Origin of the sequence: Pseudomonas sp. SCPG-7 (genome assembly GCF_002156405.1) — a bacterium.
GTDB classification, from domain to species: domain Bacteria; phylum Pseudomonadota; class Gammaproteobacteria; order Pseudomonadales; family Pseudomonadaceae; genus Aquipseudomonas; species Aquipseudomonas parakoreensis.
Map to the genome: position 1 here is coordinate 57672 of NZ_MVOO01000017.1, position 51416 is coordinate 109087.

Here is a 51416-nt window from a genome sequence, read left to right on the forward strand (position 1 = left end):
AAAGACGACGTGATCATCGAGAAAGCCGAGATCATCGAAGCGTGATATTGCTGATTTCAGATTTGCATCTGGAAGAGGAGCGCCCGGACATTACCCGGGCGTTTCTGGATTTGCTCGCCGGACGCGCCCGCTCGGCGAGTGCGTTGTACATCCTCGGCGACTTCTTCGAGGCGTGGATTGGCGACGACGCCATGACGCCCTTCCAGCGTTCCATCTGCCAGGCCCTGCGCCAATTGAGCGACAGCGGCACGGCGATTTTTCTGATGCACGGCAATCGCGACTTCCTGCTCGGCAAGGCCTTCTGCAAAGCAGCCGGCTGTACGCTGTTGAAGGACCCGAGTGTCGTGCAGTTTTACGGCGAGCCGGTGCTGCTGATGCACGGCGACAGCCTGTGCACCCGCGACGAAGCCTACATGAAGCTGCGGCGCTACCTGCGCAACCCGATCACCCTGTTCATCCTGCGCCACCTGCCACTGAGCACCCGCCACAAACTGGCGCGCAAGCTGCGCAGCGAAAGCCGCGCGCAGACGCGGATGAAGGCCAACGACATTGTCGATGTCACGCCGGAGGAAATTCCGCGGATCATGCAGCAATACGGGGTGAAAACCCTGATTCACGGCCACACCCATCGTCCGGCGATCCACAAGCTGCAGCTCGGCGAGCAGGCGGCGAAGCGGATTGTGCTGGGGGATTGGGATCGTCAGGGTTGGGCGCTGCAGGTGGATGAGAACGGGTTTGCCCTCGCGCCGTTCGACTTTGCTCCGCCACTGGCTTTGCCGCACGGCTGAAGATCGCTACCCCCTCACCCCAGCCCTCTCCCCCAGGGGGCGAGGGGGAAAGGGAGCCGATCTTCATGCTATTCAAAACCTGAGTTCAACTCGGTGGCTCAGGTCGGCGGACCTCGAAAGAAACCCTCAGTCAGTCCCCTCTCCCTCCGGGAGAGGGTTAGGGTGAGGGGCTTTTGACCTTAGTGTCCTGAAGCAGCCGGCCCGGCCTTCGCCGCAAACGGCGGCTTCGCCAGCCACACAATCAGAATCAGCCCCATAAAGCCCCAGCCCAACAACGTGAAGTAATCCACGGTGGAGAGCATGTACGCCTGACTGGTGAGGATCTGATCCATCTGCGCATAAGCCGATTGGCTCGCGCCGCCTAAATGGTTCAAGGTCTCGCGGGTCGCCGGTTCGAAGGTGCTGATGCTTTCGCTCATGTACGCATGATGCTGATCGGCGCGGCGGATCCAGATCCAGGTGGTCAACGATGCCGCAAAGCTGCCGCCCAAGGTGCGCAGGAAGGTCGCCAGGCCTGCGCCGTCGGCGATCTGGCTCGGTGGCAGGTCGGACATCAGGATGCTCAGGGTCGGCATGAAAAACAGCGCAACGCCGATACCCATGAACAGCTGCACCAGGGCGATGTGCTGGAAGTCCACCTCGTTGGTGAACTCGGCGCGCATGAAGCAGCTCAGGCCAATCGCGAGGAACGCCAGACCGGCCAGCAGGCGCAGGTCGAACTTGTTCGCGTACTTGCCGACAAATGGCGACAACAGCACCGGCAGAATCCCGATCGGCGCCACCGCCAGACCGGCCCAGGTCGCGGTGTAACCCATCTGGGTTTGCAGCCACTGCGGCAGGATCAGGTTGATGCCGAAGAAACCGGCGTATCCAAGGACCAGCACCAGCGTGCCGATGCGGAAGTTGCGATGGGCGAACAGGCGCAGGTTGACCACCGGGTTCTGGTCGGTCATTTCCCAGATGACGAACACCGCCAGGGCGATCACCGAAATCGCCGCACCGATGATGATGAAGTTCGATTCGAACCAGTCCAGGTCATTGCCCTTGTCGAGGATCACCTGCAACGCGCCGACGCCGATGATCAGCGTGATCAGACCGACGTAGTCCATCGGCTGCCGACTGGTCTCCACCGGACGCTTGGCCAGTTGCGAGCGCACCACCATCACCGCAAAGATGCCGATCGGTACGTTGATGAAGAAGATCCACGGCCAGCTGTAGCTGTCAGTGATCCAGCCACCGAGAATCGGACCTGCAATTGGCGCGACCACCGTGACCATCGCCAGCAACGCCAGGGCCATCCCGCGCCTCGCGGGGGGATAGACCGCAATCAACAGGGTTTGCGTCATCGGATACAGCGGCCCGGCGACCAGGCCCTGCAGCACGCGGAAACCGATCAGTTCCGGCATCGAGGTGGAGATGCCGCAGAGAAACGAGGCCAGCACGAACAGAATCGTGGCCCAGAGAAACAGCTTCACCTCGCCGAAACGCCGACTGAGCCAACCGGTCAGCGGCAGCGCGATGGCGTTGCTCACGGCGAACGAGGTGATCACCCAGGTGCCCTGCTCCGAACTCACCCCAAGGTTGCCGGAGATGGTCGGCAGGGCCACGTTGGCAATGGTGGTGTCGAGCACTTGCATGAACGTCGCCAGCGACAGGCCGATGGTGCTGAGCAACAGGCTGGGCGGCGTGAAAGAGGCGTTATTGCTCATTGTGAATCCTATGAAACCGGGTTGACGCTATGGAGCGTGCCTGTTGTGGCGAGGGAGCTTGCTCCCTCGCCACAAAAGCCCGCACCTGAAGGATGTGACCTTAGCGTTGCGCGGTCTTGCTCACCGCAGCGCTGTTGTCGTGGATCAGTTGCGCAATCATCGCGTCGGCCTCAGCCAGCTGGCGGTCGTAGACGTTGGTGCTGAACGAGGCCTTTTGCGGCGGTTGCTGGGCCAGCACCGGGCCGCTCTGGTCGTGCAGGTTCACTTCAACGTTGGTCGACAGACCGACCCGCAACGGATGCTTGGCCAGTTCTTCGGCGTTGATGTGAATCCGCACCGGCACACGCTGCACGATTTTGATCCAGTTACCGGTGGCGTTCTGCGCTGGCAACAGAGCGAACGCGCTGCCGGTACCGGCGCCGAGGCTGTCGACGGTGCCGCTGTACTTCACGCTGCTGCCGTAGATGTCGGACTCGATGTCCACCGGTTGGCCAATGCGCATGTCACGCAGCTGGGTTTCCTTGAAGTTGGCGTCGATCCACAGTTGATCCAGCGGAATCACCGCCATCAGCGCGGTGCCTGGCTGTACGCGCTGACCGAGCTGCACAGTGCGCTTGGCGACGTAACCGGTAACCGGCGCGATCAGGGTGCTGCGGGCGTTGGTCAGGTACGCCTGACGCAGATCCGCTGCGGCGGACATCACGTCCGGATGCGACGAAACCACGGTGTCATCGACCAGCGCGCTGGTGGTTTTCAGTTGTTGTTTGGCGTTGGCCAGGGCGTTTTGCGCCGAGGTCAGATCGTCGCGGGCGTGGGACAGTTCTTCCTGGGAAATCGCCCCGCCAGCAGCGAGGTTTTTCCGCCGGTTGTAGTTGTCCTGAGCCTTCTGCACTTCAGCCTGTTGCGCGTTGACCTGGGCTTTCATGCCGTCAACGTTGCTGTACAGGCCGCGCACCTGACGCACGGTGCGCGCCAGTTTCGCCTGGGCACTTTGCAGGCCGACTTCGGCGTCGTTCGGGTCAAAGTTGATCAGCACCTGACCTTCGTGAACCAGATCACCATCGTCAGCGCCAATGCTGACCACGGTGCCGGTGACCAGCGGGGTGATCTCGACCACGTTGCCGTTGACGTAGGCGTCGTCAGTGCTTTCGTTGAAGCGCCCGATGAATTCGTGATACGCCCACACGCCAGCCCCGGCGAGCAGGGCCAAGACGGCCAGCACCAGCAGCATGAATTTGCGCTTGCGTGGATTGCCAGTGTCGGGAGTGTTGGCTTGAGTTTGGGTGTTTTCGGCAGTGGCCATGACAAATACCTGAATTAGTTGTGCGACGTGGCTGGGGTGGCGTTGGCTGCGGTCAGGGTTTCACCCTGAAAGCCGCCGCCCAGCGCTTGCATCAGTTGAATCGACAGGTCGATCTGCTCGGCATTGAGGTTGGCCAGCTGACGCTGGGCCTGTAGCAATTGCTGCTCGATGCTGAGCACGTCCAGGTAGTTGCCGATGCCGGAACCGTAACGCTGGACGACGGTGTTGTAAGAATCCTGAGCAATCTCGGTGGCGTGTTGCTGCGCGCCGATCTGCCGGCCGATGTCACGCAACTGGTTGATCGTGTCGCTGACATCACCGAGGGCTTTCACCAGGCTTTTGTTGTACTGCGCCACCGCCAGATCGTAATCGGCGTCGCGCGCATCGAGGTTGGCGCGCAGGCGCCCGCCGTCGAAGATCGGCACCGAAATGGTCGGGGCGATGCTGAAGAAGCGACTGGCCGACCCGAACATCGCGTCACCCAACAAGGATTCGGCACCGGCCGAAGCCGTGAGGTTCAAGTTGGGATAGAAGCGGGTTTTCGCCGAGTCGATGTCTTTGCTCGCCGCCTCTACGCGCCAGCGCGCAGCGACCAGATCCGGACGCCGACCGAGCAGCTCTGCCGGCAGCACCGACGGCACCGCCACGGCGCTGGCTTGCAGGACTTTCGGTCGAGCAATTTCGTTGCCGCGATCCGGGCCTTTGCCAAGCAGTACGGCCAAGGCGATTTTCGCGCTGTTCAGACGTTTTTCAGCGTCGATCAGGCTGGCTTCGGAACTGGCCTCAAGGCTTTGGGTTTGCTGGAACTGGTACTGGCTGTCGATCCCGGCACTCAAGCGGCGCTGGCTCAGATCGAGCATCTGTTTGGTGCGTTTGAGGTCTTCGTTGGCCAGGTCATAAACGATGTGCGCCTGCCCCAGATCGCTGTAGGCGCGGGCCACGTCGGCGGCGAGGGTCAATTGCGCGGCCTGACGGTCGACTTCGGCAGCGCGAGCCTGACCGAGTGCAGCTTCCCAGGCATCACGCTGGCCGCCCCACAGGTCGAAGTTGTAATTGAAACCGGCGCTGACGTTACGCACGGTGGCGTAGGCATCGCCCTGCCCGCGCGGGTCCTGATCCTTGGCCAGCCGCGAACGGCTGATACCGGCGCTGGCGTCGAGGGTCGGATAACGTTCGGCATCGGCGGCATACGCGGCGGCGCTGGCCTGATGGGCGCGGGCGGCAGCGATCTGCATGTCCGGGCTGTCGTGCAGCGCTTCGCGGATCAGCCCGTCGAGTTGTGGATCGCCAAGGCTGGTCCACCAGTCGCTCTGCGGCCATGCCGCCGGCGACAGAGTCACGCCGTTGAGGGACTGGCTGGCGTTGAGGCTTTTCGCATCGAGGTTTTGGCCTTGAGTGTCGAGGCCGCTGTAGTTGGCGCAACCGGCGAGGATCATCGCCGACAGCAGCAGGGTCAGGCTGCTGCGCAAGGTTTTACCGCTCATTATGTTCACCTAAGCGCTGGATCGTGATCGGGTCACCGGCTGCCAGCAGGATTTTCTTGAGGATGTATTCCAGGGTTTTCAGCTCTTCACGAGAGATGGCGCCGGCCAGTTCATTCATCGCATCGGCGCCGATGTAGGGCAGGCGATCGGCCAGTTGCTGGCCCTGCTCGGTGAGCTTGAGCTGCACCTGACGGCGATCGCCTTCGCTGCGTTGGCGAACCAGGAAACCTTTCTGCTCCAGACGATCGAGCATGCGCGTCATCGAACCGCTGTCCAGCGACAGGTGCCGGCACAGCTCGGCCGGCGTGTCGACGCCGTACTGGGCCATGATGATCAACACCTTGAACTGCGCGGCGGTGATGCCGTGGGGTTCCATGTGGGTGTCGATGATCCGGTCCTTGAGCAACGCGGCGCGGCCCAGCAACAGGCCGAGATGGCAATGTTTGAATTCGTCCGGGGTGAAATGCTTCATGTGCTCACCTAATAACTGCCTAGGCAGTGAATGTATGTCGAGATGTTACTGCCTAGGCAGCGAATGTCAACGCAATAGTTAGGTTGCTTTGTAATTAGTTGACCAACGGACTGGGTTTTTGTGTTGCACAGGCGGACGCCTTCGCGAGCAGGCTCGCTCCCACAGGATCTCCGGGCGACGCAAATTTTGCGTCTGATGGAAATCCCCTGTGGGAGCGAGCCTGCTCGCGAAGGCCGCGCCTCGGTTCAAATAAACAGGTGCGCTCTAGAAATCGCGCTTGTAGAAGATATCCAGCGAACTGGCGACACCGCTGGCCGCTTCGACATAAACCTTCTTGCTCAGCTTGTAACGCAGCGCAATGGTGTTGGCCGGTTCGAACACGCCAACGCCGTAACGCAAACTGAGTTTCTCGGAGATGTTGCCGCTGGCGACCACGCTGGTGGTGTTGCCGCTGCCCTGGGTATCGAGCTGGAAGTCCTGAATCCCCAGGTCCTTGGCCAGACTGCTGGTGACCCCGGAGCTGCCCATCAAGCCCAGGCCCAACGCCGCTTGCGCGAGCATGTTGTTGTCTTCGCCGTTGGTGCTCAGCGGACGCCCGAGCACCAGATACGACAACGCCTGTTCCTGGCTCATGGCCGGTTCGGAGAAGATCTGCGTGGTCGGTTGCTCGGCACTGCCGCTCAGGCGAATACCGGCGATCACGTCGTCGGTCTGGCGAATCGCCTCGATGTCCAGGTACGGCTGATCGATCGGGCCGGCAAACAACAGTCGCGCACGGCGCACGTTCAGGCGCTGGCCGTAGGCGCGGTAACGACCGTCGTTGAGCCACAGCTCGCCACGGGTGTCCATGTTGTCGCCGATGTGCACGTGACCTTGCAGGTTGGCGGTCAGGCCGAACCCGGCGAAGCTCAGTTTGTCTTCGCCGACCACCACGTCGATGTCCATCTTCATGGCCAGCGGTGGTTTGCCCTCTTCGGTCTGTGCCCCGACGATGATCGTGTCGTCGGACACTTTCACCGTCGATGGCGGCAGTTCGCGCACAGTGATTTCGCCTCGAGGCACCTGGACCTTGCCGGCAATCTTCAGCTCATCGCCGGCCATGGATATCTTCAGGTCTGGCGCCACTTCCAGTTTGGCGTAAGGCTCGACGGTCACCGGCAGTTGCGTGCCTTTGAGCGCGACATCGACCATCAGCGCCTGCCCCCAGGCGACATTGCCGTTGAGGCTGCCCTGGCCGGTCTGGCCGCTTTTCCAGCCGCCGTCCAGCCGTACCGATTCCCCGGCAATCACCGCTTGCAGTTGCAGGTCCTTGAGCTCCATCGGCAGCTCGGGGCCGGACACTTCACCGTCACTGAGTTTGACCGTGCCGTTGACCAGCGGCGCCAGCAGCCCGCCGGAAATCGTGCCGCTGCCGTTCAGGCGCCCGGTGAGTTTCTCGACCATCGGTACAAACGGCCGCGCCACCGAAAGGTCCAGCCCGCTGAGACGGAAAGAGCCGCTCAACGGTTTGTTTTTCGGCAGCGGATTGAGCTGCGCCTGCACCATCAACTCGCCGAGTTTGCCGCCGACGAAGTTGAGTTCGGTGTCCACCCGCTTGGGGGTGAGTTTGCTGGTGAGCTTCAGGGTCTGGTACGGGAAGTCCAGCCACTGATCCTTTTCTTTCATGCGCAAGGTGCCGCCGCTGGCGTCGATGCTGACCACGCCATTGGGGCCGCTGGCCGGCAGATCCAATTGCAGATCGGCGTTGAGCCTGCCTTGCCAGGCAAAGTCTTTCGGCAACCACTGCGCGAGGCTTTCGATCGGGAACTGCTTGAGGTGGTAACGCAGTTTCGGCTCCGGCAGCAGGCGCTGATCTTCGCCGCACAGACTGGCATTGCCGGACATCCAGCAATGCGCGCCGAAGTTGATCTTGCCGTCAGCGAGGCGTTCGAGTCTGGCCGGGTTCTGCAGTTTCCAGTCCTGGCCGCCGGCCTGAATATCGCCGCTGGCCAAACGACCGCGCCAGTTACCCTGGTCCAGATTGCCGTCCAGACCGAGGGCCAGTTTCAGCTTCGGCCCGAGCAGGTCGAGGTTGAGTTTCTGCTGCTTGATGTCGCCTTGGGCGCTGGCGGTCAGCACACCGAGGTTGGTGTCACCGGCCTGAATGCCGCTGCCCTTGAGGTCGATCTTTGCCCGTTGCGCACTGTCGAGCGTGGCATCGAGATTGAGGCTTTGCAGACGATTGTCCTGAAACGCCAGTTGCGAACCTTGCAGGCCGAGCTTGCCTTGCGGTGCGTTCAGCGTACCGGCGACATTGACCAGCCCCGTGACCTGCCCGCGCAGCTGCGGCCAGAGCTGGGCCAGGCGCGTCAGCTTGATGTCGATCTGCCCGGTCAGTTTCTGTTGCAGGCTGCCCTTGCCGCTGATGCTGTTATCGCCGAGGCGGATTTGCAGGGCGTTGAGGTTCCACTGCTCGCCGGCGCCGTCCGCCTTGGCCTGGAGGATCGCCGGTTGCCCGCGCAATTTGCCTTTGAGGTCGAGGTCGGCGGTGAGGCTCAGGCGTTCGTTCTTCATTTCGCCTTTGCTGCGCAATGGCCCGGCCAACGTGCCCGGCAACTCCGCAACCCAGTACGCCGGGTTCAGCGCTGACAGATCCAGCGCCGTGTCCCAGGCGATGCCATCGGCGAACTGCACATTCACATGCCCTTCAGCCTTGCCCTGCCCGGCTTCCATCTTCAATTGCGGCAAGGCGATCTGTTTCAGACTGCCGCTGAACGGACTGCTGAGGCTGAATGCGCCCGCCGGACCGTCCAGTGCGGCGGCGAAGTTACCGATGTACTGACCGTCGGTGTAGGAGACTTCGCCAGTGAAGGTGCGCAAGGCGACTTGGGGTTCATCGATTTCGTTATAGAGCCGATGCCACGGAAAGTCCTGCCAGTTGATGTTGGCTTGGGCGCTGAGGCCTTTGCTCCAGTCAACACTGCCGGTGAGTTTGAGGCTTTGTTTGTCGTTGGCCGTCAGGTCGAGGCCGGCAATCTGCGCGCCATTGGCGTCGACTTTGCCTGTAAGCAGCAACGCCACCGGGCCTTTGTCGGCGGGCAGCGTGGCGTTGCCGTTTAACTGGTAACCGTTTTTCAGATCGCCTTCGCCGGTCAAGACCAGTTGATTGAGTTGCAGGGTGTCCGGCAGATCGGCGCTGGGTTTGAATGCCTCGGAGGTGATGCGCACCTTGGCCGGCAGGTTTTCCGCCAGCGGTTGCAGTTCGCCGCTCAACTGGCCGTCGAGGTAACCGTGGCTGTCGGCGTGCAGGTTGAGGGTTTTCAGCAGATCGCCGTCAACCTTCAGCGCCAGCGTCCAGGGGCCGGTGCCCGGTGACGGCAGGGTCAGGTCGCCGGCAATGTTCAGCGGCCAGTCGCCAGTCGGCTGCAATAGACCGGAAAGGTTCAGGCTCAGATCGTCGCGCTGCAATTTCACGCTGTCGATCTGCATGCCCTGGACGGTCCAGTGCGCCGCCAGTTGCAGGCCCTTGAGCTGCTCGCTGCCGTTGAACAGCAGGCTGCCGACTTGTACGTCGCCGAGTTCGATGGCCACCGGCAGTTGCAGATCCGGCAGTTTGATCGGGCCGCTGTCGGTGGTTTCCTCACTCGGCGGAAATTGCAGAATCACCTGATCGGCCTTGAGCTGTTCGATGCACAGGGTCATGCGCGTCAGGCACAGCGGCGACCAGGCGAAAATCGGCTTGTTCAGCTCGACGCGACTGCTGTCCTGCTGCCACAGCAGATGATCGGCGCTCCATTGGCCACCGAGACGCCCCTGGAAATTCTCCACGCTCAAACCCGGCACCAGGCTCAGCGCCCAACGGCTGCCGGCCTGCGTCCCGAGTACGGCTGCGATGCTCAATACAACCAACAGCACCAGCGTCAACAACGCCAGTGCCGCTATTTTCAAACCACGCTTCACAGCTCAGGCCCCATGGAAAAGTGCAGCCGGATGCCGCCGTCGTCGTCCAGCGCGTGAGCCAGGTCGAGGCGGATCGGCCCCACCGGCGAGACCCAGCGCACACCGATACCGACCCCGGTCTTGAGGTTCGGCAGTTCGAGTTTGTTGAAGGAGTTACCCTGGTCGACGAAGGTCGCGACTCGCCACTTCTCGGCAATCGAATATTGATACTCGACGCTGCCGGCGACCATGTAACGCCCGCCGATGCGGTCGCCCTTGGCGTTTTCCGGGGACAGGCTCTGGTAGTCGTAACCGCGCACGCTCTGATCGCCACCGGCGAAGAAACGCAGCGACGGCGGTACCGAGTTGTAACCGTTGGTGGCGCTGCCACCGACCTGCACCCGGCCGAGGAAGCGGTGGTTGTCGAACACTGTGGTCAGGCCTTTGATCAACGCCGTGCCATAAAGCAGGTTGTTGTCGGAGCCGAGGCCTTCCTTCGCCACTTTGCTTTCAAAGGTCAGGCGATAGCCGTTGTGCGGGTCGATGCGGTTGTCACTTTTGAGGTACGAATAGCTGATGCCAGGCATCAACAAGGTGCTCAGGCCGGAGTCGTCGCCGAGCTGATATTCCTCGCGCTGCCATTTCAGCGAGATCACCCGCTGCCAGCCGCTGGGCAACTTGCTGTGCCATTCCGGGCCGAAGGTCAGCAGCTTGCTCAGGGTGTCGGAGCCGTCGATGTCTTCGTATTGATAACCACCGGCCCAGCGCAATTTATCGGTCAACGGCGGGTCGAGCGGGATGTCGTAGAACAGCCCGACGTTTTGCCGTGGCGCCGACAGTTCGGCCTCCCAACCGTAGCTGTCGCCCTGCGGGTTGACCCAGTGGCGCGTCCAGTTGGCCTTGATCCGAGGGCCGACGTCGGTGGAATAACCGAGGCCCAGGCCCATGGTGCGCGGCTTGCGTGTGTCGAGTTTGACGTCGACCGGGATCACGTCGTTTTTCGCCGCCGTCGGTGCGGCATCGACGCGCACGCCTTCGAAATAGCCGCTCGATTGCAGGTCGCGGTTGAGTTCGGCGATCAACTCGGAGTCATACGGGTCGCCGGCCTTGAACGGCACCATGCGTTGCAGCAGGTCTTCGTCGAACGGCGTGTCGCCCTCGAAACTGACGCTGCCCAGCGCATAACGCGGGCCGCTGTCGTAGATCAATTCAACGTCGGCCACCCCGGCACGCGGGTCGACCAACAGTTTCTGGCTGGTGAAATGGCCACTGAAAAAGCCGAAGCGCGAGGCTTGGTTCTGGATCAGGCGTTTGGCGTCTTCATAACGCCCATGGTTGAGCACGGCGCCGGACTTGAGCGTGTCACTGCTCGGCACACGAAAGGATTTGAGGGAGGCGGCAGGGCCGTCGACGCGGATGGTGACGTTGCGCAGACGAATAGGCTCGCCGGGATCGATGTTCAGCACCAGGCGCGGTTTATCACCGCCCTTCACATCGCTGTCGATCTGCGGCTGGTAATAACCCAAGGCTTGCGCGGCTTTGCGCGCCTGCTCCTCGGCCCCGCGACTGAAGCGCAGCAAGGCTTGTTCGTCACGATCGCCGAGGCTGCCGATATAGCCTTCTATATTGGCCTTGAGTTCGTCGTTGGACGGTTTGATCCGCACGTCCAATTCACTTTGCGCCAGCGCCGCGCAGCTGGTTAACAGCAGGAGCACGCCACTGGTAAATCTTCCTGGAAACTTCATAGGCGCGGATGCTATCACGGGCTTGGGAGCGTGATAGAACAGGAAATTTCCGAAGAAGTTCGATTGCTATGCTGTTGCAGTTTGTAACACCTGCGGATTGGCGTGGAAAAACACGTGTTCACGCACCGGGCCGACGGCCACTTCGCCAATCTCCTCATAACCCTGACGTTTGTAGAATTCCAGGTAACGCGGGTTCCCGGTATCGAGTACGACGCCTTGCGAGGTTTCGTCCACCGCGCACCAGTTGTGCACGGCCGTCAACAGCTGCTCGCCAAAGTGTTTGCCCTGAAACTGCGGGTGGATTCCCAGCAGCGGCAACATGTGCACCGAATCGCTGGGCACGCACGCCGCCACCGCATCGTGATAGGCCAGATAACGCCGGGTGCAACGGAAGCCGGTGCTGAGCACCATGCGCAGGCGCCACGCCCAGCTCTCGGTGATTCCCAGACGCCGTTGCGGCGGCGCAATCAGGGCAATCCCGATCAGGCGGTCGTTGACCAGCAGACCGATGGCTGGCAGGTCCTGCAGGAAATGCTGCTTGACCAGCTCACGCACCGTGGCCCGTACGCGCTGCTCGTAGCCCGGCCGCTCGGCCTCGAACAAGTAACCGAAGGTCGGCTCGTGGCGGTACGCCTGATACAGCAACGATCGGGCTTCGCGCGAGTAACCGCGGTCGAGCATGTGGATGTCGGCGATGGCAGTCTGGGTTTCAGGCATGACGGTGATTCTCCCCCGGGGCGCAGCGCAAATGACTGCGCTCTTGTTGGTACGAACCTCTTGCAGGTGGCGCAGTTCCCCACAGGTATAGACCAACTCCGGATCTTCATCGACCGGGCGGGCCTCATCGCTGGCAAGCCAGCTCCCACAGTGCCTGCGTCGCACACAAAATATGTGAACACCATTGAACCTGTGGGAGCTGGCTTGCCAGCGATGGGGCCCCTACTGACAGCACACATCTGACAGAACACAGGGAATCTGCTTACCCCACACTGGCCCCCATCCCACATGTCAGCTAGCATCGCCCTTTTGCCAGGACTGCCGACCATGAAGATCGTTTCCTTCAACATCAACGGACTGCGCGCCCGTCCGCATCAGCTGGCAGCGCTGATCGAAAAGCATCAGCCGGACGTGATCGGCCTGCAGGAAACCAAGGTCCACGACGACCAATTTCCGTTGGAAGAAGTGCGTGCGCTGGGTTATCACGTTTATTTCCACGGTCAGAAAGGCCATTACGGCGTTGCCCTGCTTTCGCGCAGTGAGCCAATCGCGATTCACAAAGGCTTCGCCAGCGATGAAGAAGACGCCCAGCGCCGCTTTATCTGGGGCACCTTCGCCGACGCCAATGGCGTACCGGTGACCATCATGAACGGCTACTTCCCGCAGGGCGAAAGCCGCGACCATCCAACCAAGTTCCCGGCCAAGCAGCGCTTCTACAGCGACCTGCAAACCCTGCTGGAAAGCCAGTTCCACAACGAACAGCCGCTGGTGGTGATGGGCGATGTGAACATTTCCCCGGAAGACAGCGACATCGGCATTGGCCCGGACAACATGAAGCGCTGGTTAAAAACCGGCAAATGCAGCTTCCTGCCGGAAGAACGTGAATGGATGGCCCGCCTGAAAAACTGGGGCCTGACTGACAGCTTCCGCCACCTCAACCCGGACGTGACCGACATGTTCAGCTGGTTCGACTACCGCAGCCGCGGGTTTGAGGATGAGCCGAAACGTGGCCTGCGCATCGATGTGATCCTCGCCTCCCATGGCTTGCTGCCACGGGTCAAGGATGCGGGCGTGGACTATGAACTGCGCGGAATGGAAAAGCCGTCGGATCATGCGCCGATCTGGCTGGAACTGGCCTGACCTTCGAATCGCCTGAAATCCCCTGTGGGAGCGAGCTTGCTCGCGAATGCGGAGTGTCAGTCACCCGATGTGTTTCTGATGAACCGCATTCGCGAGCAAGCTCGCTCCCACAGTTTCATCGGTGTCATGTTTTGGTCATGCACCTGACTTAATCTCCCCGGCAATCCCCTTGGCCTGATTCGGTGCCGGCATGACCCTGCGTGTTCTGTTCGCTTTTCTGTCGAGTGCATGGCTGACGGTCAGTGCCGCCACCCTGCCCGTCCCCGAAAACGGCCCGGCATTGCGCATTCAGGGTTCCAACACCATCGGCGCCGATCTCGGCCCGGCGCTGGTCGAAGGTTTTCTGCAAGAGCAGGGTCTGCTGAAGATTCACCGCGAAAACCCCGACAACGCCAACGAACAACACATCGTGGCTCAGACTGCGCAAGGCCAACGGGTGGTGATTGAAGTCGCCGCCCACGGTTCCAGCACCGGGTTCACCGCACTGAAAACCGCCAGCGCCGACCTCGCCGCCTCCTCACGCCCGATCAAGGACAGCGAACTGCTCGACCTGCAAACGCTCGGCGACCTGAAAAGCGCTGAGGCCGAGCAAGTGATCGCCATCGACGGCCTGGCGATCATCCTTCACCCCGGCAACCCCCTGCAGCAACTGGACACCGAGCAACTGGCGCGGATCTTCGCCGGTGAGGTGAAAACCTGGGAAGACCTCGGCGGGCACGGCGGATCGATTCATTTATATGCGCGGGATGATCAGTCCGGCACCTACGACACGTTCAAGGAACTGGTGCTGGGTCGTCGTGGGAAACACCTTAGCTCCAGTGCGAAACGCTTCGAATCCAGCGAGCAATTGTCCGATGCGGTGAGCAACGATCCGCAAGGCATCGGTTTCATCGGCCTGCCGTATGTGCGCCAGGCCAAAGCCGTGGCCATCGCTGACGGCGCATCGCAATCGATGTTGCCGCTCAACAGCCTGATTGCCACCGAGGACTATCCGCTGTCGCGGCGCCTGTTCTTTTATTTGCCGCCCAGCAACCAGAATCCGTGGGCATCGGCGCTGGTGGCGTTTGCGCAAAGCCCACAGGGCCAGAAGATTGTCGCGGCCACCGGTTTCATCAGCCAGACCGTGCACGCGATGACCGTCACCCCGAATGCGCTGATGCCCGAGGGTTATCAATCCCTCAGCCGCCATGCCCAGCGTCTGACGGTGAACTTCCGTTTCGAGGAAGGCAGCGCCAGCCTCGACAACAAGGCGCAGCAGGATCTGGCGCGAGTGCTCGACTATATAAAGCGCCACGCCAAGACCGAGCGCGCGGTGACGCTGGTGGGGTTTGGTGACGAGAAAGACGATCCGGCCCGCGCCGACCTGCTGTCGAAACTGCGGGCGATGGCGGTGCGTCGCGAACTGGTGAGAAACGGCGTGGTGATGCGCGAGGTGCGCGGGTTTGGCGCGTTGATGCCGGTGGCGGCGAACAGTGCGGATGAAGGCAGGATCAAGAATCGGCGGGTTGAGGTTTGGGTGTACTGAATCTGATGTTGATGTGTTGAACCTGCTTACGTCATCGCTGGCAAGCCAGCTCCCACAGAGATTTCCAGTGAACACAAAGTTTGTGAACACCAAACAAACCTGTGGGAGCTGGCTTGCCAGCGATGAACGATGACGCGGTACTGGATCAGCGCTCGCTGCGCAGCATTTCCTTCGGCACATACTTGCCGATCTCGAACTTGCCAATCGCCGCGCGGTGCACTTCGTCCGGGCCGTCGGCCAGGCGCAGGGTGCGTTGCATGGCATACATGTAGGCCAGCGGGAAATCGTTCGACACCCCGGCCCCGCCATGGATCTGGATCGCCCGGTCGATCACCCGCAGCGCGACGTTCGGCGCGACAACCTTGATCTGTGCGATCTCGCTCTTCGCCACTTTGTTGCCCACGGTGTCCATCATGTACGCCGCTTTCAGGGTCAGCAGGCGCGCCATGTCGATTTCCATCCGCGAATCGGCGATCTTGTCGACGTTACCGCCCAGACGCGCCAGCGGTTTGCCGAATGCAGTGCGACTCACCGAACGTTTGCACATCAATTCCAGTGCGCGCTCGGCCATGCCGATCGAACGCATGCAGTGGTGAATCCGCCCTGGGCCGAGGCGACCTTGAGCGATTTCGAAGCCTCTTCCCTCACCGAGCAGGACGTTTTCGTACGGCACGCGCACGTTGTCGAACAGCACTTCGGCGTGGCCGTGCGGTGCATCGTCGTAGCCGAATACCGGCAGCGGGCGGACGATTTTCACCCCGGGGGTGTCGACCGGTACGAGGATCATCGAGTGCTGGGCATGGCGCGGTGCGTCGGGGTTGCTCAGGCCCATGAAGATCAGGATCTTGCAACGCGGATCGCAGGCGCCGGAGGTCCACCACTTCTTGCCGTTGATCACCCACTCGTCGCCATCACGCACGGCACGGGCGGCCATGTTGGTCGCGTCAGACGAGGCCACGTCCGGTTCGGTCATGGCGAACGCCGAGCGGATCTCGCCGCGCAGCAGCGGTTCGAGCCAGCGCTGTTTCTGTTCTTCGTTGGCGTAGCGCACCAGCACTTCCATGTTGCCGGTGTCCGGCGCCGAGCAGTTGAACGGCTCTGGCCCGAGCAGCGAACGGCCCATGATCTCGGCCAGCGGTGCGTATTCGAGGTTGGTCAGGCCGGCGCCGAGTTCCGACTCCGGCAGGAACAGGTTCCACAGACCTTCAGCCTTGGCCTTGGCTTTGAGTTCTTCCATGATCGCGGTCGGCTGCCAGCGATCGCCCTCGGCAACCTGGCGTTCGAACACGGCTTCGGCCGGGTAAACGTAAGTGTCCATGAACGCGGTCACGCGCTCACGCAGTTCTTGCACCTTGGGCGAATAAGCGAAATCCATGAGCAATTACCTTCTATGGGCAGAGGTTGTTCAGATCATGCAATCGATGCTAGAACAGCGCTGATAATTTACCTAGCCTATTCTCGGCGTGTATAAACATTCATCACCGATATATGATCCGCTGATCGTCAGCCCCTAGAACAAGAGAAGCCGCGTTATGAATCTGAGTAAGGTCGACCTCAACCTTTTCATCGTCTTCGACGCGATCTACACCGAAGCCAACCTGACGCGCGCCGGGCAGATTGTCGGCATCACCCAGCCGGCGGTGTCCAACGCGCTGGCGCGGTTGCGCGAGACCTTCAACGATCCACTGTTCGTGCGCACCGCCCAGGGCATGGTGCCGACGCCGATGGCGCAGAACATCATCGGCCCGGTGCGCAACGCGCTGTCGCTGCTGCGGGTGTCGGTGCAGGAGAGCCGGATTTTCAACCCGGCGCAGGCGGTGAAGACTTACCGCATCAGCATGACCGACCTGACGGAGGCGGTGATTCTGCCGCCGCTGTTCCAGCGTTTGCGGCGTCTGGCGCCGACGGTGATCATCGAGAGTTTCCTGTCCAAACGCCGTGAAACCACCAAGGAACTGGCGGCCGGACGTCTGGATTTCGCCGTGGATGCGCCACTCAATACCGATCCGCAAGTGCGTCACGTCAAGCTGATGGAAGACCGTTACGTCTGTGCGATGCGCAAGGGTCATCCGCTGGCGGGCAAGGAAAAACTCAGCCTCGACGATTACCTGTCGCTGACACATATCCACATCTCCAGCCGCCGCAGCGGTCTGGGCTATGTCGATCTGTCCCTGGGGAAAATGGGCATTCAGCGCAAGATCGCCCTGCGCTCGCAGCATTACTTGATGGCGTCGCAGGTCATGCAGCAGACCGATATGGTCATGACCGTGCCCGAGCGTTTTGCCCGGCGCAACGACTTGCATGCGTTCAACCTTCCAGTCAACGACGTGCCGCCGGTGGAGACTCACCTTTACTGGCATGAGAGCACCGACCAGGATCCGGCCAACCGTTGGATGCGCGAGCAGATCATCGAGTTGTGCCAGCAGGTGGCGGCGCAGGAGAAGAAGCTCGATAAGGTGTAAGGCTGGCTACCGCGTTATCGTTCTTCGCGAGCAGGCTCGCTCCCACATGGACTTGTGCACGCCACTGATCCTGTGGGAGCGAGCCTGCTCGCGAAGAGGCCAGCACTGGCGCCACACATTTTTGAACCTTGACGTAAACGTCAACTCGCCATTAGCTTAGCGCCAAGACCTTTTTTCGAGCGCTTTCATGAGCAGCCAGACCTACAGCATTTCCGACCTCGCCCGCGAGCTGGACATCACCACCCGGGCGATCCGCTTTTATGAAGAGCAAGGCCTGCTCAGCCCTGAGCGCCGTGGCCAGGAACGCATCTATTCACCCCGCGACAAGGTCAGCCTGAAGCTGATCCTGCGCGGCAAGCGCATTGGTTTCTCGCTCGCCGAATGCCGCGAGTTGATCGAACTTTACGACCCGTCCAGCGGTAACACCAAACAGCTCAACAGCATGCTGGCGAAAATCAGCGAACGCCGCGAACAGCTTGAACAGCAATTGCTCGACATCGAACAGATGAAGCTGGAGCTCGACACCGCGGAAGAACGCTGCGTGCAGGCGTTGGAACAGACGCTCAAGGGTCAGCAGGCTATTTAACGGAAAAACCTATCCCCCTGTGGGAGCGAGCTCGCTCGCGAATACGGTCCGACTCAAATCTTTCGTCGACTGATCCACCGCTTTCGCGAGCAAGCTCGCTCCCACAAGGGGGCATCCGCAGTCTTTAGATAACTACAGGTCAATCCCATGTCCCTCCCCTCCCAAGTACGCCTGATCGAAGTCGGCCCGCGTGACGGCCTGCAGAACGAAGCCCAACCGATCAGCGTGGCCGACAAGGTGCAACTGGTCGACGCGTTGAGCGCCGCCGGCATCGGCTATATAGAAGTCGGCAGTTTCGTTTCGCCCAAGTGGGTGCCACAGATGGCCGGTTCTGCCGAGGTGTTCGCGCAGATCCAGCGCAAACCCGGCGTGACCTACGGCGCACTGGCGCCGAACCTGCGCGGCTTTGAAGACGCATTGGCTGCCGGTGTGAAAGAAGTCGCGGTGTTCGCTGCGGCGTCCGAGGCATTCTCGCAGCGCAACATCAATTGCTCGATCAGCGAAAGCCTGGCGCGCTTCGCACCGATCATGGAAGCCGCGAAACAGCACGGCGTTACCGTGCGCGGTTACGTCTCCTGCGTGCTGGGTTGCCCTTATGAAGGCGAGGTCGCGCCGGAACAAGTGGCGATGGTTGCGCGGGAACTGTACGCGATGGGCTGCTACGAAGTGTCCCTCGGCGACACCATTGGCACCGGCACTGCCGGCGCAACCCGTCGGCTGTTCGAAGTGGTCTCGGCGCAAGTCCCACGGGACAAACTCGCCGGGCACTTCCACGACACCTACGGCCAGGCGATGGCCAACATCTATGCCAGTCTGCTGGAAGGCATTGCGGTGTTCGACAGCTCCATCGCCGGTCTCGGCGGCTGTCCGTACGCCAAAGGCGCGAGCGGTAACGTCGCCACCGAAGACGTGGTGTACCTGCTCAACGGCCTGGGTATCAAGACCGGTATCGACCTCGACGCCTTGATCGCCGCGGGTCAGCAGATCAGTGCGGTGCTCGGTCGCCCGAGCGGTTCGCGTGTGGCCAAGGCCCGTAACGCCCAGTGAGGGCGAAGGTGTTACCGCGGTGTCTGAAACGTGGGCGTAGTCGAGTAACACGGAAACAAATTGTCTGGTTTTGCCTGAAGGAAAAATCCTTCAAAAATCACAAACCATTGATTTAAAAGGGTTTTAAAAAGTTGGCACGGCTTCTGCTATCTCTATGGCATAACAAGAATAAAAAGCAGCAAACCAATAAAAATAAGACGTACCGACTCTGACATAACAAAAACAACACGGCAGAGACGCAGCTAACAGATTTTTTTGGAGAAGGTGTGCTTTTCAGGGTGTTCCTCGGAATGACCCGCAACCGGGCAGAGAACAATAAAACTACCTTCAGGTAGCTCCCGAATCGGTTGGATCGTTTAACGAGAAAGCAGATCAGCGCTCAAAAAAATACGTTTGCTCTTGACCCCGGATGGGGGTCGCCAAAAACAGCGGTAAAGGGCCACGGTTGCCAAAAACAACAACAGACCGCCCCTCAATAATAAAAAAGAGCACGCGACGACAAAATTAAAGGGGAGCTTCGGCTCCCCTTTGTGCTTTCCGCAATTCCCGAATTCCCTAACATCCCTGTGGGAGCTGGCTTGCCAGCGATAGCGTCAGGTCAGCCAGCATCAATGTTGAATGATCTACCGCAATCGCTGGCAAGCCAGCTCCCACAGGGGTGGTAGCTACCGTTCGATTGTTTTTAACTCCTCGATACTGATCTCGCGCATCCGGAATTTCTGGATCTTGCCCGTCACCGTCATCGGAAACTCTTCGACGAACTTGAAATGCCGCGGCGTCTTGAAGTGCGCAATGCGCTCCTTGCACCACGCTTGCAGCTCTTGTTCGGTGGCATTGTGGCCGGGGTGGAACTTGATCCAGGCGACAATCTCCTCACCGTAACGCGAGCACGGAATGCCGATCACCTGCACATCCGCCACCGCCGGGTGGGTGAAGAAGAACTCTTCCAGTTCGCGCGGGTAAATGTTCTCGCCCCCGCGAATGATCATGTCCTTGTTACGCCCTGCGATATTCACGTAACCCTCATCGTTCATGCTCGCCAGGTCGCCGGTATGCATCCAGCCCGCCTCATCGATGGCTTCGGCGGTGGCTTGCGGGTTGCTCCAATAACCGAGCATCACGCTGTAACCACGGGTGCAGAGTTCGCCGATGGTGCCGCGCGGAACCAGGTTACCGGCCTCGTCGATGATTTTGCTTTCGAGTTGCGGCTGGGTGCGGCCGACGGTGGTCACGCGCAGTTCCAGCTCGTCCGATGGCCCGGTTTGCAGGGAGACAGGGCTGGTTTCGGTCATGCCGTAGGCGATCTGCACCTCGCTCATGTGCATTTCACTGATGACCCGGCGCATCACCTCGATCGGGCAAGTGGCGCCGGCCATGATCCCGGTGCGCAGGATCGATAGATCGAACTCGGCGCGCTGTGGCTGATCAAGCATGGCGATGAACATGGTCGGCACGCCGTACAGCCCGGTGGCCTTTTCTTCGGCGACGGTTTGCAGGGTCAGTAGCGGATCGAACGCGTCATTGGGGTAAATCATCGTACTGGCGTGAGTGATGCAGCCGAGGTTGCCCATGACCATGCCGAAGCAGTGATACAGCGGCACCGGGATCACCAGGCGATCGTCCGGGGTCAGACCGATGCTCTCGCCGACCATGTAACCGTTGTTGAGGATGTTGTAGTGACTGAGGGTCGCGCCCTTGGGGAATCCGGTGGTGCCGGAGGTGTACTGGATGTTGACGGGTTGGTCGAAGTGCAGGCTGTCGCTGCGTTCACGCAATTGTTCGGCAGAGACAATGGCGGCCAGATCTGCCAGTTGCGACCACGGGAGAAAACCCGAAGGTGGCTGCGGATCGAGGCTTATCAACCCGCGCAGCTCCGGCAGGCGCTCGCTGTGCAGTTCGCCGATGGATTGCTGGGCCAGTTCCGGCAGCAAGCCTTGCAACATGCCGTGATAGTTCGAAGATTTGAAGGCACCGGCGCAGACCAGCCATTGGCAACCGGACTGCTTGAGCACGTATTCCAGTTCGGAGCTGCGGTAGGCCGGGTTGATGTTGACCAGGATCACGCCGATCTTCGCGGTGGCGAACTGTGTAATGCACCATTGCGCGCCATTCGGCGCCCAGATGCCAAGTCGGTCACCGGCCTGCAAACCCAACGCCAGCAGCGCTCTGGCATGAACGTCTACCGCGTCGGCCAGTTGCCGCCAGGTGTAACGCAGCTGCTGATGACGCACCACCAGCGCCTCGCCGTCCGGGTACTGCGCGACGGTCTCGTCGAACTTCTGCCCGATGGTCATCGTCAGCAAGGCTTTGTCCTGTGAGCCTCGGGTATAGCTGCGCTGCGGGTTTGCACTGGGTTGATCCATGACGACCCCTATTGTCTTTATTAGTGGGTTTACCGGATTGTCCCCCCTGTGGGAGCGAGCTTGCTCGCGAAGAGGCCATCTGATTCGACATCCCTGTCGACTGGCCTGACGCCTTCGCGAGCAAGCTCGCTCCCACATGGGACAGTCCACTTTCAATCCTGAGGTGCCCTTACTCTCGCTCAAGTTGACGTTAACGTAAAGGGTGATTGACAGCCAACCATCGCAGGCTTACGTTAACGTAAAGGTGAGAGCCGTTCGACTGCCCTCCCCACCCTACAAAAAAGCCAAAAGGTGACCCATGAGCTACCCATCCCTGAACTTCTCCCTCGGTGAAACCATCGACATGCTGCGCGATCAGGTTCAGTCCTTCGTCGCCGATCAGATCGCCCCACGCGCCGCGCAGATCGACCACGACAACCTGTTTCCGGCCGATATGTGGCGCAAGTTCGGTGACATGGGCCTGCTGGGTATCACCGTGCCGGAAGAGTACGCCGGTGCGGGTCTGGGTTACCTGGCGCACGTGGTGGCGATGGAAGAAATCAGCCGCGGCTCGGCTTCCGTGGCGCTGTCCTACGGCGCGCATTCCAACCTTTGCGTCAACCAGATCAACCGCAACGGCAACCACGAACAAAAAAGCAAATACCTGCCCAAGCTGATCAGCGGCGAACATGTCGGCGCCCTCGCCATGAGCGAGCCGAACGCCGGTTCCGACGTGGTTTCGATGAAATTGCGCGCCGACAAGCGCGGCGACCGTTTCGTCCTCAACGGCAGCAAGACCTGGATCACCAACGGCCCCGACGCCAACACCTACGTGATCTATGCCAAGACCGACCTGGAAAAAGGGCCGCACGGTATCACTGCATTCATCGTCGAACGCGACTGGAAAGGCTTCAGCCGCAGCAACAAGTTCGACAAGCTCGGCATGCGCGGCTCCAACACTTGCGAGCTGTTTTTCGATGACGTCGAAGTGCCGGAAGAAAACATCCTCGGCGTGCTCAACAGTGGCGTGAAAGTGCTGATGAGTGGTCTCGATTACGAGCGCGTCGTGCTGTCCGGTGGACCGACCGGGATCATGCAGTCGTGCATGGACCTGATCGTGCCGTACATCCACGACCGCAAGCAGTTCGGTCAGAGCATCGGCGAATTCCAGCTGATCCAGGGCAAAGTCGCCGACATGTACACCCAGCTCAACGCCAGCCGCGCCTACCTGTATGCAGTGGCCCAGGCCTGCGAGCGCGGCGAAACCACGCGCAAGGACGCCGCCGGCGTGATCCTCTACACCGCCGAACGCGCGACGCAAATGGCCCTCGACGCGATCCAGATTCTCGGCGGCAACGGCTACATCAACGAATTCCCGGCCGGCCGCCTGCTGCGTGATGCCAAGCTCTACGAAATCGGCGCTGGCACCAGTGAGATCCGGCGCATGCTGATCGGCCGCGAACTGTTCAACGAAACCCGCTAAAACGGAGCTGTCCATGGCTATCCTGCATACCCAGCTCAATCCCCGTTCAGCGGAGTTCGCCGCCAACAGCGCGGCGATGCTCGAACAGGTCGACGCCCTGCATACCCTGCTCGCCCAAGTGGCGCAGGGTGGCGGCGCGAAAGCCCAGGAACGGCACACCTCGCGCGGTAAATTGCTGCCGCGTGAGCGGATCAATCGCCTGCTGGACCCGGGCTCGCCGTTTCTGGAAATCAGCCAGCTCGCCGCGCACGCGGTGTATGGCGAAGACGTTCCCGCCGCCGGCGTGATCGCCGGAATCGGCCGGGTCGAAGGCGTCGAGTGCATGATCGTCGCCAACGACGCGACCGTGAAAGGTGGTTCGTACTACCCGCTGACCGTGAAGAAACACCTGCGCGCGCAGACCATCGCCCAGCAGAACCGCTTGCCGTGCATCTATCTGGTGGACTCGGGCGGCGCCAACCTGCCACGTCAGGACGAGGTGTTCCCGGATCGCGAGCACTTCGGCCGGATCTTCTTCAACCAGGCCAACATGAGCGCGATGGGCATTCCGCAGATCGCCGTGGTCATGGGCTCGTGCACCGCTGGCGGCGCCTATGTGCCGGCGATGGCGGACGAAGCGATCATGGTGCGCAACCAGGCAACCATCTTCCTCGCCGGCCCGCCGCTGGTGAAAGCCGCGACCGGAGAAGTGGTCAGCGCTGAAGACCTCGGCGGTGCCGATGTGCACTGCAAGATTTCCGGGGTCGCCGACCATTACGCCGAAAGCGACGAACACGCCCTCGCCCTCGCTCGCCGCAGCGTCGCCAACCTCAACTGGCGCAAGCTCGGTGAAGTGCAGCAGCGCACGCCGATTGCGCCGCTGTACGCCAGCGATGAGTTGTACGGTGTGGTTTCCGCCGACGCCAAGCAGCCGTTCGACGTGCGCGAAGTGATTGCGCGACTGGTCGACGGCTCGGTGTTCGATGAATTCAAGGCGCTGTTCGGCACCACGCTGGTCTGCGGTTTTGCGCACCTGCACGGCTACCCGATCGCGATCCTCGCCAACAACGGCATTCTCTTTGCCGAAGCCGCGCAAAAAGGCGCGCACTTCATCGAACTGGCCTGCCAGCGCGGCATTCCGCTGCTGTTCCTGCAGAACATCACCGGCTTCATGGTCGGGCAGAAATACGAGGCCGGCGGCATCGCCAAGCACGGCGCGAAACTGGTGACGGCGGTGGCCTGCGCCAAGGTGCCGAAATTCACCGTGATCATCGGCGGCAGCTTCGGCGCCGGTAACTACGGCATGTGCGGGCGCGCTTACGATCCGCGCTTCCTGTGGATGTGGCCGAATGCGCGCATCGGCGTGATGGGCGCCGAGCAGGCTGCGGGCGTGCTGGTGCAGGTCAAACGCGAGCAGGCCGAACGCAGCGGCCAGGCCTTCAGTACGGAACAGGAAGCCGAGATCAAACAACCGATTCTCGATCAGTACGAAGAGCAGGGTCACCCTTACTATTCCAGCGCACGACTGTGGGACGACGGCGTCATCGACCCGGCGCAGACTCGTGACGTGCTGGCTCTGGCCTTGTCCGCGTCGTTGAACGCGCCTATCGAACCGAGCCGCTTCGGCGTGTTCCGGATGTGATGCTTTTTTGTGGGAGCGAGCCTGCTCGCGAAGACGGTCTGTCAGCTCCGGATACTTCGACTGATACACCGCTTTCGCGAGCAGGCTCGCTCCCACAAGAACCGTGGAGACGGAAGAATATGAGCGACTTCAACACCCTCGAACTGCAGAGCGATCCACGGGGTTTCGCGACCCTGTGGCTGAGCCGCGAAGAAAAGAACAACGCGTTCAACGCCGAAATGATCCGCGAACTGATTCTGGCGCTGGACAAGGTGGCTAGCGATGCCAGCCTGCGTTTCCTGCTGGTGCGCGGACGTGGCAGGCACTTCAGCGCCGGCGCCGATCTGGCGTGGATGCAGCAATCGGCCGAGCTCGATTACCACACCAACCTCGACGACGCCCGGGAACTGGCGGAGCTGATGTACAACCTCGCCAAGCTGAAAGTCCCGACCCTGGCCGTGGTGCAAGGGGCGGCGTTCGGCGGTGCGCTGGGTCTGATCAGTTGCTGCGACATGGCGATTGGCAGCGATGACGCGCAGTTCTGTCTGTCGGAAGTGCGCATCGGCCTGGCACCTGCGGTGATCAGTCCGTTCGTGGTGCAGGCCATCGGCGAACGGGCTGCGCGTCGCTACGCCCTGACGGCTGAACGTTTCGGCGGGCAGCGTGCGCGGGAAATCGGTTTGTTGTCCGAGAGCTACCCGGCCGCCGAGCTTGATCAAGCCGTCGAACAATGGATCGACAATCTGCTGCTCAACAGTCCCGCCGCAATGCGCGCCAGCAAGGATCTGCTGCGCGAAGTCGGCAACGGCGCACTGACCCCGGCGCTGCGCCGCTACACCGAAAACGCCATCGCCCGGATCCGCGTCAGCCCTGAAGGCCAGGAAGGCTTGCGCGCCTTTCTGCAAAAACGCCCGCCAAGCTGGCAAGCTGCAACCACCCCCAAGGAGCCGCGTTGATGAGCGCACCTGTTCTCACCACCCTGCTGGTGGCCAACCGTGGCGAAATCGCTTGCCGGGTCATGCGTACCGCCAAGGCGCTGGGCCTGACCACCGTCGCCGTGCACAGCGCCATCGACCGCGAAGCGCGGCACAGCCGGGAAGCGGATGTCCGCGTTGATCTCGGTGGCAGCAAAGCCGCTGACAGCTATTTGCAAATCGACAAACTGATCGCGGCGGCCAAGGCCAGCGGCGCGCAGGCGATTCATCCGGGTTATGGCTTTCTGTCGGAGAATGCCGGCTTCGCCCGCGCCATTGAACAAGCCGGGCTGATTTTCCTCGGTCCACCCGCCTCGGCCATCGACGCGATGGGCAGCAAATCGGCGGCCAAGGCGTTGATGGAAACCGCCGGCGTGCCGCTGGTGCCGGGCTATCACGGCGAGGCGCAGGATATCGATACCTTCCGCGATGCCTGCGCACGTATTGGCTATCCGGTGCTGCTCAAGGCCACGGCCGGTGGCGGTGGCAAAGGCATGAAAGTGGTCGAGGACGTCAGCCAATTGGCCGAAGCCCTGGCCTCGGCGCAGCGTGAGGCGCAGTCGTCATTCGGCGATTCGCGGATGCTGGTGGAGAAATACCTGCTCAAACCACGCCATGTGGAAATTCAGGTGTTCGCCGATCAGCATGGCAACTGCCTGTACCTCAACGAGCGTGATTGTTCGATTCAGCGCCGGCACCAGAAAGTCGTCGAAGAAGCCCCGGCCCCGGGCCTGACCCCGGAGCTGCGTCGCGCCATGGGCGAAGCGGCGGTGCGTTCGGCGCAGGCGATTGGTTACGTCGGCGCGGGGACCGTGGAGTTCCTGCTGGATGCGCGCGGCGAATTCTTCTTCATGGAGATGAACACGCGCTTGCAGGTCGAACACCCGGTCACCGAAGCGATCACCGGACTCGATCTGGTGGCGTGGCAGATTCGTGTGGCGCGCGGCGAAGCGTTGCCGATCACCCAGGATCAGGTGCCGCTCAATGGCCATGCGATTGAAGTGCGCCTGTATGCCGAAGACCCGTCGAATGATTTCCTGCCCGCCACCGGCCGCCTGGATTTGTATCGTGAATCGGCTGCGGGACCAGGGCGTCGGGTGGATAGCGGTGTTGAGCAAGGCGATGAAATTTCGCCGTTCTACGACCCGATGCTCGGCAAGCTGATCGCCTGGGGCGAGGATCGCGAGCAGGCGCGGCTGCGGCTGTTGAGCATGCTTGATGAGTTCGCGATCGGCGGTTTGAAGACCAACATCAACTTCCTGCGGCGGATCATCGCGCATCCGGCATTTGCCGCTGCGGAGTTGGATACCGGGTTTATTCCGCGTTATCAGGAAACGCTGCTTCCGGCTCCGGGTGAACTGAGTGATGGGTTCTGGAATACGGCAGCGCAGGCTTTCGCGCAGAGTTTGCCGGGCACTGTTCGGGCGGATGATCCGGGGTCGCCGTGGGCCTTGAACAGTGGTTTGCGCGCCGGTCTGCCGGCAGAAGTCACTTTGCATTTGAGCTGCGATGGCCAGGATCGGGCGCTGACGCTGAATAGCTCAGGCAACGCCACACTGTCCGGTGAAGCACTGGTGGTCGAGCACGACGGCGTACGCCGTGTCCTGCGGGCAATCCGTCAGGACGATTCGCTGTACCTGCAATGGGACGGCGAGTTGCGGCGCATTCAGGCGTATGACCCGATCAGCGCCGTCGACGCCAGCCACAGCCATCAGGGCGGTCTGACCGCGCCAATGAACGGCAGCATCGTGCGGGTGTTGGTGGAGGCCGGGCAGTCGGTCGAAGCCGGTGCGCAACTGGTGGTGCTGGAAGCGATGAAGATGGAGCACAGCATCCGCGCGCCGCATGCGGGAGTGGTCAAAGCGCTGTATTGCCAGGAAGGTGAAATGGTCGGCGAAGGCAGCGCTTTGGTTGAACTGGAAGCCGTGTAAATGGGAGATCGATCCTACGCAAAACGAGGATCGATCTGACTAGAAACGCGCCGTAGCCTGAACCACCACGCCAATGATTCGACACTCATCGGTGAACAAGGCTTTGGGCCAGGTCGGATTGAGCGGTACCAGATAACGCTGGCCGCCCTCTTCGTCCAGCTTGCGAAAGATCGCTTCATCGCAGCCTTGCCACTGGGCGATCACCAGTTTGCCTGGCAGCGCTTCCACCTCAGGGTCAACCAGAATCAGCATGCCCTCGGCAATGCTCTGGCCGGTCGGTGCGGTCATGGAATCCCCCGCCACCGTCAGCCAGAACGCCGCACCACGGGCGTGATAATCCGTCAGTTCGAAGCGCTGCTTGTCCTGCGTCGGAGCATAGGTTGTGGCTGCACTCTCGCGGATTTCGCACGAGGTGGACCAGTCACTGACCGGGTAGCGGAAGTACGGGTTGTACTTCTGTGCCAATGGCATTTCGTCATCCGCCGCTTCCTGCGGTTCACGGATCACCAGCACCACTTCGAGGAAGTCCATGCCCAGCGCCTGCAACACGCGGTTCATTTGGGTGATGCCCGGTTCGCGACGTTTGTTCAGCCAATGGCCGATGCCGCCCTGGGACATGCCGACGCGCTCTCCGAGCTCTGTTTGAGTGATTTTGAGTTCACTCATCTTGGCCTTGACCAACTCAATCCATTTATCCATGTGCGGCACCTTACTTGCCCCGCCTTCGGCCGGCAAAACACATATTGTAGTATTTAAATTCTGGTCACAACTACGCATCGTACTATCCTGAAAGCACGGACTTCCAATCGAACAAGGAGTGACCCTTCACCATGAATATCAGCAGCAAAGACTTGCCCGATCTGCAAATGGACACCACGTTTACCTCCCCTCAAGGCAACGCGGCAGCGCAGCGAGCGCTGGACTATTACTTGAAACCAGCTGTGTCAGAACCCGAGGTCGATGAGCGTTTTTTTGATGTGAAACGCCATCTCAGCGGCGAGGAGGCGCTGGTGCATGCGTCGGATCTGTTGCGTTGCGCAGCGGCCACCGCCTTCAAGGCAGCCGAAAACCTGCAGGGCGCAAGCCGTGACCTGGCCTTTTCGGTGGTGCATATGGTGGATATGGCGCGAGCGATGGTCGACCATTCGATTGATGGCGAGCAGCTCTGACGAACACGGGAAGTGAGCGGACAGGAAAGAATTTTCCAATCGCGCAGATAAAAACGTTTGACTTGCAAATGATAATGATTATTATTGCAAGCAACTGGTCGCGAGATCAGTCGATGGACCAGAGACCTCAGGTCGGTCTTCTGGACTATCTCCTCATCAGGCTAATCACGGTTTTTGACCCGGCTTTTTGCCGGGTCTTTTTTTGCCCGTTTTTCGGGCTTATGGCTTCAGGCTAATGAAGTCTGTGGGTACTGCAAATTCGATGGCGCGGATAATATCAAAAGAATATCGCTTGGCAAGCTTGGCCCGGCCAGATTGGGGCAAACCAATGACAATTAGCACTTGAGAATCAATCGCACAGTCTCTAAGCTGCTTGCGCGTCACGGAAGACGCCCCCCTACCGCAAGCCGCAATTTCCCTCGGTTTCACCTCAGCCTTGCGTGTAAAGTAGCCGCCATAAAAATCATATTCAGGAATCGATTATGACCGTGGCCAAATCTTCGTTCGACATCAGCGCCAACTTCGACAGCGGCAACATCCAAGTCATCGACATCTCCAATCCGCTCAACCCGGTTCTGGCCATCCGCCCGGATACCCGCAGCGCGCATTTTCAGTGGTTCCACTTCAAAGCCAGCGGCCTGCATGTTCATCAAGAGCACTGGTTTCGCCTGGTCAACGCCAGCCAATCCTCCTACAACAAGGCCTGGACCGGCTATCAGGCTGTCGCTTCCTACGACCACGTCAACTGGTTCCGCATTCCCACCAGTTTCGAAGGTGACAGCCTGCGCTTTTGCCTTGAAGCCGAGCAAACCCACGCCTGGTTCGCCTACTTCGAACCCTACAGCCGCGGTCGTCATGACTGGTTGATCGAGCAGGCGCTGACCAAGGCCGGCACCGAACTGCTGGCCACCGGCAAGAGCGTCGAAGGGCGTGACATTCAGTTACTGCGCAAGGGCAGCGGTGCCGAGAGCCAGCGCAAAATCTGGATCATCGCGCAACAGCACCCGGGCGAGCACATGGCCGAATGGTTCATGGAAGGCGTGATCGAGCGCCTGGAACGCCACGACGATCCGGTGCTGAACAGACTGCTGGCCAGCGCCGATTTGTATCTGGTGCCGAACATGAACCCGGACGGCGCCTTCCACGGTCACCTGCGCACCAACGCCATGGGCCAGGATTTGAACCGCGCCTGGCAGAGCGCCAGTCAGGACGTCAGCCCTGAGGTACTTTTCGTACAACAGCAGATGGAAAAGTATGGCGTCGATCTGTTCCTGGACGTACACGGTGACGAGGAAATCCCCCACGTGTTCACCGCCGGTTGTGAAGGCAATCCGGGTTACACGCCGCGCATCGAGAAGCTCGAAGAGCATTTCCGCACGCACCTCAAGCACACCACCAAGGACTTCCAGACCCAGTTCGGCTACACCCGCGACGAACCGGGCCAGGCCAACATGACGCTGGCCTGCAACGCGGTCGGTCAGACATACGACTGCCTGTCGCTGACCCTGGAAATGCCGTTCAAGGATCACGACGATCATCCGAACAAAGAAACGGGCTGGTCGGGCAAACGCTCGAAACAGTTGGGCAAAGACGTGCTGACCACCATCGCCGACATGGTCGACACCCTGCGCTGATTCCTCCCCCGCTCCACCCGAAGATCGCAGCATTGTCTGCGATCTTTTTTTTGCGCGATCAAATGCCATGACCGACAAGGTTGCAAATTAAAACCAGAATGCTTACTTTGATTCTGGTTTTAATTTGAAACCCAAAAAGGAATCAGGGCATGCAACCTCAACCGCTCAAAAGCAGCGTGGTGCTGCTGTTCGCCATTGCCTGCGGTCTGGCCGTGGGCAACGTGTATTACGCGCAGCCGCTACTGGACGCCATGGCCGACGCATTCGCCATGTCACCGGCAAGCATCGGTATCGTCATGACCTTGACGCAGATCGGTTACGGCATCGGTCTGGTATTGCTGGTGCCCCTCGGCGATCTGCTCAACCGACGCCGACTGATCGTCACCCAGACCCTGCTCTCGGCAGTCGCCCTGCTGATGATTGCGCTGGCTCCCAACAGTCTGTGGCTGCTGCTCGGCATGTCGTTGACCGGTTTGCTCGCGGTGGTGACGCAAGTGCTGGTGGCCTACGCCGCGACATTGGCCATCCCGGCGCAACGCGGTCGCGTGGTCGGCGTGGTCACCAGCGGCATCGTCGTCGGTATTCTGCTTGCTCGCACGATTGCCGGGGCCATTGCTGATCTGGCGGGTTGGCGCGCGATCTATCTGCTGTCTGCGGGTCTGACGCTGCTCATGGCGCTGCTGCTGTTGCGCGTATTGCCCAAGGATGAAGTCGCGCAGCCCGCGAGCCGTTACGGCGCGCTTATCGCTTCGGTGTTCAGCCTGTTCCGGCAAGAGCCGGTGCTGCGCCAACGGGCAATTCTCGCGTTGCTGACCTTCGCCAGCGCCATGGTCCTGTGGACGCCGATGGTACTGCCGCTGGCCGCCCCGCCGCTGTCGTTGTCCCACAGCGAAATCGGCCTGTTCGGACTGGCCGGCGCCGCCGGTGCACTCGCCGCCGCGCGCGCCGGGCATCTCGCCGATCGCGGTCTGGGCCAATGGGTCAGTGGTGTGTCGCTGCTGCTGATGCTCGCCTCGTGGCTGCCGATTGCCCTCACCCAATCCTCGTTGTGGGCGCTGTTGCTGGGGGTGATCACTCTCGATCTGGGCCTGCAGGCCGTACACGTCACCAGCCAGAGCATGATCTACAGCGTGCGCCCCGAAGCGCAAAGCCGCCTCACGGCTGGCTACATGCTGTTCTACTCGATTGGCAGCGCCGTGGGTTCAATCCTTTCCACGGCGACATACGCGTGGGCCGGCTGGAGCGGCGTGTGCCTGCTTGGCGCCGTTATCAATGCGCTGGCGCTGGGCTATTGGTGGCTGACCCTGAAAAGTGGCGCACCGCAGCGGTGCGCCACACAGGCCGGTTAATTGCGCTGGCGACCGCGCAACATGCTGTCGAGCACTTCGTCGCGGCGCACCCAACCGTGGAACAGCGCCGCCGCCAGGTGTAACAGCACGGTCAGAAACAACAGGTACGCCAGATAACCATGCGCCTTGCGCAACATGGCAAACACCTGCGCATCGGCCGGCAGGATCGACGGCAACTGCAAGGTACTACTGAGCATCACCGGCTCCCCCGAAGCACTGATCATCGCCCAACCGAGCACCGGTAGCACCAGCATCAAGGCGTACAACAACACATGCGACGCCTTGGCCGCCATCACTTGCCAACCCGGCAGATCCGCCGGCAGCGGTGGCTGTCGGGTGGAAAAACGTACCAACAGGCGCACGACCACCAGCAGCAGAATCGCAATCCCCAGCGGTTTATGCAGGTGAATCAGCCATTCATGCCGCTGTGAAACCGAAGTGACCATGCCGGCGCCAATGAACAACATGGCAATGATCATGACCGCCATCAGCCAGTGCAGGAGCCGCGCCAACAGCGCGAAATGAGTCGGTTGCGTGCTCATGGGCGAGCCTCCTGTTTCGCGGCGGGCAATTGGCTGACTTCACTGGTACGCCGCAGGTAGGAATCGGCGTAACCGGCGGAACGCGCAGCGAGCAACGGGTCGTCGGAGCCTTCGATACCGGCGGGCAGCACCAGCGGATCGTAATTGATGTCACGGCATTCACCGCTGAGCTGCGGCTGGGTCTTCTCCAGTACCAGCGTGCCGGCGTTGATCACCTTGCGGCCGTCGGGCCAGGTTTTGCTTGCATCGTTTACCGGGTCACCGGGGTTGGCCAAGGTGATGTTCAACTGCCAGTGCAACGGCCCTTCGGCCAGTCGCTGCACCAAATCCTTTTCCAGAAAATCCGCGCCCTCCGGCGCTGTTGCTCCGGCGGCATCGCGCGCCAGTGGCGTGACGCTCCAGCGCACCGCCTGCTTCTGCCCACTGGCGCTGACCAGATAGAACGCATTCACGCTGTTGTAGGTTTCGGTGGCATAGCTGGCCGAGGGTTTGGCGGTCTTCACCCACGTCAGGAACGGCACGGCTTCAGGGTGCGCGGCGAAGAATGCCGGCACCTTCGAGGGGTCCGGTTTGCCCGTGACCGGATCCGGCGACTGCGCCTGCTGCAATTGATAGAACGCCTCAGGCGTGCCGACCGGGAACACCGGCATGCTGTTCATCCCGGTGCGCCATTGCTGACCGTTGGCCTGGCTGAAACGCAATGCCAGACTGCGGATCGGCACGCTGCTGTCCGGGGCGTAGGGATTGCCCGCCGGCAATGCGAAGCGCCCGACCACCGGAGTCCGCGCCTCGTTGAACACCTGCGCGACAGAAAACGCCCGCGCCTCGCCGCTGCTCTCGAAATGCCCGATCACGCATACGCCTTTGGCGTGGTTGCGACGGAAACCGGGATGCACGCCGTTGTTTTTCTCCAGCACATCGACCAGCGCCTTGGGCGTCAGACGTTGTGGGTCAAGGTTACCGTGGACGTAGGCAAACGCCCCGGCGACAGCGGCAACCACCACGGCAATCGCCGTCAGACGCAACACTGTGCTCGCGGCACTCAAGGGTGGGCGCGACGGCCTGCCCGGCGGTGAAGTGCGATCAACCATGAATAACTCCAGGGCCATCGGCCACAAGTAGGAAGAATCAGCAAGACGCACCCCAGCGGGATTTATTCCATGGCCCGGTATTTATTTTTCCGAACGTGGAATAACCTCGAACGGCGGACGTCTCTCTAGTCCACAGCGTAGTGACTGGCAGAAACTAATGAGCGAAATCGACGAACAGTTGAGAGAAATCATTCCCAGATTGCGCCGCTTTGCCGTGTCACTGACCCGCAACAGCAGCAGCGCCGACGATCTGGTGCAGGCCAGCCTTGAACGGGCCTTGTCCGGCTGGAGCAGCAAACGCGCCGAGGGTGACGTGCGTGCATGGCTGTTCGCAATTCTCTATCGGCAGTTTCTCGACGCCCATCGGCGCTCCCGTCGTTATGCGCGGATGCTCGAATTCTTCACCGGTGGCGATGACGCCGAGCCCTCGACCGAGCGCACGGTGATCGCCCAATCGACCCTGCAAGCCTTCGATCGCCTGCCTGCTGAACAGCGAGCCCTGCTGTTGATGGTTTCGGTGGAAGGCTTGAGCTACAAGGAAGTCGCGCAAATCCTTAACGTCCCCAGCGGCACGGTGATGTCGCGTCTGTCCCGCGCTCGTCAGGCCTTGCGCCAGCTCAGCGACGGCGAAATCAGCAGCCCTTCCTTGCGGATACTCAAATGATCAGCATGCCCCCCAGCGAACGCGACCTGCACGCGTACGTCGACCACCAACTCAGCGAGGCCGATCGGCGCGTCCTCGACGCCTGGCTGGCCAATCATCCGGACACCGCCGCACAGGTTCGCGCCTGGCAGCAGGACGCCCAACAATTGCGCGCTGCGCTGGGCGGTGCGTTGCAGCAATCGGCGAATCCGCAGTTGGATCCGGCGCAGATTCGCCAGCGTCTCAAACGTCAATCACGGCGTCATCTGGCCAGCGCGGCAGTGTTGCTGATCGCGGTCGGCCTCGGTGGTTTCAGTGGCTGGCAGGCGCGGGAAATGACCTTCGCGCGCGCCTCTGTGCTGCCAATGACCGATGCCTTGCAGGCCTATCGACTGATTGCACAGCAGGGAATATTGCCGGCGGACTATAAAGTCGACAGTGACGGCGACATGCAGCATTGGCTCGACCGGTATTTCACTCAGGCCAGTCGCTTGCCGGATCTGAAATCCGCCGGCTTCGAACCGGTCAGCGGCCGTCTGCTCAGCACCGACGAAGGACCGGCGGCGATGGTGATGTATGAGGATCGCAGCGGTCACAAGGTCAGTTTCTACGTGCGGCCACCGGGGCCGAAAAACACCTTTCTGCCACGCGGCAGCCGCAGCGACGGCGATCTGCAGGCCGATTACTGGTCCGGCGGCGGGTACAACTATGCGATGGTCAGCCCAACAGACTCGCCGGCGGCGCAGCAGTTGAAGCAATCAATGCAATTCTGAAAGCCCCACTGTAGGAGCTGCGGCACGCTGCGATCTTTTGACCTTGATGTTAAAAATCAAAAGATCGCAGCGTGCCGCAGCTCCTACAGGGGACTGTGTTGGGTCAGAAACCCACGTCCAGCACCACATTGTCCAGGTAAGTCCCCGCCGGCGGCGTGGTCTGGTCGATGTAGATTTTCGCGTTGTAATTGAAGATCTGGCTCCCGGTGCCCAGACCATTTCCTGGATTGACCTCGGCGTCAGTGCTCGACCGGCGCGCACTGCCGACACTGCCCCAACGAGTAGTCCCGGCGCTTTTGAAGATGTCGTAGGCCAGATAATTGCTCCCGGAAATCATCCGCCGCCGACCGCCGACACTGACCGGGTTCTGCCCATCGCTCAAACCGACGGTGTAGGCGCTGCCCTTGGTGCAGGCCAGATTGATCGTCTGCCCGGTCACCGGCATAAAGGCGCTGATCACCGGCGCGCTGCCAAAGGCAATGTTTGGCGCGGTAATCGTGCAGTCGTTGGACACGGTCAGGTTCACTGTCAACGTCGCCGTACCGCTGTTGATGTCGCGCCCCAGGCAAATACTGCCGGCACCGATCCCGGAGCAGTAATTCCAGTTCCAGAAAATACTCAGGGTTTCTGTGTAGACCCCGGCGGCAACGTTGCTGCCAATGGTCGTGCTCAGGTACAGCGGCACGGTTTTCGGGGTGGTGCCGTTGAGCAGCCCCAAAGCGTCGATGATGCCATTGCGGGCGAAGTCGAAGGCGGTGCCACGGGTCACCGGGTAGCTGGTGCTGTTGTTGGCGTAGATCGTGTAGCCGATGACATCGCCGGTCGGCCCGAGCAAGCCGCTCTGGGTCGAGGTGATGGTGGCGTAAAAGTGATCATTGCTGGTCAGCAGGGTCAGCAGCGAACCCGTACAACTCAACCCGGCGTTGAGCGTGGAACTGGGCTGCGTCGTGGTGCGCACGGCAATCGAACTGATCGAACCGAACGCCGCCGCAGTGGTACTGACCACCGAACACAAGGCCTGTGCCGCCCCAGGCAGCAGCAGCGCCAGACACAGGCAAATCCGCGCCGCGCTCATTGACACACCAACGGGCCGATCAGCGGCACCTGGCTTTGTTGCATATCCACATTGAACTGCGACTTGCAGGTCTTGCCGTCCGCCAGCGTCACCAACAACGAGTTCTGTGCCTGCAGGTTTTCCAGGTAGACCAGGCCATCCCAGCCAACCACCGTGCGCGCCCCGCTTTGCTCGTGCAACACGCCCGCGCCCAACGGCAGTTCACGTTGCTGCGCGTCCACCAGCACGATACTCGCAGCGATCACCCGACTCAGTGGAAACTCCAGCAAATAACCGCTGCCCCGGCGCACGGCGATGCGCTGCTCGACGTTGGGGCTGCGCACGTTGGCCGGCAGGTTCAGCGGATCGATTTCATATTTGCCACGGTAATAGGCGCTGCTCCAAGGCACCAGCAGATGGCCGTTTTTGTCGGTTTGACCGACCTGTTGGTTTTCGTAACGCACTGGAATGTCGGCAAAGCCATCGGTACTGACCACCACAAATGCATCGTCGATACGATTGGCCGCGAATACCTGGCGATCCATCCACACCAGCGAGCCACTGGCATCAGCCCAACGGGTTTCGGCGTCTGAAGTGCCGTAGACCCCGGCCTGCAATTGCACCGATTGCAGACGCCAGGTCAGGTCGGCCTGACGATAATCGGGGCCATCACCCTCGGCGTAGCCCAGATTGAAACCGACCCCGCCCTCGGTCGGCACCGAACGACTGTAATTGACCCGCTGCTGACTCTGCCCGGTCTTGCTGCGCTCGCTGCTGATCGCCAGACTGCCGCGCAGATCGAACGGGATCACCAGTTGCGCCTGCACTGCCCAGTGGCTGTCACCGATCTCGCGGTTGGCCGAAAGGTAGAAACTGCTGTTGCGCCACAACGGCTTGCTCCAGCTCAGGTTGAGCAGGCGCGTGCGCGAATCGTCCGCCGCGCGCACGTCGAAATAGCCGGCACCGAGGCTGCCCCAACGGTCGAGGTTGACACTCAGGGTCGCCTGCTCGCTGCGCCGGCTGAGGCTGATGTAAGGCGTGTCGATCACACTCAGGTCGGCGTATTGGTCGCGGCGTTGCAAGCGTTGCCAGGAAAAACTGTAGCGCTGGCTGCTGTACTGATAACCGAGGCTGAACTGGTTGCCCCCCTCGCCTTCGAAACGGCTCTGACTGATGGCGCTGTTGAGCACGCCGAAATTGCCCAGACGCAGGTTGCCGCCGATGCCGCCGAGGGTCAGCGAGTCAGCCGCTTCGGCGTGGCTTTCCACGGTGAAGCTGTCGCTGACACCGTAGCGCAGGCTGCCGGAAGTCACGCCTGGGCCATAGCTGAAGTCCTTCAATCCGTAATCGCGGCGCAACGTACCGGCCGCCACCGAAAAATCACTCAGGCCTTTTTGCAGCAGACTGCTGGTGACATAGAACGGCACCGTGGTCGATACCTGCCGCCCCAGCGCATCGGTGGTCACCACCACCGCCTCCCCGGCGCCGTTGATGAAGGGAATATTGGTCAGGGTATACGGCCCCGGTTGCAGGTCGGTGCTGCTCGACTTGTAGCCGTTGATGAACAGATCCACCGACGACGGCACCGCGGCCTCACCGGCAAACTGCGGCAACGGATAGGTCACCAGATCCGGACGCACGGCAAAATCCCGTGAGAACTGCACACCGCCCAGACGCACCGAATTGCTCCACGGCAAGGCGCCGCTGATCACGTCCCCGCCCTCGTAGGTGAGCATTCGCTCGTCATCGGAGTAACGCCAGGTGGTGTCGTAGCGCAGGTAACCGTTGTCCAGCGTACTGACCGAATCCCCAGACAAGGTGCGCCGGTACTGCCCGGTGTTGGACAACGTGCCCCAGCTATCGAACAGCCGCAGCTCGTTCCAGGCCGCCAGATAGGTGCCGGCGTCGTCGGTGTCGTTGAGGTACAGGTCATAATTGAACAGCGCACCGAAGCTGCTCAGCGCCGGAGTGCGCGGATAGTTCTCGCGATTGCCGATGAACTGGTCCGGCAGCCACTGCGGCGGAACATCCAGTAGCAGGCGCTGACCGACACTGTCGTACTCGCTGTGCAGTCCCGGCAGGCCGTCAAGATCGACTTCGTCAGCACTACCGTCAGGCAGTTTCATCCCGGTTTCGCGTAATGCGCTGGCCGGCAGAAACAGATGCCCGCCACGCTGCTGTACCGCCACCACCCGCCCGGTGTTCATCTGATTGACCACCAACTCCAGAAACAACTGTGCATCACTGACGGCCTCCATGCCGCTGGGAGGCGGCGGCAATTCGCCGGCCCCGGTGGGTTGCACGACCATCAGGCACCACGCGCCAGTCATCAGCCACAACGGACGCTGAATACGACGAGCCCATCCTGAGCTCATACACGCTTTACGTCCGTCAATGGACTCGATCCTCCTGATACCACTCTTGCCAAAGCCAGTTATCTTTCTCTGGAATTTTGACGACACGATGTAATCATTGTGGCGAGGGAGCTTGCTCCCGCTCGGCGGCGCAGCCGTCGTCAGAACTGTTTGAGCGGACTACCTGACACGGCTTGGGGCTGCTTCGCAACCCCGCGGGAGCAAGCTCCCTCGCCACTAAAGTCCACTCGGCATGGCTCCTTTTTCAGCGCTCCGGCGCAATGCTCTGCACCTGCGCCCCGCCATTGACCCGCACCTGCAGCGCCGACTCGCTCGCCAAGGGGCCCGGTGCCGGCCAGCGCATCACCGCCCCCGGCAGCACGTAACCCAACAGGCCCTCGGCCAACGGCTTGCTTTGCCCGCCTTGTTTGATCGCCACGTCGGTCAGCCGCGCATGCACCGCGCCCTGATTGCGCACTTCGACATACGGTCGGCCATCCACCGCCACCGTGCGCCAGCTCAATTGCGGCAGCCCCACGCCTTTGGGATCGCGCGGCCGCGTGCTGTCCTCCTTGCTCCACAGCCCCGCGCCGTAGGCAAACAACGGCACCGAATAACGCATCTGGAAGCGAATCGCCGCCGCCGTTTTGCCGCCCTCGGCAGCCGGTGGCTGAGCGCCAGGGATTTCGTCGATGATGATCCGGTAAGCCAGTTCCTGTCCCGGCGGCACATCCTTGGTTCGGGTCAGGCGCACCAGTTGTTTCTGGCCCGGTTCGATCTTCGCCACCGGCGGGCTGCCGATCACGTCGCGCTGGTTCTGGTATTGCTCTTCAAAGCCGCTCTGGCTCCAGCCGAACACTCGGATCTGCAGGTTGGCGGTTTCCGTGCCGCGGTTCTCCAGCCACAACGCACTGGCCTGTTGATCGGCCTCCAGCACCGGATCGATCGGCCAGATCAGCACCGAACTGGCGGCCTGCGCATTGCCAGCCCCAAGCATCATCAGCGCCAGCATCACGCGCTGCGCAACCGAATGCCGTGAAGTCACTGCCCCCATGAACCTGCTCCTTGTCGGCCATTCAAACGTCGCCTCACCACGACAGTTGCACCTGCAACACGTCGCTGTACGTCCCCCCAGGCTGATTGCCCGGCAACTGCACCTGCCCATAAATCGGCAGGCTGATGTTGTTCGCATCGCTGTAAGCCACCGCCACGCTCTGACTGATGCCCAGGCTCTGGCTGTAAGCCGCATCGCGAAACAGCGCGTACGCCACCCGCGCACTGCCGCTGTTGAGCTGCATATGCCGACCACTGCTGTTGTACTGGCCGCCATCGACGCTCATGTTCAGCGTCACGCCCGGTGTGCATTGCAACTGCACGCCACCGGTCAGCGCCACTTGCACCGTGCCGGTACCCAGAGCCGAACTGGTACCGAAATTCAGCCCCCCGTAATTAGAGACACCGCCCACCACCAGGCACCCCGGGGTGATGGTGGCGCTGACCTGAAAGCTCTGACTGGTGGCGGCCCCCAGCGGCAGCGGCACACTGCCCGCACAGAGCAGGAGCAGCGCGGCACAGCCTTGGCGGCGCATGGCATCAGAACGTCAGTTCGACAGCGACGGTGTCGGTGTACGTGCCCGCCGGCAAACCGGCCTTGCCCACCGCCTGACCGTAGATGTTCACCGTCTGTGCCACGCCGGTGCTGGTCGCCAGGTTGATCGTGCCGTCAATCGGCAGCAGCTGCGAATGCCCGGCATCGGTATAGAAATCGTACGGCACGTAGTTGGCGACACCGTCGTACAACGCACGTGCACCGCCCGGCGATTGACCGTCGTGGGCGCCGGCGCGCACCTTGACCACCGGCGTGGTGCCGCTCGAGCAGAGAATCGACAGCGCCCCGCCACCACCGCCCAACACTTGCCCGCTGGCGGTGGTAAACAGGCTGTTGGCAGTGCCGAAGTTCAGCGCACCGAAGTTCAGCCCGGTGGAGCCGCCGGCGCCATTGACCTGACAACTGCTGATCAGGGTCAGGCTGGCGGTGATCTGGCCGGTGACCGTGGTGGCGGCGTGGGCACTGGAAACCAGCGTCAGGCCGAGCAACGACAAACCTATCCTTGATGCAAACGTGCGCATGGTGTCCGTCCTCTACGGGTTACCAGTCGAGCGTCACCGTCAGCGTGTCGGTATAGACACCTGCCGGTACCGCGCGGGTATTCGCCACCACCGTGCCAAAGACCGGAATCGGTATCTGCGCACCGCTGGTGACAGCGAAATTGTGTTGTTGGCCGATGCTGTAGCGTTGGCTGCCGGAGGCATCCAGGAACAGTTGATAAGGCAGGGTCTGGCGTCCGTTGCTCAGGCGGCGGGTGGTACCGTCGCCGTGGGTGCCGCCGTCGATGGTGACCGTGAAACCGGTGACCGAGGGATTGCAGGCCACATTCAGCTTGCCGCTGCTATCGCCGTCGAGACTGGCCTTGATGGGCGAAGTCCAGGTCGGCCCCTGCTGACCGAAATCAAGGGTGCCCAGATTGCTCACCGGGATCGCCGGGGTGGCGCTGTTGGTGACTTCGCACCCGGCGATCAGGATCAGCCGCGCATTGATCTGCCCGCTGATCGCCGCCTGTGCGTCGTCAGCGAGCAACAGCAGCGTACCCGTGGCGATGACCATCCAGTGCTTGCCTGTCATTGCGTCCGTCCTACTCCTTCAGGATGCCTGCGTACCTTGCGTTCAGCATTGAACGCCCCTTCCCTGCGCGACCCGCCTCCAGCGAATTGCCTGAAATCCTGCACTCACCAGGTCACGGTGACTTTCACCAGATCCGAATAGCGGCTGACCTGCGGCACCTGCGCCAGACGCTCGATCCGCGCGTAAAGCGGCAACTCCACCGTGCCGGTGTCCGGCACCCGGCCGCTGACTGGCACGTTCACCACCAGCGGCACCCGGCGCGCCGCGTCCTGATACAGCCGATATGGAATCGGCTGGCTCCCCGCCGCCCCCGCCATGTAGCGAACCTCACCAACTCCGCCATGCAGGCCACCGTCGACCCGCAGTTGATACGGCGTGTCGGGGTTGCACTCCAGGCGCGGCAGACGCTGATTGGTCAGCGCCGCACCCAGTGGCCCGGCCGGATCATCGAGACGCGCAGCACTGCCGAAATCCAGCACGCCCAGCTGTTCAATACCTGCCTCGCGCTGCTGGCCGATCAACTGGCAACCACGCTGCACGTCAACGCGAACTTCGACCTGAAGATCCGCCGCATGCACCGAGGCCCCAAGCACCCCGAGCAGGCCCATCACCACACGTACAATCACTGTCCCATTCCTTGTGAGGGAACATCCTGGATGACGTTACTGTGTTTCAGGGTAGCAACGGACGACGAATCCGCCAGTCGATTGGATCCATGGATCTGCCGGGATATGTTTCGAAAGTTTGGCAACACGGCGAATTACATCGCTGAAAATAGCTGTACGTCCCGCACAAATCTGTTCAGTGATCGCCCACAGTCGACGAGCCGCGATGGAAGCCTGACGCCGCCTCTGGTTACACTACGGCGCCGCGCTCCCGGGCGCCGGCCTGATGACTACGGAGTGACTGCACTGTGCCCTCTCGAGCGCCCAAACGATCGCCACTGACCCAACGCTGGTCGGCGCTGCGCCGCTGGTTCGCCAAGGGCCGGCCAGCCAGTGCCGGGCATGACGCCACTGCCCGCTCGATCCACGAATACTTCCGGCTCAAGGCTCACAGCCAGGGTTACACCCTCAGCCACAGCCAGCAGCGGGTGATCGATTGCATGGCACAACAGGCCAGCCTGTTGTTCGGTGCCAGGCCGCAAACGCCGCCGAGTCTGTACCTGCATGGTGCGGTCGGACGCGGCAAGAGCTGGCTGCTCGAAGGCTTTTTTCAGGCCCTGCCCACCGCGCAGAAACAGCGCGTGCATTTCCATGAATTCTTCGCCCGATTGCATCAGGGCATGTTCGAGCATCGCGAACAGAACGATGCCCTCGGCGTCACCCTCGATGAACTGTTACACGACTGCCGGGTGCTGTGTTTCGACGAATTTCATGTGCATGACATCGGCGATGCCATGCTCATTACCCGGCTGTTCAAGGCCTTGTTTCAGCGCGGCATTGTGTTGCTGGTGACCTCCAATTATCCGCCGGAGGGCTTGCTGCCTAACCCGCTCTATCACGCGCGTTTCAAACCGGTGATCGACTTGATCAACGCACGCATGCACGTGATGGAGGTCGGCGGCCCCCACGATTACCGCAGTCAGGCGAGCAATCATGCGCACCAGGTCTTCACTCAAGGTCATTATGTGTGGCCGGCCGCAGCGACCCAGCGCCAGGCGCTGAATCTGCCGCCCGAGGGTGCGCCAGCCATGGCTCTGCCGGTGGGCAGCCGCCACATTCAGGCGCGCCTGTGCGAGGATCGCCGGGTGGCTTTCAGCTTCAACGATTTGTGCGAGCAACCGACGGCGGTGATGGATTACCTGGAACTGTGCCGGCGTTTCGACCAGTGGATCATCGACGACCTGCCGGAACTGGACGAACGCTCGATCGCCGCGCAACAGCGCTTCATCAACCTGATCGACGTGCTCTACGACCAGGACAAACACCTGACCCTGCTCAGCCGCTTGCCGCTGCGCGAGACCCTGAGCGGCAACGCCATCGATCTGGCCCGCACCCGCAGCCGTCTGGGGCAGCTGCAGGAAATCCACTGATCCCATTGATCATCACCGATTACCACTGTGGGAGCGAGCTTGCTCGCGAAAGCGGAGTGTCAGTGACAAATCACTGACTGACAGGACGCCTTCGCGAGCAAGCTCGCTCCCACAGAGGATCAGAGTGTTCTTCAGTGCAAATCCCGGCTTTGCCGTTATCATGTCGCCCATTCCGAGCGCCCGGCGCTTCTTCATTTGATAGTGAACCTGCACATGCACACCCTTGCTCAATTGCGCGCCGGCGAGTTGTCGGGCATTACCCGGCTGGACCTGTCCTGCGGCCTGACCGAGTTCCCCCGGGAAATTTTCGATCTGGCCGATACGTTGGAGGTGCTCAACCTCAGCGGCAATGCCTTGAGCAGCCTGCCGGACGACCTGCATCGGCTGACCCGCATGCGCATTCTGTTCTGCTCGGACAACCACTTCACCGAGGTGCCGGAGTGCGTCGGCCAGTGTGCAGCGCTGACGATGATCGGCTTCAAGGCCAACCGCATCCGCCACGTGCCGGGCGCTGCATTGCCGCCGCTGCTGCGCTGGTTGATCCTGACCGACAACTGCATCGACACCCTGCCCAGCGAGCTGGGCGAGCGCCCGTACCTGCAAAAACTGCTGCTGGCCGGCAATCGCCTGCAAGCGCTGCCGGCGTCGATGAGCCAGTGCCACCGTTTGGAGCTGATCCGCATCGCGGCCAACCAGTTGCGTGAACTGCCGCAGTGGCTGCTGACCCTGCCGAGCCTGACCTGGCTGGCATATGCCGGCAATCCGCTGGAAACCGAAGCCGACGCCGCCGCGCTGGAGGCCACGCCGCTGATCGACTGGTCGACACTGCGTCTGCAACAGCGTTTGGGCGAAGGCGCTTCCGGGGTGATTTCCCGGGCACAGTGGCAACGTAGCGCAGACTCGTCGGTGCCGGTCGCGGTGAAGCTGTACAAAGGCGAGATGACCAGCGACGGTTCGCCGCTGCATGAGATGAACGCCTGCATCACCGCCGGCCTGCACCCGAACCTGATCCGCGTGGAAGGCCGTATTCACGGTCATCCTGACGGGCAACACGGGTTGGTGATGCAACTGATCGACCCGAGCTTTCGCAATCTCGCGGCATTGCCGAGCCTGGCGAGTTGCTCGCGGGATGTGTATGCCGAGGACTGCCGCTTCAGTGCCGAGGTGGCACTGAACATTGCCCAAGGGATCGCATCGGCGGCCGAACACTTGCATCAACAGGGCATCACCCACGGCGACCTCTACGGCCACAACATTCTGTTGAACGATCAGGGCGATTGCTTGCTGGGGGATTTTGGCGCGGCATCGTTCCATGCCACCACTGACAATCTGGAAACCCGGGCGCTGCAACGCATCGAAGTACGGGCGTTCGGGGTTCTGCTGGGGGAATTGCTGGCGCGCATCGACTCAGGGCTGAGTGCCGAGCGGCGCGAAGTGCTGCAAGCGCTGGAACAGCGTTGCTGTCAGCCGGATGTGCTGGCGCGGCCGGGGTTTGGCGAAGTGATTGAGGTGCTGGAAAAGCTGTGACTGACACAATTCCTGTGGCGAGGGAGCTTGCTCCCGCTGGACGGCAAAGCCGTCCCAAAAACAACGACTGCTGCGCAGCCGAGCGGGAGCAAGCTCCCTCGCCACAGCTTATCTCTGTAACAAATCAGCCCGCCAGGCCGACAAACATGTCCTGCACGTCATCGTGGTTGTCGAGGCCTTCCAGGAACGCTTCAACTTCAGCCATCTGCTCGGCACTCAGGCCGCTGACCGGGTTCTTCGGCTGATAGCCGAGTTTCGCCGACAACACCGTGAAACCTTGCTCAGGCAGGGCTTTCTGGACGGCATCAAGGTCGGTCGGATCGGTCAGGAACAGGGTCGCGCCCTCTTCACCCGGCTCGAAGTCCTGGGCACCGGCCTCGATCGCGGCCATTTCCGGGTCGGCGTCCGGGGTGTCCGGCGAGGCTTCGATCATGCCGACGTGGTTGAAGTCCCAGGCCACCGAACCGGATGCACCCAGTTGGCCCTTGCGGAACGCCACGCGGATTTCCGCGACGGTGCGGTTGATGTTGTCGGTCACACACTCGACGATCAACGGAACCTGGTGCGGCGCGAAACCTTCATACGTCACACGGTGGTATTGCACGGTTTCGCCCAGCAAGCCAGCGCCTTTCTTGATGGCGCGGTCCAGGGTTTCCTTGGGCATCGAGGCTTTCTTGGCCTGTTCGACCACCAGACGCAGGTGTGCGTTGGTGGCGGTATCGGCACCGTTGCGGGCAGCGATGGTGATTTCTTTCACCAGTTTGCCGAAGATCTTGCCCTTGGCGTTGGCTGCCGCTTCTTTGTGTTTAACCTTCCACTGTGCGCCCATTACTCACTCTCTTGATCTGTGGCGCCGAGACATCTATTGGCCGACGCGTGGCGCCAAGTTTATACGGCCTAAAGTCGGCAATCGACCAAAAAAATTCATTGTTGAATCGACATCTTCACCGCGACTTGTAGGGCGATTCTGAAAAGCCCACCAGCCACGACCATTAATGCTCGCGTTTTCGTACCCTCTGCCGTCCGTATTGCCCCACAGAGCCCGTATGAATGCTCAATGACCAGCAAAGCCCGTTCACCCTGACCCTGACCGACGGCCCACTGTGCCTGCCGGTCCTGTGTTTCAGTGGCAAGGAAGCACTCAATCAGCCGTTTTTTTTCGAGATTGAAGTGATCGCCCTGGCCCCGGCCTTGGCGCCGGGCAGCCTGCTGCGACAACCGGCGTTCCTGCGCCTGGGCGACGCTCACGGCATTCACGGCCTGATCCACAGTGTCAGTTGTGAGCATCGCGCCAGCCACCGCATTGGCTACCGATTGACGCTGGTGCCGCACCTGCAACGTCTGGCGCAGTCGCCACAGCGTCGGGTCTTCGTGCAAGCGAGCGTGCCGGCGATCCTTGCCCAACTGCTCGAAGAGCATGAGCTGCCAGCCGACAGTTACCGGATCGAAATGAGCGTCGGCCCTTACCCACCACGGGAATTTTGCCTGCAATACGAGGAAAGCGACCTGGCCTTCCTTCACCGTCTGTGTGAGGAGGAAGGCATTCACTATCACTTCGAACATCGCCCGGACGGGCATGTGGTGGTATTTGCCGACGACAACCTGAGCCTGCCGCAGGAACCGCTGGCAGTGCCGTTTGCCGTGACCGACGACACGCCCTCACCGCGCATCAGCACGCTGTTACAGCGCCATGACGCGACACCAGTCATGGCCGCGCCCGGCATTCGCAATCGGGGCCAGGCAGTCATCAGCGCAGACGCGGCCAACCACCCCGTGCCTGCGCCCACACCGCTCAAGCTGTCGAGCGACCAGCGTCACACCGAACAACGCAGCCGGCGTCATCTGCAGCGCCAGCGCTGCCAGTCGCGCACGATTCGCGGATCCGGCGATTGCAGCGCGTTGCGCAGCGGGCATCTGCTGCAGATCAGCGAACACCCGATCAATGCGTTCAACGAGCAATGGCTGATCACCGAACTGCACCATCAAGGCCGGCACCCTTCGATCCTTGATCCGACAACCGAAGTGCATGATTACCGAAACGACTTCAGCGCCCTGCCCTGGTCGAGCGACTTTCGCCCGCCCCTGGCGCAGCCGCGCCCGAACATCGGTGGCTATCACCTGGCACGAGTGCTGGGATCGCCTGGCCAGCCAGCGCCACTGGATGATCGCGGGCGCATCGGCGTCAGCCTCTGGCCGACGCAGACACCTGAGCCTGCGTGCCTGTGGTTGCCGATCGCGCTGACCGGCGCCGGCCGGCTCGCCATCCACCAACTGCCCCGCGCCGGCAGTGAGGTGTGGGTGAGCTTCCTCGACAGCGACCCGGATCGACCGATCCTCTGCCTCGCCCATCCACGCCCGGCGCCACCGAACGACACGCCACCACCGCGCGACGACAGCCTGTTGCTCGACTGGCTGCTCCACGGGGCCGATCCGTAAGCATCGCAGACATTGGAATTGAGAACAGCTGCCGGAAAGTGGTTGGCCGTCAGGCCGCCATCGCTGGCAAGCCAGCTCCCACAGGTGGATTGGGTGTGGGCAGTGGGAGACTGGTCGGCTGTCAGGCCGTCTTCGCGAGCAAGCTCGCTCCCACAGTGGGAATGGGTGTTGGCAGCTGGAGACTGGTCGGCTGTCAGGCCGCCATCGCTGGCAAGCCAGCTCCCACAGGTGGATCGGGTGTGTTCAGTTGGAAATTGGTCGGCTGTCAGGCCGCCTTCGCTGGCAAGCCAGCTCCCACAGTGGGAATGGGTGCGGTCTGTTGGAAATTGGTCGGCTGTCAGGCCGCCTTCGCTGGCAAGCCAGCTCCCACAGTGGGAATGGGTGCGGTCTGTTGGAGATTGGTCGGCTGTCAGGCCGCCTTCGCTGGCAAGCCAGCTCCCACAGGTGGATTGGGTGCGGTCTGTTGGAAATTGGTCGGCTCATAGGCCGCCTTCGCTGGCAGGCTGGCTCCCACAGAAAAGCAAAGCAGCCCAGGCAGACCGCATGCTTTTCACCACTCAACAGGATGAGCGTTAGCCCGGCTGCAGCTCTTGATCTTGCCGTGCCGGCCCCATCGGCAGGCTGAGTGGAGGGGTTTATCCGGGGGTGGGAGCGCAGCGACCGTTTGGCGCAGCCAAACACAGCGAGAGGAGGTGCAGCGAAGCAAACCGTAGGCGCTGCCCCCCGGATGAATCCCGTAACGAAGGAACCCGAGCCTAAGCGAGGGCCGCACGCCGGGGCCAAGCCTTTTGCTTACTTTTCGGCGTCTGGAAAAGTGAGTCGCTGTAAGAGCGAAACCATAAGAAGCCGTTACCGCAGAAACGGATATGTACTCGGTAACCCAAAAGAACGCAGCGCTCGCCAGCCCCCAATCACCCCTTGTCAGCCTTCCCCGCCGCCGCCGCAAACTTCGCCAACCGCACATCCAGATGCCGCGGCCGCCGCCCATGATCCTCAGCCCGCTCCTTGCGCCGAATCGCATTACGCACCATCAACGACCCCAGATACCGAAACGGCTCCGGCGGAAAATACCCCAACGGCCCGTTCACCAAGGGCGAACGGGTCCACGGGTTATCGAGCCCCTGCACCAGCGAGGCAAGAATCTGCCCGCCCATGTGACACGGCCCGACGCCACTGCCGGAATAACCAAAACCATAAAACACATTGCCACTGGCACTCATCTGCCCAAAAAACGGCAACCCGGTCACCGAACGATCCGACGGCCCGTTCCAGGTCGCATCCACCTTGACCTCGGCAAACGCCGGAAAAAACGCCCCAAGGCTGCGCCTGAGCAAATCCGCATAGGGCGATGGCTGATCGAACACCGGCAGCATCCGCCCGCCAAACGCAAACGTGTTGCCACCCTTGCCAAGCATGATCCGGCCATCCGGGGTGTTGTGGTAGTAGTGCACGAAAATCCGCGAATCGAGCACCGTGACGCCGCTGGTCAAACCGATTTCCTGCAGCAGATCCGGGCGCGGCTCGGTGATCAGCATGTCGCTGGAGACAATCGCCACGCTACGTTCGAACTGTGGAAACGCCCGGGCCATCCACGCATTCATCGCCAGCACCACGCGGTCGGCTATCACGCAGCCCCCAGCGGTGTGAATACGCGCCGGACGGCCCTCTTCCAGACCGGTCATCGCGGTGTTCTCGTAGATCTTCACGCCCAGTTGCAACGCCACCCGACGCAGCCCGCGCACCAGTTTGCCCGGCTGCACACTGGCCGCCGCTGGCGAGAACCAGCCTTCCAGATGCTTGCTGGAACCGGCCATGCGCTGCACATCGGCCACCGGGCGCTGGGTGAACGAGTTGATGCCGTTACGCTCCAGCGCCGCGATCACCGCGTCGGTCGAACCGACCTGCGCCTTGTTGGTGGCGGTGTACAGCGTGCCGTCGAGGCGATAATCGGCATCGACGCCGTACTGTTCGCAGAACTCGCCGATGGCGTGGATGCTGCGCTCGGATTCCTTGACCAGGCGCACCGCCTCCTCGACACCGAACAGGCGCTCGAGGGTGAAATACTTGGCCGACCACGACAGCGCACAACCACCGTTACGCCCACTGGCACCGGCGCCGCAGATGTCGGCTTCGATCATCAGCACGTCGAGCTCAGGGTTCTGCTGCTTGAGCATGATCGCCGTCCACAACCCGGTGTAGCCACCGCCGACGATGCACACGTCGGTGCGCACTTCACCTTGCAGCGGCGGGCACGTCGGGGATGGGTCGGCCTGCAAGGCTTGCTCGAGCCAAAAAGGTCGCATGGGATTCTCCAGTCAGATGGCCACGACACAGCCTGCCGCGAGCACCGCAGCAGGCCGCGAGGCAAGGGTTTTCAGTTACGCAGGGGTTTGATGGTCAGCGGGCAATTGGGAATGGCCGCGCGCGGTTCCATCACCCCGACCGGGCGGCTGTTCCAGTGCGGGATCAGCACCAGCGCCGAAAACAAGGCGCAGCCGGCGAAGACAATGAACACCGTCACCGAATCGAAGTAACCCGGCAGCAATCCGCCGAGCACCGCGCCAACCGAACCGCAACCGTTGACGAAACCGGCCGCCGTGGCGCCGGCCTTGGCCTTGCCGAAGTCGATGGCCGCGGCGCCGCTGATCATCGAATCCGGTCCGTACAGGGTCAGGCCCATGACAAACAGCAGCGCCACCACCAGCATCACGCTGCCGGTGTGCAACGCGCCCATGAACAGCGCCAGGGTCACGGTCAGCGCCAGCAGGCTGAGGACGCAGGCCGGCATGCGCCGGGCGCCGAACAGCTTGTCCGAGGCCAGGCCGATCATGATCGGCCCGAGCAGACCAGCCAGTTCAAACGAGGTGGGAATGATTGCCGCGCCGACCTTGCCGACACTCGGCATCTGCTCGAAGACGATCACCGGGCCCCACAACAGAATCGCGTAACGCGCCGGTTTCAACATGAAATACGCCAGACCCAGCACCAGCACCGTGCGGTTGCGCAGGATTTCCTTCAACGGCTCCCAGACGCTGAGCTTGCTGTTGGCTTCGGTTTCTTCAGCGCTCAGTTCCGGCTCCGGCTCCACGGCCGGCAGGCCGACGTCTTCCGGTTTGTTGCGCTGAAAAATGAAGAACAACAGCGCCACCGCCGCGACCACCGCGGCGCTGGATATGAACGCTGCGTGCCAGGTGCCGATCAGCGTATACGCCCACCAGCCGGCGAACGGCGAGGCTACCAGACCGCCGAACGCATAGCAGGAGCTCCACAATCCGAGCACCCGCCCGCGCTGCTGCGCCGGGAAGAAACTGCCGAGGTTCTTGCACAATCCCGACCAGCCGGTGGACTGCGCCAGGCCCTGAATCAGCATGCAAGTGGCGAAGATCGGTAGCGTGGCAAAACTGCCCATCACTAACGCCGCTGCGGCGGAAATCAACAGCCCGCCGAGCACCACGACCCTTGGGCCGAAGCGGTCGGCAAGCATGCCCCAGGTGAATTGGCCGATGGCGTAGGCCGCCAGATAGATCGCATCGAGGTTGGCCATGGCCATCTTGTCGAGCATGAAGGTCGGGTCTTCGGCGATGCCCAGTTTGGCCACCGAAAACGCTTTGCGGGTGAAATAGAAAGCGGCGTACGCGAGCCAGGTGATAGCGAAAATCTGCATGCGCCAACGCGCAAGGGTGCCGATGTGCTTGTTCATTGTGGTTCTGACCTCAGGGTGTGAGTGTGCCGGCAGAATCGTTAAGTAAACGCCTGTGTTTTTTATTGTTGAGCACTGCGCCAGCGCCCCGTCCCTATGGCGATAGCGGTCAGATGAGTCCTGTTATTGCACGCACAGGCTCATCGCCAGCGTTGCTGCCTGAACGGGCAGTCAGCGATGGCGTGAGCGGATCAAAGCAATTACTGTTTAATAAATAAAATCGATTTATCGTATTTCACACATAAGCTCAGCTTGTTGATGGAGGCTACATGTCGGTGTCCCACGCCCAGCTCAAAGCCTTTCACGCCGTGGCTGTACACGGAAGTTTCACCAAAGCGGCCGAACGGCTTTTTCTCACGCAACCGGCGATTTCCGACCAAGTGCGCAAACTGGAGGAGCGCTTCGGTGTGTTGCTGTTTCATCGCAACAAGCGTTCGGTGCGCCTGACCGATCTGGGCGAGCGCCTGCTGGCGATCACCCAGCGGCTGTTTGTGATTGAGGCTGAAGCCCAGGAACTGCTACAGGAATCCCAGGCGCTGCAGACCGGCAGCCTGATTCTGGCGGTGGATGCCCCGGTACACGTGCTGCCGCTGATTGCGCGGTTCTGCGAGCGCTACCCGGGGATCAGCGTGAAGATCGAGACCGGCAACACCGATGAATCGCTGTTTCGCCTGTTCAACTATCAGGCCGATCTGGCGCTGCTCGGGCGTGATGTCAGCGATGAACGTTTGCTGTGCGTGCCGCTGCGCAATGACCCGATGGTGGCGTTCGTTTCGCGCCATCATCCGTGGGCCGAGCGTGAGTCGATCTGCCTGGCGGATCTGGATGACACGCCGCTGGTGCTGCGCGAACACGGCTCGGTGACCCGGCAGACGCTGGAAGAAGAAATGGCCGGCGCCGGGTTTCGCATCCGTCCGGCGATTCAGGTCGAAGGCCGGGAAGCGGCGCGCGAGGCGGTGGTGGTGGGAATTGGTGTGGGGGTTGTTTCGGCGGCGGAGTTCGGCGCGGATTCGCGGGTGTGTGCGTTGCCGATTACCGACTGCACCCGGCGTTTGACCGAGACCCTGGTGTGCTTGCGCGAGCAGAGTTCGCGGCGGGTGGTGGCGACATTTCTCGATATGGTGCGCGAGAGCCTTGCTTAGACAGTGACGGCCTCATCGCTGGCAAGCCAGCTTGTATGCTGGGACTTGAAGGGAGGAG

The 51416-nt window shown here is 61.5% G+C and carries 42 protein-coding genes (1 of these 42 only partly in view); 20 read left to right on the forward strand and 22 right to left on the reverse strand.

Annotation, left to right across the window (positions count from 1 at the left end):
* Together B1722_RS24110 and lpxH are read left to right on the forward strand one after the other, a co-directional pair.
* Positions 1 to 45, forward strand: the 3' portion of a protein-coding gene (locus B1722_RS24110) for a peptidylprolyl isomerase (protein WP_027614639.1). 462 nt of this gene lie to the left of the window's left edge; 45 of the gene's 507 nt are visible here — the last part of the coding sequence; the start codon falls outside the window, past its left edge; the stop codon is at positions 43 to 45.
* Positions 42 to 788, forward strand: coding sequence for a UDP-2,3-diacylglucosamine diphosphatase (gene lpxH / locus B1722_RS24115; RefSeq protein ID WP_086794604.1), 747 nt, complete (start codon positions 42 to 44; stop codon positions 786 to 788). The genes B1722_RS24110 and lpxH overlap by 4 nt, the downstream gene beginning before the upstream one ends.
* Before the next feature lie 179 nt (positions 789 to 967).
* Here the strand turns inward: lpxH and B1722_RS24120 are convergent, their stop codons facing one another.
* From B1722_RS24120 to B1722_RS24150, 7 genes are all read right to left on the reverse strand, one after another.
* On the reverse strand, positions 968 to 2497 hold the full coding sequence (locus tag B1722_RS24120) for a DHA2 family efflux MFS transporter permease subunit (protein WP_086794606.1): 1530 nt from the start codon (positions 2495 to 2497) through the stop codon (positions 968 to 970).
* A gap of 100 nt (positions 2498 to 2597) precedes the next feature.
* Entirely contained in the window at positions 2598 to 3800 is a 1203-nt protein-coding gene (locus B1722_RS24125) for an efflux RND transporter periplasmic adaptor subunit (protein WP_086794608.1), read from the reverse strand.
* A 14-nt stretch (positions 3801 to 3814) separates the two neighbouring features.
* On the reverse strand, positions 3815 to 5284 hold the full coding sequence (locus tag B1722_RS24130) for an efflux transporter outer membrane subunit (RefSeq protein ID WP_086794610.1): 1470 nt from the start codon (positions 5282 to 5284) through the stop codon (positions 3815 to 3817).
* Positions 5274 to 5756 (reverse strand): MarR family winged helix-turn-helix transcriptional regulator, encoded by a 483-nt coding sequence (locus tag B1722_RS24135; protein ID WP_041073261.1) that lies wholly within the window; start codon positions 5754 to 5756, stop codon positions 5274 to 5276. The genes B1722_RS24130 and B1722_RS24135 overlap by 11 nt, the downstream gene beginning before the upstream one ends.
* Positions 5757 to 6020: 264 nt before the next feature.
* On the reverse strand, positions 6021 to 9695 hold the full coding sequence (locus tag B1722_RS24140) for a translocation/assembly module TamB domain-containing protein (RefSeq protein WP_086794612.1): 3675 nt from the start codon (positions 9693 to 9695) through the stop codon (positions 6021 to 6023).
* Positions 9692 to 11419, reverse strand: a complete 1728-nt coding sequence (locus tag B1722_RS24145) for an autotransporter assembly complex family protein (protein ID WP_086794614.1) — start codon at positions 11417 to 11419, stop codon at positions 9692 to 9694. The genes B1722_RS24140 and B1722_RS24145 overlap by 4 nt, the downstream gene beginning before the upstream one ends.
* Before the next feature lie 66 nt (positions 11420 to 11485).
* Complete coding sequence (locus B1722_RS24150; RefSeq protein WP_086794616.1) at positions 11486 to 12136, reverse strand: N-acetyltransferase; 651 nt, start codon at positions 12134 to 12136, stop codon at positions 11486 to 11488.
* 327 nt (positions 12137 to 12463) lie between these two features.
* Between B1722_RS24150 and xthA the strand changes: the two genes are divergently transcribed.
* Positions 12464 to 13276, forward strand: coding sequence for an exodeoxyribonuclease III (gene xthA, locus B1722_RS24155; RefSeq protein WP_047291671.1), 813 nt, complete (start codon positions 12464 to 12466; stop codon positions 13274 to 13276).
* A 190-nt stretch (positions 13277 to 13466) separates the two neighbouring features.
* Entirely contained in the window at positions 13467 to 14801 is a 1335-nt protein-coding gene (locus B1722_RS24160; protein ID WP_086794618.1) for a substrate-binding domain-containing protein, read from the forward strand.
* 145 nt (positions 14802 to 14946) lie between these two features.
* On the opposite strand, the gene B1722_RS24165 is transcribed toward B1722_RS24160, so the two are convergent.
* Positions 14947 to 16176: an acyl-CoA dehydrogenase gene (locus B1722_RS24165; protein WP_041075051.1), complete on the reverse strand. Its 1230-nt coding sequence runs from the start codon at positions 16174 to 16176 to the stop codon at positions 14947 to 14949.
* A gap of 157 nt (positions 16177 to 16333) precedes the next feature.
* On the opposite strand from B1722_RS24165, the gene B1722_RS24170 reads away from it, so the two are divergent.
* From B1722_RS24170 to B1722_RS24180, 3 genes are all read left to right on the forward strand, one after another.
* The gene (locus tag B1722_RS24170; RefSeq protein ID WP_041075049.1) at positions 16334 to 17263 is read left to right on the forward strand and encodes a LysR family transcriptional regulator; all 930 of its coding nucleotides are present in this window, start codon (positions 16334 to 16336) and stop codon (positions 17261 to 17263) included.
* A gap of 187 nt (positions 17264 to 17450) precedes the next feature.
* Positions 17451 to 17849 carry a MerR family DNA-binding transcriptional regulator gene (locus B1722_RS24175; RefSeq protein WP_041075047.1) on the forward strand — a complete coding sequence of 133 codons (399 nt, stop codon included), beginning with the start codon at positions 17451 to 17453 and terminating at the stop codon, positions 17847 to 17849.
* 147 nt (positions 17850 to 17996) lie between these two features.
* The gene (locus B1722_RS24180) at positions 17997 to 18896 is read left to right on the forward strand and encodes a hydroxymethylglutaryl-CoA lyase (protein ID WP_086794620.1); all 900 of its coding nucleotides are present in this window, start codon (positions 17997 to 17999) and stop codon (positions 18894 to 18896) included.
* 665 nt (positions 18897 to 19561) lie between these two features.
* Here B1722_RS24180 and B1722_RS24185 read toward each other — a convergent pair.
* The gene (locus tag B1722_RS24185) at positions 19562 to 21259 is read right to left on the reverse strand and encodes an AMP-binding protein (RefSeq protein WP_086794622.1); all 1698 of its coding nucleotides are present in this window, start codon (positions 21257 to 21259) and stop codon (positions 19562 to 19564) included.
* Between the two features lie 298 nt (positions 21260 to 21557).
* Between B1722_RS24185 and B1722_RS24190 the strand changes: the two genes are divergently transcribed.
* From B1722_RS24190 to B1722_RS24205, 4 genes are all read left to right on the forward strand, one after another.
* Positions 21558 to 22721, forward strand: a complete 1164-nt coding sequence (locus tag B1722_RS24190; protein ID WP_086794626.1) for an isovaleryl-CoA dehydrogenase — start codon at positions 21558 to 21560, stop codon at positions 22719 to 22721.
* A gap of 13 nt (positions 22722 to 22734) precedes the next feature.
* Positions 22735 to 24342, forward strand: coding sequence for a carboxyl transferase domain-containing protein (locus tag B1722_RS24195; RefSeq protein WP_086794629.1), 1608 nt, complete (start codon positions 22735 to 22737; stop codon positions 24340 to 24342).
* Positions 24343 to 24461: 119 nt separating this feature from the next.
* Positions 24462 to 25277 carry a gamma-carboxygeranoyl-CoA hydratase gene (locus B1722_RS24200; RefSeq protein WP_086794631.1) on the forward strand — a complete coding sequence of 272 codons (816 nt, stop codon included), beginning with the start codon at positions 24462 to 24464 and terminating at the stop codon, positions 25275 to 25277.
* A complete protein-coding gene (locus B1722_RS24205) occupies positions 25277 to 27226 on the forward strand; it encodes an acetyl/propionyl/methylcrotonyl-CoA carboxylase subunit alpha (RefSeq protein WP_086794633.1) in 1950 nt (649 codons plus the stop codon). Before B1722_RS24200 ends, B1722_RS24205 begins: the two co-directional genes overlap by 1 nt.
* A gap of 39 nt (positions 27227 to 27265) precedes the next feature.
* On the opposite strand, the gene B1722_RS24210 is transcribed toward B1722_RS24205, so the two are convergent.
* Positions 27266 to 27925, reverse strand: a complete 660-nt coding sequence (locus B1722_RS24210) for a LexA family transcriptional regulator (RefSeq protein ID WP_086794635.1) — start codon at positions 27923 to 27925, stop codon at positions 27266 to 27268.
* 131 nt (positions 27926 to 28056) lie between these two features.
* Between B1722_RS24210 and B1722_RS24215 the strand changes: the two genes are divergently transcribed.
* From B1722_RS24215 to B1722_RS24225, 3 genes are all read left to right on the forward strand, one after another.
* On the forward strand, positions 28057 to 28395 hold the full coding sequence (locus B1722_RS24215) for a DUF6124 family protein (protein ID WP_003223691.1): 339 nt from the start codon (positions 28057 to 28059) through the stop codon (positions 28393 to 28395).
* 482 nt (positions 28396 to 28877) lie between these two features.
* Complete coding sequence (locus B1722_RS24220; RefSeq protein WP_086794637.1) at positions 28878 to 30029, forward strand: M14-type cytosolic carboxypeptidase; 1152 nt, start codon at positions 28878 to 28880, stop codon at positions 30027 to 30029.
* A 149-nt stretch (positions 30030 to 30178) separates the two neighbouring features.
* Positions 30179 to 31378, forward strand: a complete 1200-nt coding sequence (locus B1722_RS24225; protein ID WP_086794639.1) for an MFS transporter — start codon at positions 30179 to 30181, stop codon at positions 31376 to 31378.
* Here B1722_RS24225 and B1722_RS24230 read toward each other — a convergent pair.
* Entirely contained in the window at positions 31375 to 31920 is a 546-nt protein-coding gene (locus tag B1722_RS24230) for a cytochrome b (RefSeq protein WP_086794641.1), read from the reverse strand. The two genes, B1722_RS24225 and B1722_RS24230, sit on opposite strands and share 4 nt — an antisense overlap.
* The gene (locus B1722_RS24235) at positions 31917 to 33011 is read right to left on the reverse strand and encodes a catalase family peroxidase (protein ID WP_086794643.1); all 1095 of its coding nucleotides are present in this window, start codon (positions 33009 to 33011) and stop codon (positions 31917 to 31919) included. The genes B1722_RS24230 and B1722_RS24235 overlap by 4 nt, the downstream gene beginning before the upstream one ends.
* A 157-nt stretch (positions 33012 to 33168) precedes the next feature.
* On the opposite strand from B1722_RS24235, the gene B1722_RS24240 reads away from it, so the two are divergent.
* Together B1722_RS24240 and B1722_RS24245 are read left to right on the forward strand one after the other, a co-directional pair.
* The gene (locus B1722_RS24240) at positions 33169 to 33675 is read left to right on the forward strand and encodes an RNA polymerase sigma factor (protein WP_086794645.1); all 507 of its coding nucleotides are present in this window, start codon (positions 33169 to 33171) and stop codon (positions 33673 to 33675) included.
* Positions 33672 to 34427 carry an anti-sigma factor gene (locus B1722_RS24245; RefSeq protein WP_086794647.1) on the forward strand — a complete coding sequence of 252 codons (756 nt, stop codon included), beginning with the start codon at positions 33672 to 33674 and terminating at the stop codon, positions 34425 to 34427. Before B1722_RS24240 ends, B1722_RS24245 begins: the two co-directional genes overlap by 4 nt.
* A gap of 103 nt (positions 34428 to 34530) precedes the next feature.
* Here the strand turns inward: B1722_RS24245 and B1722_RS24250 are convergent, their stop codons facing one another.
* From B1722_RS24250 to B1722_RS24280, 7 genes are all read right to left on the reverse strand, one after another.
* On the reverse strand, positions 34531 to 35502 hold the full coding sequence (locus B1722_RS24250) for a spore coat U domain-containing protein (RefSeq protein WP_086794649.1): 972 nt from the start codon (positions 35500 to 35502) through the stop codon (positions 34531 to 34533).
* The gene (locus B1722_RS24255; RefSeq protein WP_041068754.1) at positions 35499 to 37856 is read right to left on the reverse strand and encodes a fimbria/pilus outer membrane usher protein; all 2358 of its coding nucleotides are present in this window, start codon (positions 37854 to 37856) and stop codon (positions 35499 to 35501) included. The genes B1722_RS24250 and B1722_RS24255 overlap by 4 nt, the downstream gene beginning before the upstream one ends.
* A 244-nt stretch (positions 37857 to 38100) precedes the next feature.
* Positions 38101 to 38889 (reverse strand): molecular chaperone, encoded by a 789-nt coding sequence (locus tag B1722_RS24260; RefSeq protein ID WP_041068752.1) that lies wholly within the window; start codon positions 38887 to 38889, stop codon positions 38101 to 38103.
* Positions 38890 to 38923: 34 nt separating this feature from the next.
* Positions 38924 to 39424 (reverse strand): spore coat U domain-containing protein, encoded by a 501-nt coding sequence (locus B1722_RS24265; RefSeq protein WP_041068749.1) that lies wholly within the window; start codon positions 39422 to 39424, stop codon positions 38924 to 38926.
* A gap of 4 nt (positions 39425 to 39428) precedes the next feature.
* Positions 39429 to 39965 (reverse strand): spore coat U domain-containing protein, encoded by a 537-nt coding sequence (locus B1722_RS24270; protein WP_007961145.1) that lies wholly within the window; start codon positions 39963 to 39965, stop codon positions 39429 to 39431.
* Between the two features lie 19 nt (positions 39966 to 39984).
* The gene (locus B1722_RS24275; protein ID WP_041068745.1) at positions 39985 to 40518 is read right to left on the reverse strand and encodes a spore coat U domain-containing protein; all 534 of its coding nucleotides are present in this window, start codon (positions 40516 to 40518) and stop codon (positions 39985 to 39987) included.
* A 104-nt stretch (positions 40519 to 40622) separates the two neighbouring features.
* The gene (locus tag B1722_RS24280; protein WP_174377293.1) at positions 40623 to 41126 is read right to left on the reverse strand and encodes a spore coat U domain-containing protein; all 504 of its coding nucleotides are present in this window, start codon (positions 41124 to 41126) and stop codon (positions 40623 to 40625) included.
* 305 nt (positions 41127 to 41431) lie between these two features.
* On the opposite strand from B1722_RS24280, the gene zapE reads away from it, so the two are divergent.
* Positions 41432 to 42553 carry a cell division protein ZapE gene (gene zapE / locus B1722_RS24285; RefSeq protein ID WP_086794652.1) on the forward strand — a complete coding sequence of 374 codons (1122 nt, stop codon included), beginning with the start codon at positions 41432 to 41434 and terminating at the stop codon, positions 42551 to 42553.
* Positions 42554 to 42766: 213 nt separating this feature from the next.
* Complete coding sequence (locus B1722_RS24295; protein WP_041068736.1) at positions 42767 to 44080, forward strand: leucine-rich repeat-containing protein kinase family protein; 1314 nt, start codon at positions 42767 to 42769, stop codon at positions 44078 to 44080.
* A gap of 124 nt (positions 44081 to 44204) precedes the next feature.
* Here the strand turns inward: B1722_RS24295 and B1722_RS24300 are convergent, their stop codons facing one another.
* Entirely contained in the window at positions 44205 to 44909 is a 705-nt protein-coding gene (locus B1722_RS24300; RefSeq protein ID WP_027614601.1) for a YebC/PmpR family DNA-binding transcriptional regulator, read from the reverse strand.
* A gap of 221 nt (positions 44910 to 45130) precedes the next feature.
* Here B1722_RS24300 and B1722_RS24305 point away from each other — a divergent pair, with 221 nt between their 5' ends.
* Positions 45131 to 46516 (forward strand): type VI secretion system Vgr family protein, encoded by a 1386-nt coding sequence (locus B1722_RS24305; protein WP_086794654.1) that lies wholly within the window; start codon positions 45131 to 45133, stop codon positions 46514 to 46516.
* Positions 46517 to 47427: 911 nt separating this feature from the next.
* Here B1722_RS24305 and B1722_RS24310 read toward each other — a convergent pair.
* Together B1722_RS24310 and B1722_RS24315 are read right to left on the reverse strand one after the other, a co-directional pair.
* A complete protein-coding gene (locus B1722_RS24310; protein ID WP_086794656.1) occupies positions 47428 to 48819 on the reverse strand; it encodes an FAD-dependent oxidoreductase in 1392 nt (463 codons plus the stop codon).
* A 71-nt stretch (positions 48820 to 48890) separates the two neighbouring features.
* Entirely contained in the window at positions 48891 to 50216 is a 1326-nt protein-coding gene (locus tag B1722_RS24315; protein WP_041073891.1) for an MFS transporter, read from the reverse strand.
* A gap of 269 nt (positions 50217 to 50485) precedes the next feature.
* On the opposite strand from B1722_RS24315, the gene B1722_RS24320 reads away from it, so the two are divergent.
* A complete protein-coding gene (locus B1722_RS24320) occupies positions 50486 to 51358 on the forward strand; it encodes a LysR family transcriptional regulator (RefSeq protein ID WP_041073893.1) in 873 nt (290 codons plus the stop codon).
* The last annotated feature ends 58 nt before the right edge of the window (positions 51359 to 51416 follow it).

Coding starts and splice junctions, on each gene's coding strand:
- B1722_RS24260 (WP_041068752.1), bottom strand. CDS start 38,889: ATGGGGGCAGTGACTTCACGGCATTCGGTTGCGCAGCGCGTGATGCTG.
- B1722_RS24190 (WP_086794626.1), top strand. CDS start 21,558: ATGAGCTACCCATCCCTGAACTTCTCCCTCGGTGAAACCATCGACATG.
- B1722_RS24255 (WP_041068754.1), bottom strand. CDS start 37,856: ATGAGCTCAGGATGGGCTCGTCGTATTCAGCGTCCGTTGTGGCTGATG.
- B1722_RS24265 (WP_041068749.1), bottom strand. CDS start 39,424: ATGCGCCGCCAAGGCTGTGCCGCGCTGCTCCTGCTCTGTGCGGGCAGT.
- B1722_RS24315 (WP_041073891.1), bottom strand. CDS start 50,216: ATGAACAAGCACATCGGCACCCTTGCGCGTTGGCGCATGCAGATTTTC.
- B1722_RS24150 (WP_086794616.1), bottom strand. CDS start 12,136: ATGCCTGAAACCCAGACTGCCATCGCCGACATCCACATGCTCGACCGC.
- B1722_RS24245 (WP_086794647.1), top strand. CDS start 33,672: ATGATCAGCATGCCCCCCAGCGAACGCGACCTGCACGCGTACGTCGAC.
- B1722_RS24240 (WP_086794645.1), top strand. CDS start 33,169: ATGAGCGAAATCGACGAACAGTTGAGAGAAATCATTCCCAGATTGCGC.
- B1722_RS24275 (WP_041068745.1), bottom strand. CDS start 40,518: ATGACAGGCAAGCACTGGATGGTCATCGCCACGGGTACGCTGCTGTTG.
- B1722_RS24295 (WP_041068736.1), top strand. CDS start 42,767: ATGCACACCCTTGCTCAATTGCGCGCCGGCGAGTTGTCGGGCATTACC.
- B1722_RS24135 (WP_041073261.1), bottom strand. CDS start 5,756: ATGAAGCATTTCACCCCGGACGAATTCAAACATTGCCATCTCGGCCTG.
- B1722_RS24195 (WP_086794629.1), top strand. CDS start 22,735: ATGGCTATCCTGCATACCCAGCTCAATCCCCGTTCAGCGGAGTTCGCC.
- B1722_RS24230 (WP_086794641.1), bottom strand. CDS start 31,920: ATGAGCACGCAACCGACTCATTTCGCGCTGTTGGCGCGGCTCCTGCAC.
- B1722_RS24225 (WP_086794639.1), top strand. CDS start 30,179: ATGCAACCTCAACCGCTCAAAAGCAGCGTGGTGCTGCTGTTCGCCATT.
- B1722_RS24200 (WP_086794631.1), top strand. CDS start 24,462: ATGAGCGACTTCAACACCCTCGAACTGCAGAGCGATCCACGGGGTTTC.
- xthA (WP_047291671.1), top strand. CDS start 12,464: ATGAAGATCGTTTCCTTCAACATCAACGGACTGCGCGCCCGTCCGCAT.
- B1722_RS24270 (WP_007961145.1), bottom strand. CDS start 39,965: ATGCGCACGTTTGCATCAAGGATAGGTTTGTCGTTGCTCGGCCTGACG.
- B1722_RS24320 (WP_041073893.1), top strand. CDS start 50,486: ATGTCGGTGTCCCACGCCCAGCTCAAAGCCTTTCACGCCGTGGCTGTA.
- B1722_RS24185 (WP_086794622.1), bottom strand. CDS start 21,259: ATGGATCAACCCAGTGCAAACCCGCAGCGCAGCTATACCCGAGGCTCA.
- B1722_RS24210 (WP_086794635.1), bottom strand. CDS start 27,925: ATGGATAAATGGATTGAGTTGGTCAAGGCCAAGATGAGTGAACTCAAA.
- B1722_RS24125 (WP_086794608.1), bottom strand. CDS start 3,800: ATGGCCACTGCCGAAAACACCCAAACTCAAGCCAACACTCCCGACACT.
- B1722_RS24175 (WP_041075047.1), top strand. CDS start 17,451: ATGAGCAGCCAGACCTACAGCATTTCCGACCTCGCCCGCGAGCTGGAC.
- B1722_RS24205 (WP_086794633.1), top strand. CDS start 25,277: ATGAGCGCACCTGTTCTCACCACCCTGCTGGTGGCCAACCGTGGCGAA.
- B1722_RS24170 (WP_041075049.1), top strand. CDS start 16,334: ATGAATCTGAGTAAGGTCGACCTCAACCTTTTCATCGTCTTCGACGCG.
- B1722_RS24160 (WP_086794618.1), top strand. CDS start 13,467: ATGACCCTGCGTGTTCTGTTCGCTTTTCTGTCGAGTGCATGGCTGACG.
- B1722_RS24180 (WP_086794620.1), top strand. CDS start 17,997: ATGTCCCTCCCCTCCCAAGTACGCCTGATCGAAGTCGGCCCGCGTGAC.
- B1722_RS24165 (WP_041075051.1), bottom strand. CDS start 16,176: ATGGATTTCGCTTATTCGCCCAAGGTGCAAGAACTGCGTGAGCGCGTG.
- B1722_RS24300 (WP_027614601.1), bottom strand. CDS start 44,909: ATGGGCGCACAGTGGAAGGTTAAACACAAAGAAGCGGCAGCCAACGCC.
- B1722_RS24215 (WP_003223691.1), top strand. CDS start 28,057: ATGAATATCAGCAGCAAAGACTTGCCCGATCTGCAAATGGACACCACG.
- B1722_RS24130 (WP_086794610.1), bottom strand. CDS start 5,284: ATGAGCGGTAAAACCTTGCGCAGCAGCCTGACCCTGCTGCTGTCGGCG.
- B1722_RS24220 (WP_086794637.1), top strand. CDS start 28,878: ATGACCGTGGCCAAATCTTCGTTCGACATCAGCGCCAACTTCGACAGC.
- B1722_RS24305 (WP_086794654.1), top strand. CDS start 45,131: ATGCTCAATGACCAGCAAAGCCCGTTCACCCTGACCCTGACCGACGGC.
- B1722_RS24120 (WP_086794606.1), bottom strand. CDS start 2,497: ATGAGCAATAACGCCTCTTTCACGCCGCCCAGCCTGTTGCTCAGCACC.
- B1722_RS24250 (WP_086794649.1), bottom strand. CDS start 35,502: ATGAGCGCGGCGCGGATTTGCCTGTGTCTGGCGCTGCTGCTGCCTGGG.
- B1722_RS24310 (WP_086794656.1), bottom strand. CDS start 48,819: ATGCGACCTTTTTGGCTCGAGCAAGCCTTGCAGGCCGACCCATCCCCG.
- B1722_RS24235 (WP_086794643.1), bottom strand. CDS start 33,011: ATGGTTGATCGCACTTCACCGCCGGGCAGGCCGTCGCGCCCACCCTTG.
- B1722_RS24280 (WP_174377293.1), bottom strand. CDS start 41,126: ATGGGCCTGCTCGGGGTGCTTGGGGCCTCGGTGCATGCGGCGGATCTT.
- B1722_RS24145 (WP_086794614.1), bottom strand. CDS start 11,419: ATGAAGTTTCCAGGAAGATTTACCAGTGGCGTGCTCCTGCTGTTAACC.